Here is a 57,671-nt window from a genome sequence, read left to right on the forward strand (position 1 = left end):
TATTTGAAAGAAATAGAACGTCTATGTGACGTAAAAATCTCAATCTTCTCAGTCGGACCAGACAGAGATCAAACAAACTTATTAGCAGATCTTTGGGCGTAAGGTAACTTAATTGCACTTGAAGTATTTTCAAGTGCAATTAAGTTTTTAATAAATACTAAAAAGTGTTGCATTATTATTTATTACATGGTACTATAAATCTTGTGTTCAATAGTAAGGCCCCTTGGTCAAGCGGTTAAGACACCGCCCTTTCACGGCGGTAACACGGGTTCGAATCCCGTAGGGGTCACTTTTTTTATTTATACAATTTTTATAACAATGGTCCCGTGGTGTAGCGGTTAACATGCCTGCCTGTCACGCAGGAGATCGCGGGTTCGATTCCCGTCGGGACCGTTTCAAACTCTAGCGAAATATCGTTAGAGTTTTTTTAATCTTCTTATTCTGAGTGCCATGAAAAAGCCCATTCTAAATTCTTTATTTTGTTAATCAGATCAATAATTCTGCCGACAATTGTTTAAAACATATGTATGGTTAAAAGTACTTCATCATCTAATTAATGCAAACTCACCTTCCTTACATCTTTCTATGATTATCAAGTAATTTTATTTTAATTAAGTAATAACGATGTATTTTCTATGTAACTGTATTGACATATATTCTTTGTAAAGCATATAATTTATTTATAACCATATGAAAACGGTTTAAATTAAATATCCTTATTAAGGAGGAAAAACAATGAAAAAGTTAGGTACATTATTACTCTTACTTGTTTCGGGTATCGTACTAGCTGCTTGTAACTTCGGTGGTGGCGGAGACGCTGACAAATCCGAAGATGGTGAGGCAATGAAAGAACTGAATGTTTCTATTACATCAGATCCACCAGCGTTCCACCCAGCACTTGCTACGGATACTACTTCAGGTGCGATTTTAGCATCAGCATTTGAAGGTCTTACACGCTTAGATGCCAAAGGAGAACCTACTGAAGGTATGGCAGAGAAAGTTGAAGTAAGCGAAGACGGTAAAACATACACATATACATTACGAGACGCAAAATGGTCTAATGGAGATTCTGTCATTGCAGAAGACTTCGTATATGCATGGAAATGGGCTTTAGATCCAGAAAATGCTGCAGACTATGCATATCAACTATATTACATAGTTGGTGCTGAAGAATATAACAATGGTGAAGGTTCTGCGGATGATGTTGGTGTGAAAGCACTTGACGAAAAAACGCTTGAGGTTACTCTTGTGAACCCAACGCCATTCTTTGATGAGTTAACAGCATTCTACACTTATTTCCCAGTGAACTCTAAACTTGCTGAAGAAAATCCAGATTGGTATAAAGATCCAAGCGGAGATGACTTCGTTGGTAACGGTCCATTCAATCTAGACGAATTCGCAAGTGCGGATCATATCACTTTAAGTAAAAACGATAATTATTGGGATAAAGACAATGTCGCTTTAGACAAAGTAAATATCTCAATGATTGAAAGTGAAGCGACAGCACTTAAAGAATACCAAGCAGGTAACCTGGATTACCTTGGTGCGCCATTTAACACAATTGACTTAAATGCATTAGATGGATTTAAAGAAGACGGTACATTAAACGTTTCTGACCAAGCGGGTACTTACATGATCGTATTCAACACTAAAGATGATATTTTAGGTAACAAAAATATCCGTGAGGCATTAACAACAGCAATTGACCGCGATGGTTTAATTGAAAACGTAACTAAAGGGGAACAAAAACCAGGTTCTGGTTTAGTACCACTTACAATGACAGGATTTGAAGAACCAGCTGATTACTTTAAGTCTAACGATATCGATGCTGCTAAAGCTGCTTTAGATAAAGGACTTGAAGAACTTGGCTTAGACAAACCTTCTGATCTAAAAATTAAATTATCTTACAACACAAGTGAAGCTCACGCTGCAATTATGCAGTTCATTCAACAAGGTTGGGCAAAAAACCTTGGTATCGATGTATCTCTAGATAACTCAGAATGGCAAGTTTACCTTGAGCAATTAGATGCAGGAGAATACCAAGCTGGACGTTATGGTTGGGTTGGAGACTTTAACGACCCGATCAACTTCTTGGAGATTTTCAAACGTGATGGCGGTAATAACCAAACTGGTTGGACTAACAAGGAATACACAGATCTTCTGAATCAAGCTGCAACTGAAACTGATGAAGCAGCTCGTACTCAGAATTTAAAAGACGCTGAAGAAATCTTTATGAAGGATTTCCCAATTGCTCCGATTTACTTCTACACTAACCTATCTGTTAAACAAGATGGCGTTAAGAATATGGAGTCAGATCCAATGGGTAACGTACAGTTAAAATACGTTGACATTGAAAAGTAAGACCTAAAAGGTGAGTGTAATCACTCACCTTTAATTTATTTTAAGGAGGGTTTCACTGTGATTAGTTACATAGCGAAACGCTTAGTATACATTCTTATTGCCATGTGGTTAATTATCACAGCAACATTCTTCCTGATGCGCTTAGCTCCAGGTAACCCGTTCGCATCTGAACGTGCATTGCCACCAGCAATTCAAGAAAGTCTGAATGCACAATACGGATTAGATAACCCATGGTACGTCCAATATAAAGACTATTTAATAAACAGTGCTAAAGGTGACTTTGGTACCTCGATGAAATATAAATACCGTGAAACGAACGATATGATTGCAGAAAGTTTTCCTGTTTCTATGACACTTGGATTAGAAGCGATGCTAATTGCTGTTGCTTTTGGTGTACTAATAGGAACGATAGCTGCTCTATTCCATAATAAATGGCCAGATTATCTCTTGACTATAGTGGCCGTCTTGGGGATATCCATCCCGAGCTTCGTTATGGCCACAATCTTACAGTATTATTTAGCTCTTCAACTTGACTTGTTTCCAATTGCAGGATGGAAAGGCTTCGCTTATAGTATCCTTCCAGCAGTTGCACTAGCTTCTACACCAATGGCGTTTATTGCTAAATTGACGCGCTCAAGCATGTTAGAAGAAACAAACAGTGAATACGTTAAGATGGCAAAAGCAAAAGGTATTTCAAAGCCAGTAATTGTGTTTAAGCATGCACTTAGAAATGCACTTTTACCGGTAGTCACATATCTTGCACCACTTACAGCAGGAGTTGTTACAGGAAGTTTCGTTATCGAGAAAATCTTCTCAATTCCTGGACTGGGTAAACACTTTGTAACGAGTATTACAAACCGAGACTATACAGTAATCATGGGTACGACCGTTTTCTATGCAATTATACTGCTGTTGGCTGTTTTAATTGTCGATATTTTATACAGCTTTATTGATCCACGTATTCAGCTGAGAGGAGGCAAATCAAATGACTGATAAAGAGCACATTAAGTTAAATCCGGAAGATTTTGAAGTGGTCGGTGAACGAGAAGATCAAGCCGAGCAACTGAGTAAAAAATCCATTTCATTCTGGGAAGAAGTGCTCAGAAGGTTTATGCACAATAAACTTGCACTCATTGGACTTGTATTACTCGTAATCATAATACTTGGTGCTATTTTTGTACCAATGTTCTCAGAGTTTACGTATAGACAGCAAAATGGAGATTATAACGCAGCACCATCATCGAAGTATTTCTTTGGTACCGATGATCTTGGTCGTGACATATTTGTCCGAGTTTGGGTTGGCGCACGAATTTCTATCTTCATTGGATTTGCCGCAGCAGTCATTGACCTTGTTATCGGCGTCGCATGGGGTGCAATCGCTGGTATGCGTGGTGGCCGTGTTGATGAAATTATGATGCGTATTGCAGACGTATTAACTGCTGTACCGTACCTACTTGTAGTAATTATCTTGCTTGTTGTTATGCAACCAGGGTTATTACCAATGATTATTGCAATCTCAATTACAGGTTGGGTAAACATGGCACGTATTACACGCTCTGAAATCTTGAAATTAAAGAACCAAGAATATGTTTTAGCTGCACGTACACTGGGTGCGTCTAGTGGACATTTAATCATGAAACACTTAATTCCAAACGCACTCGGTGCAATCTTAGTCACAATGACTCTGACAATTCCAAGTGCGATCTTTACAGAGGCATTCTTAAGTTATCTTGGGCTTGGTGTCCCTGCCCCACTCGCAAGCTGGGGAACAATGGCTAACGATGGGTATCCAGCACTCGCAAACGCGCCTTGGAGACTATTTTTCCCTGCGGCCTTTATCTGTTTAACAATCTTTGCATTTAATACAGTAGGAGACGGGCTGAGAGATGCGCTCGATCCAAAGTTAAGGAAGTGATAGTATGAAGAAATCCATTTTAGAAGTGAATAATTTAAGGGTGAATTTCTCAACATACGCAGGTAAAGTCCAAGCTGTAAGGGATGTATCTTTTGAAGTATTTAGTGGAGAAACACTTGCGATAGTTGGAGAATCAGGGTCAGGTAAAAGTGTAACGTCACAAGCGATTATGCAATTACTTCCTGTGCCACCTGCAATTTATGAAGGTGGAGAAATCTTATTTGGCGGACAAGATTTATTACAATTATCGGACAGACAAATGGAAAAAATACGTGGTAATGAAATCAGTATGATTTTCCAGGACCCGATGACGAGTCTGAACCCAACAATGAAAATTGGAAAGCAAATTACAGAAGTGATGATAAAGCACCAAAAAATTTCACGAAGTGAAGCGGACAAGCGCGCATTGGAACTCATGGAAATTGTTGGAATTCCAATGCCAGAAAAACGATTAAAACAATATCCACACGAGTTTTCAGGTGGGATGAGACAACGTGTGGTTATTGCGATTGCACTTGCTGCGAATCCGAAGTTACTCATTGCGGATGAACCAACGACTGCCTTAGACGTTACGATTCAGGCTCAAATCTTAGAGGTTATGAAAGAAATTCAAAAAGAGATGGAGACAGCAATCATCTTTATTACTCATGACCTTGGGGTAGTAGCGAACGTTGCGGACAGAGTCGCTGTCATGTATGCTGGTGAGATTGTAGAGGTTGGTACAGTAGAAGATATCTTCTATAATCCTCAACATCCATATACTTGGGGACTTCTCGGCTCTATGCCAGATTTAACTGCTGACAAATCACAGAAATTAAGAACAATACCTGGTTCACCACCAGACTTAACGCACCCACCGGCTGGTGATGCATTTGCAGCACGTAATCCTCATGCTATGAAAATTGACTATGAGAAGAACCCACCGATGTTTAAAGTGAGCGATACGCACTATGCGAAAACGTGGCGATTACATCCAGATGCACCGAAAACAGAGGTTCCATCAGTAATCAAAGAGCGTTACAACCAGTATCGTAAAAAGAAAGAAGGTGACTCAATTGTCTAAGCCATTACTAGAGGTTAAGAACTTATCTAAACACTTTGGGTCACGTAAAAATAAAGTTAAAGCTGTTGATGGTGTGTCATTCAGTATCATGCCTGGTGAAACACTTGGTCTTGTTGGAGAATCTGGGTGTGGTAAATCAACAACTGGACGTACGATTATTAAATTGTATGAAAGTACATCTGGGGAAGTGATATTTGATGGTAAAGATATCAGCAAATTATCAAAGAAAGAACGAAAACATTTTTACCAAGATATGCAGATGATTTTCCAAGACCCATACGCATCACTCAACCCGAGAATGACGGTACGTGAGATTTTAGAAGAAGGATATGACATTCACGGTCTTTATAAGAATAAAAAAGAACGTAAAGAAAAAGTTTATGAGCTATTGGAGTCAGTTGGACTCAATAGAGAACACGCAACGCGTTATCCACATGAATTCTCTGGTGGTCAACGTCAGAGAATCGGTATCGCACGTGCATTATCATTTGATCCTAAACTAATTATCGCAGATGAGCCTATATCAGCACTCGACGTATCGATTCAAGCACAGGTCGTTAACATGATGAAAGACATACAGAAAGAACGTGGACTCGCGTATCTCTTTATAGCGCATGATCTTTCAATGGTTAAATATATCTCTGACAGAATCGCAGTGATGTATAAGGGACGCTTGCTTGAAATAGGTGAAGCGGATGAATTATATAACAACCCGATTCACCCTTACACGAAGTCGCTTTTATCAGCAGTGCCGCAACCAGATCCAATATCTGAGCGCGAAAGAAAACGTATCAAGTACGATCATCAAGAATATACTGAAATTGACGATCACTTACTCGAATTCAGAAGTTTTGGTAACGATCATTACGTGTACTGTACTGAAGAAGAATTTAAAGCATGGCAAGTATAATTTATAACCTATAACTGATATGCATCAGTTATAGGTTTTTTTCGTTTCAATAAATTGATATACATATTACAATAGAAGAGTATGGGATTCTTCTGAATTAGGCAAAGTGGTATGAAAATGATACATTGATATATAATCATTAAATAATAGATTTCTCATGAAATGAGGGGAAAGAATGGCAAAAAAGATTGTAGTTGTAGATGATGAAAAGCCAATTGCAGATATTTTACAATTTAACCTTGAAAAAGAAGGATATGATGTACTGACAGCAAATGATGGTGACGAAGCACTCGAGCTTATTTTAAAAGAAGTTCCAGATCTCGTTCTCTTGGATATCATGCTGCCAGGTAAAGATGGTATGGAGATTTGTCGAGAAGTACGAAAAGTTTATGATATGCCAATCATTATGTTGACGGCGAAAGATGATGAGATTGATAAGGTACTTGGCCTTGAGCTCGGAGCCGATGACTATGTGACAAAGCCATTTTCAACACGTGAACTTATTGCGCGCGTGAAAGCAAACTTACGTCGTAAAGCGCCTGTTGAAGATACGAAAGTAGAAGATGAAAACACGATTACTCTTCGTGAAATAGAAATTAACTTAGACGCCTACTCTGTCAAAAAGGATGGAGAAGAAGTTGACCTGACGCAACGTGAATTTGAGCTGTTAATATACTTAGCGAAACACCCTACTCAAGTCATGACACGTGAACACTTACTTGAGACTGTTTGGGGTTACGACTATTTTGGAGATGTCCGTACTGTAGATGTTACAGTAAGACGCTTACGTGAAAAGATTGAAACAGATTCAAGTCACCCAGAATATATCATGACACGTCGTGGAGTTGGATATTTTATTAAAGGTGATGAATAGATGAAAAATCTATTTAGAAGTATACAATCACTACAAATTAAACTTGTAGTGATTTATGTATTGCTCATTATTGTTGGAATGCAGATCATTGGTGTGTACTTCACTAACGTACTTGAGCGTGATTTAACCGGGAACTTCAAGACGAATATCGAGACACAAATTGACCTAATAGAAACTCGAATTGAAGAGCTCAATGAGGAATATGTGGATGATCGTACAGGTTTTCAAAACGAAGTGCAGAAACTGTTTTATGATTATGGAAATCGTTCCGATATTGATGAGATTCGATTTGTGAATCCAGATAGCGTGCTCATTGCAACGAGTAAATTATCGAATGAATCGTCTGTGAATTCCATAATAAAAGGACCAAAGACGAAGGAATCACTCGATACAGGATTATCTAACGATGAAATCTTTGTAAGTGTTGAAGATGACTCAAAACGCATGTGGATTGTAAACTCTCCAGTGATTGTGGAGGATCGAGTCATTGGTGCGATTTATGTTGCATCAAATATTGAAAGTGTCTATCAGCAGCTTGAAAAAATTAATAATACGTTTATTATCGCAACCATACTCTCTTTATTCATTACGAGTATCTTGGGTATATTTGTCGCGCGTACAATTACAAAACCAATTATTAACATGAGAAACCAAGCGCTTCTTATGTCGGAAGGTAACTACACATCACGTGTACAAATTTATAGTGATGACGAAATTGGTCAACTTGCTGAATCTTTCAATATACTTTCAAAGCGCGTTCAAGAAGCGCAAGCGAACACAGAGAGTGAGAAAAACCGTTTAGATTCTGTAATCACACACATGTCAGATGGTATTATCGCATCTGATAGACGTGGACGTATTCGTCTCATCAATGACATGGCGCTTGGTTTATTGAACTTAAAGGCCGAAGAACTTCAAGGTAAAGATATGCTTGAAATACTGAACCTTCAAAACGACATCACAACAGAAGATATCGTTGAAGGTAACGAGATCAGTCACCTACTTGTCATCAACAATAAAGATGACGATACAATGATTCGTGTAAACTTCAGTACAATCGTTAAAGATACCGGTTTTATCAACGGATATATCGCTGTACTGCATGACGTTACAGAACAAGAAAGAATTGATGCAGAACGTCGTGAATTTGTTGCGAACGTTTCGCATGAACTCCGCACCCCACTTACTTCTATGAAGAGCTATATTGAAGCGTTACAAGATGGTGCGTGGCAAGATGACGAGATCGCGCCAAAGTTTTTAAAAGTCACACACGAAGAAACAGAGAGAATGTCAAGATTAGTTGAAGACCTTCTGCAGCTTTCTCGTCTGGATGGTGAAGTTGAAGAGATTAACAAAGAAATCGTGAACTTTAATATGTTCTTAGATCGTATTATCGAACGATTTGAAATGACGCATAAAGAAGAAGTTCAGCTTGTTAAGAATTTTCCGGACACAGCGATATTTACTGAAATTGCAGTAGATAAGATGGGACAAGTATTAGATAATGTCATATCTAACGCCATCAAATATCAGCAACGTGAACCTAAGCGTGTGGAATTTTATCTACAACAAAACTCGTACTATAATCGTTTGACGTTACGCATCAAAGACTATGGTCTCGGTATTCCGAATTCAAAAGTGGACCGAATTTTTGAACGATTCTATAGAATCGATAAAGCACGTACAAGAAAGATGGGCGGTACAGGACTCGGCTTAGCAATTTCAAAAGAAATTGTAGAGGCACATGATGGAAAAATTTGGGCAAATAGTATTGAGGGTGAAGGTACGACAATATTTATTAACTTACCTAGTGAAGTGATAAATGAGGATGATTGGGATGTATAAAGAACATCTTAAAACAATTACGTTATTGATACTCGTGATTACGAGCTGTGTGTTGACATATAAAACGTGGAGTTACCAGCCTGAATTCCGTAAAGTGAACACGACCCTCACGACTGTCCCATCCACAGCGCAAGGTGAACCGGTAGAATTTTCTAATACCATGCGTACATTTCAAATCATTCGCGTAAAAGATGACGAGACATTTGGCACAATGGACCAAGGTACACTTGTAGGTATGCGTCAGTTCTTAGAAGGTTCTAAAATTAACCTTTCGGGAAGAGTTAAAAAAATCAATAATCTGAAGCTCACACCTTCAGACACAAATGCAGAGAATTTCATGATTGTGGATTATCTATCTGATTTACCAGCACGGTCGTTATTTAATATATTAGGGTTTGAAATAGGTCCCGAGATGACTGAATATAACTTTGACCGTGTGTTAATCGATTTAAATAGAGATTACGTTGTTTTTAACTTGTTAAATGGTGAGCGTACCAATTACGTCGCATATGAAACGAATGTAAAGACAAGTGACCTGCGTAGTGTGTTAGATAAAAACATGAAAACCTTCGAGGATTACTCTGCGATTATTACAAACGACCGCACGTCGAGTCGAATTACAGCAATTTATGGTCCTTCCGCTCCTGGGCGTAAGAAGGTGCAGCAATTTATTCCATCAACAATTAGCGTAAATGCGCTAAATGAATCATTGTTTTTAGATGAAAAAGTGACGACACGTAAAGAGGATAATTTCACCATTTATGAGAGTGAGTCGGGACTCGCGACATACTCTTCAAAAACATATGGGTATTCCTATACGAATTTAAAAGAGACGCGAGATAATGAGCGTTCCCCTCACCGTACAATTGAGAAGTCATTCACCTTTTTAAATGGACATATGGGTTTATCTTCTAGATATTTATTATTTAGTTATGATATAGATCGTGAAGAAGTGACGTATCGACAAACGCTCGATGACTATATTGTATTCAGCGATGAGATTGCGACAGAAATTAGAATCGCTGCAGGTAAAAGCACGGTTGTTGAGTACGATCGACCGATGATTCAAACGAATGCGGTACTCCCTACAGATGAGAGTATTCGACTTGCCGATATTGAACTCGTACGCTATGAAATTGCATCAAACCCACAACTCGATTTGACCAAGGTTTCAAAATTGATTGTTGCGTATGATATGCATTTTACTAAAGATCAGACAGAATTAAATACAATAGAGTACACACCTGCGTGGTATGTGCTGTATGATGGAGAATGGCGTAAGTTTGAGGGAGGAGATATGAATTGATATGGAATCTTACGAAATCTATTTATATTGGCGTATTCCTCCTTGTAAATATCATGTTTTTAATTATTCTCTTAAACCAGCAAAATGAAGAACCAGAATCGACACTCACTTCAGCGAGAAGTCTACGTTCAACGAATATCGATGTGTCTCAGATTCCTGAATTTAAAGGGGATACAATGAATATTATGAACGCTGAGATGTATCGTTTTAAAAGTGACGAGGCTGATGGTGAAATTACCAATAGCACAATAGAAGTTGTCAAGAATATTCAAGATGTCTCTTTTGAAACAGGATATTTAAAGCAATACATGCAAGACTCAGTGTATCGTGGTAATGAGTACGAGTATGATAACGTGACGAGTAAAGAAAACACGTTCAACTTCAATCAGCTTATTAACGGGAAGCCTGTGTTTAACCATCACAATGCACGTGTACGTTTCTTAAAACAAGAAGGTAATAAATTGATGGAACAAGCTTATCTCGTAAATGTAAAAGAAAGCAACTTCTCTACACCACAGAAAGTGCGTGACCCATTACAAATTGTAGAAGAACTGTATAAAGAGAAGGCCATTACAACAGACGCAAAAATATTAGATGCCAAGCTTGGATACTATATTATTGTCGTTGAAGAAGAATCACGACAAGTCGTGATGAGACCAAAGTGGCAACTTGTCATAGAAGAAGAAAACTTGACACGCACAATCTATATTGATGCAATTAGTCAGACTGAAAAAATTATTGAGAAAGAGTGAAATACCACATGGAAATGAGTGTACTTGCTAGTGGCTCGAGTGGAAACTGCATATATGTAGAATCAGATCGAGGAAGTCTCTTAATCGATGTGGGATTAACATGTAAGAGAATTGAACTTGCTTTAGACGCAATCAATAGAAGTCTTAAGGATATAGATGCGATTTTAATTACGCATGAGCATATTGACCATATCAAAGGTCTTAAGGTAATTGCGAAGCGATATAACATACCAATATTTGCGAATAAAGAGACTTGGATCGCGATTGACCAGAAAAATATACCCGTCCCATCCGAGCAACGATTTGAATTTAGTCCATTACAAACCAAAGAGATTATAGGAATGGATATACAGTCATTTAACGTATCACACGACGCCATTAATCCGCAGTTCTATACAATGTCACAGAATAACAAAAGACTCTCTGTAATCACGGATACGGGCTACGTATCCGATGAGATGAAGGGGATTATCAAAGATAGTGACGTATTTGTCTTTGAATCGAACCATGATGTGGATATGTTAAGAATGGGAAGATACCCATGGTCAACCAAGCAACGAATTTTAAGTGACGTCGGACACGTCTCTAATGAAGATGCGGCCCATGCAATGCGTGATGTCATTACAGATCGTACGAAGCGTATTTACTTGTCTCACTTGAGTCAAGACAACAATATTAAAGAACTTGCCCGCATGAGTGTAGAACAAGTTCTTCATAGGTATGATATTGATACCAAGAATCACATAACGCTATGTGATACAGATAAAGAAACACCTACGGAAATCTACACGTTATAAAGTTATCCACATATTTGTGTGGATAACGTTGATATAATGTGGATAACTATTGACCAAGTGTGAATAACTTGGTCTTTTTTGTGTATAATTTAGAAAAGAGAAGGAATTAGAATATGAAACTGACAATAATAACGGTAGGCAAACTTAAGGAGAAATACTGGCGTGAAGCGGTTAAAGAGTATGAGAAGCGACTACAAAAATATGCCAGCGTTACTTTGATAGAAGTGGCGGATGAAAAAGAACCGAATAACGCTAGCGCCCGTGATTTGGAGATAATAAAAGAAAAAGAAGCCAATAGGATCTTATCTAAGATTAAAGATAATCAATATGTAGTGACACTAGAGATAGACGGTAAGATGTATACATCAGAAGACTTATCAGAAGAATATCAAAAATGGAAAAACACAGGAAAGAGCAATATCGTGTTTGTAATTGGCGGTAGTAACGGAATTGGAGAAGACGTGAAGAAGCGCTCCAACCACGAGATAAGTTTTAGCAAGATGACTTATCCACATCAGATGATGAAGGTGATCCTGTTAGAACAACTGTTTAGAGTGAATAAGATATTGAATAATGAAGCGTATCACAAGTAGTGCGAGTTACTGAAAGTTATTGATACCTTTTCTATTAGTAGTCGATAGTTACACTCAGCAAGAAATGTTAATTTATGGCTATCAGCATAAAAATTTAATGGGAAAAACCACTCAATAAAAAAGATACAAGAGATTGAACTCATATCTTTTGTATCTTATTTCCTATTCTGTTTATTTAATAATTGTACATGCTTGTGTCATTACAATAATGACTCTTCTTTATCGCTTAATTTAATTCGAAATAAAAGAAATGGAATGAACATAAGGCTAACCCATCCTAATGTAAATAATCGCTGTGTTTCACCAGAAAGGTATTGCTTTTGCTTGCAATTCGGACACTTTTTCCCCTTTTTTGCAAAACTAATTTTCAGAATATCGTTCAGTCTCCATTTGTAATTACAGTTTGTACAACGTGGCATATAATACCCACTTCTCTCTTTATTAATATGTAGTAAAACAGCTCATTCGCTGAATATCAAGAACCATCATTTTTATAATAAATAATATTCTAATTATACATAATTAAGTGTAGACGCATCAAATCACTCCGAAATGATACTAAAGAAATTAGATTGGTCTGATAAAAATATGGCATATAATAATGGTCTTCAAGTTGAGATATAAAGAATAGCGTACTATAAGCTTTAACCACAGTACGCTATTTATGAGAACAGACAATATTAATAGACTATTTGCCATAAGTTCTGCTTGATCAACGGTATTATAAATTGCTATCTTCTGAAGTTATCTTATATAGATTAAACATATGATTCTGTTAGTTCTAAAAATTCTTCAATATCTTTATGCACGGAATCCAGTGTTTGTTGCCAGAATTCTGGTCTTCTTAGGTCAACATTTAAGTGTTTTTCAGCAAGGTCTTCTGTAGTCATACTCGCAGTATCGCGAAGAAGTGCAATATAGTCATCTTCAAGTAACGTTTCGTCTTCTAAGAAACGGTTGTATATACCTAAACTGAAAAAGTACCCAAATGTATACGGGAAGTTATAGAAAGGTACACCTGTAATATGAAAATGTAACTTTGATGCCCAGAACATTGGATGGTATGAACGCAGTGCATTTTGATAGGCTTCTTTTTGTGCTTCTTCCATCAATTCTTGCAGTCTGTTACTGTCTACAGTTCCTTTTTGGCGTTCATCATAGAAATTGCGTTCAAAGATATAGCGTGCATGGATATTCATCATAAAAGTTGCACTTCTAGCAATTTTTTCATCGAGTAAGTTGATTTTTTCTGCATTGGACGTTGCATTTTCAATCGTTGCGTTTGAAACGATCAGTTCTGCAAATGTAGAAGCTGTTTCGGCAACGTTCATTGCGTAACGTTGGTTAAATAGTGGTAAATCACGCAGGACATAACTATGGAATGCGTGTCCGAGCTCATGTGCGAGTGTGGACACATTACCTGTGCTACCGGCAAACGTCATAAAAATACGTGATTGTTTAGACTCAGGAAGGTTTGAACAGTATCCGCCTGGGCGTTTTCCTGGACGATCTTCCGCTTCAATCCACTGCTCTTTAAAAGCTCGACGTGCCATCTCTGCCATTTTTGGACTGAATGATTTAAAGTGATTGATAATAAACGTTGCTGCTTCATTGTAGGTATACCGCTTATTCGTATAATCCCCCACGTCAACACTTGCTGTAACATCGAGCCATCCTAATTGATCAACACCAATGAGTTGCGCCTTTCGTTCAAAGTACTTTTTGAAAGGTGTTTTATTTTTTGTAATAGTATCCCACATCGTATCGAGAGTTTCTTCTTCCATACGGTTATAGTCTAGTGGTACCTTCATATAATCTTTATAGTCGTGAAGTTTATAGTCATTTAAACGGAATCCTGATAAATGATTGAGCGTTGTAGAGAATAAATCAGCTTTGTTCTCCCATGCTTCTTCCCAAGTTTTTAAAAGATTTTCACGTTGTTTTGGATTTTCTTCTGACTTCATCTTGTTTTCAAATTGCCCAGCTGAATAATAAACGGTTTTATTATCTTCAGTTACTGGAATTTGAATAGAGGCGACGAGTTGATTGTACATATTATTCCAGCCTTGTAAGCCGTCTAGTGATAAATGATTGATGATTGTTTCTTCTTGAGTGGATAGTAAATCTTTTTCTTGTTGTCGTATTTCTTCTAACGGGTAACGCATCGGTTTAAAGAAATCTTCCTCTAACAACTTGTTAAATTGATCTTCAGTCAGTGCGCTGATCTTTTTATTTAAAATAATATTCTGTGACGAAAGGTCTTTACGCAAGTTCGCAACCGCATTTAAATTCTGCATTGCTTTTTGATCAGTAACATCTGCAGATACTAAACCATTCGCAAAAGTCCCCATCTCACCAAGCGCGTTTGAAATTTTTTCATAGTGTTGTAAGATCCCTTGCAGTGACGCAAAATCATTTGAATGTTCGTCCAGCTCCCAACTATCGAGTTCGTGAGAAAAATCTGCGATATTATCTCTTACTTCTGATAATCGTATTTGGAAAGCTTCAGATGCACTTCCACCAGGAAACACACTCTCCATATCCCATTTTTCTTTGTAGTTCATCAATTTCCTTCCTCTCTAAACTAAAATAGTATTTATTTTTATCATACAGGAAATGAATGAAGAGAAACATTAATCACTCTAATATACATCAATAGTCTGAGCATGCACCTATGCTGAACGATAAAACAAGAGTGATATTTTTAGAATTTAAACTAATGAGAGAATGCGGTTTTAATCAACACATCAAGAGTTAGGATTGTAGATGAGGGGATTCTTGTTGAAGTGCTTAAAAGAGGAAAACTAAAAGTTCTGCGATAGATGTCTATGAAGAGTCAAAAATGAATCGTAATTTAATTGGCATGGAGAATGCCATATTAACACGATAAATTCGAAATGTTTTAAGTTTCTAGTCAAATATAATATAGGCAAATTTACGTTATATTAATTCAGTTTATATAATTTTTTAAACAACTAGTTTGGGGGATCACGAGATGTGTATCATCGGAGAACATTATTTAAAATTCTCCTATATCAGAAAATCAGAAGAAATTATCATATTGCGTCCATTGTAAATTGTTTTACATCAACAATTCACGGGAATGTTACATATATAATTGGAGAATTATAGTGGAGGTTTCAAAATGAGTGATTTTCAATATGATGTAATCTATATCGGTAGTGGTCATGCAGCATGGCATGGTGCATTACTTTTAAATAAATTCAAAAAGAAAGTGGCAATCATTGAAAAAGACAGAATCTCAGGTACTTGTACGAACTACGGTTGTAATCCCAAAATTTTATTAGAAGGACCTTTTGAAGCGATTGAATCTATGCAACATTACGGGGATATTTTCAGTAACTTCCCTGAAGTCAGTTGGCCTAAATTAATAGAGTATAAACAAAAAACAATTAATCCGCTTCATGAAGATTTAGAATCTATCTTTAAAGAGCAAGGAATTGATATTATTAAAGGCGCAGGGCAGCTTGTTGATGAAAACACGGTTCTCGTTGATGGGAAGGAATACACTTCGAAATATATCGTATTAGCTACAGGTCAAAGAAGTAACGAATTAGACATTGAAGGTAATCAACTGATTCATTACAGTGCTGATTTTCTTGATTTGAAAGATATGCCTAAACGTATTACCTTCATTGGTGGTGGTTTTATCAGTATTGAGTTTGCTTCAATTGCAATTAAGACAGGCAGTGAAGTATCTGTTATTGTTCATTCTGATAAAGTGCTTAAACAGTATCATCAGCCTTATGTTAATAAGCTTATTGAAAAACTTAAGAATGAAGGTGTGAGTTTTTACTTTGAGAAAGATATAAAATCAGTCGAAAAAGTTGATACCGGACTAAAAATATCTGATGACAATGATTTCATGCTTGAAACGGACTATGTCGTTAATGCAACAGGACGTATTCCGAATGTTGAAAACATAGGATTAGAGAATGTCGGTATTGATTATGATAAAGATGGCATAAAAGTCAACAAATTTATGCAGACAAATTTTCCTAATATCTATGCGAGTGGTGATGTAGTCAGTAAGAAAACACCAAAACTTACGCCAACAGCTACATTCGAATCTAACTATATCGGTGTAAACATTTTGGGTTCGGATGCAGATAAGCTTAAGTTCCCTTTAAAAGCATTGAAGCTTTTACCGATTAAATATCCAGCAATACCTAACGTCGTTTATTCTTTACCTAAAATTGCGCAAGTCGGTATGACGGTTGAAAACGCTGAAAAGAAAAGTGGATATAAAGTAAAAACAATCAAATTTGGTGAACAGCTTGAATTCCAGTATAAGCATGAAACTGATGCTGAAATGAAGATTGTTCTGGACAGAGCAAATAAATTAAAAGGTGCAGTTATTTATGGTAGTGCAGCGGATGATCTTGTCAATATATTAACATTTATCATAGAGAAAAAAATGAGTGGACGTGAATTAAATAAGATGATATTTGCCTTCCCAAGTGCCTCAAGTGGTATTATTCAGCTATTAGGTATTCACATGATGGGTGTAGAAATTAATTTATAAGTTTAAAATTGATTAAAATGAAGGATATAAAAAATATCATAAATAGAAGTTAATAACTGTTGAAGATTGTAAACGATTGATGCACAAATAAAATCCCCCAGGTTAAAATAATAATTTTAACCTGGGGGATTTCTTTTTTAAGTGTCTTAAATCATAGACTACTCATTATTGTGCTGTATATCCACCGTCTACTAGAAGTGTCGTACCTGTAGTGAATTCATTCTCCGCTAGGAATACAACCGCATGTGCAATTTCTTCTGATTTGCCTAGTCTGCCGATTGGGTGTTTATCTACGAGAGTGTCGTAATAATCTCCCAATGCTTCCTTGTTAACCATACCGGATTCTACATATCCCGGAGCAATTGCATTAACTCGAATATTGTCCTTGGCATATTGTAAAGCCACAGACTTTGTCATCAAATTCACAGCGCCTTTAGACGCATTGTAAGCGAATGCCGTCGGTTCCCCTACACTTCCGAGGATTGATGATGTATTAATAATTACACCACCACCAACTTTTTGCATTTCAGGAATTGCATATTTTGATCCAAAGAATACGCTGTCCTGATTAACTTTGATTACTTTGTTATAGTCTTCGTAGGAAAGCTTGTGCGTCTCGCCTTGAACACCAATTCCTGCGTTGTTGAACATAATATCTAGTCGTCCAAATTTTTCAACAGCCAGAGCAACGACATTTTTGACGTCCTCTTCAACAGAAACATCGACTTTCTCAAAAAGGATGTCACCATATTCTTTAAGACTATTTTCAGCTTCCTTACCAGTCTCTTCGTTATAATCTGCTACAATAACTTTAGCACCTTTATCTAAGAAAGCCTTCGCTGTTGCTAAACCAATACCTGATCCGCCACCTGTTACAATCGCAACTTTATCTTTAAGTTCCAAAATCTTTTACCCCTCTCAATTGCTTTACTTTAACTCACTATATATATACCCGGGAAAATGTTTAATGAAACATAATAAATATGATAATTAAAAGTATTCAGCTTTTCCATGTCATGGGACAGATCTCTTATAATAATAATGCCTGAAGTTATTATCAATAAAAATTCTTAAACATTTATATTTTAAGTTATTCAGAGAAACAAATGGCATTTACATAAGTATAATCTGATTGTACGAATAAAAATATGAACTAATTACAAAACTAAACAGCATGTCCTATTTATACTCATTGCTATCAATAATTGTTACGTGAGAACCTTCTTTCACCATTGCAAGTGCAATTCCAAGACCAATAACGCCAGCGCCTCCAGTAACAAAAGCGACTATGTCCTCTAATTTCAGTAAAAATCCCCTTCTTTTTTATTAATAACTTTCTAAAGTTCCAGGACTATTATAAATTATATTTAATCATTTTCTGTATCTTTGAAAGTAAGAATAATACCGATAATATGATAAGTATTGTTAAAAGAGAAAAGATATAACTATGTCCTGAAAATTTCGTATTATTTTGGCTGTTAGGTATAGGAAAAGACATAAATTGAATAATAGAATCTTATGCGATTATAAATGGAATGAAGTAGTCGTGGGATCCTATGGTGATTCATTTTATATTCTTTTATGCGACTTTTAGTTTAAGGTATATGATAAGAATAATAATATTTGCATGTTTATTTTGATGACTCAATATAATTAAGAGGTGATGAAATGAGAACAGTTTTATATGGTTTTTATTCTGGATTATTTTTGCTTGCGATTACATATCTCATGGATAGTATATTTCAAAAGCAATTAGTGACTATTTTATTAAACGTAGACTTTATAACGAATAAGCAGTCTGATTCATTAATTTTTGAATGGGGGTTACATCTATTCGTTAGCATTATAATATTTATTGTATTTTCTTATCTGAAGCCATATAGGTGGCTCTATATTAGTATTTACGTAATGAGTATGTTTATGTTTACATTCTTGTATATACAATTACCTAAGCTAGCAGTTTATGAAAATGTGACACAAGATTTATTTGGATTATTATTGTGGTTAATTGCTCATGTAATGTATTTGGTTTTGGTTCATTATTTAATCGGACGATTATTTACACGTAAAAACGGGAATATGAAGAATTAGAGGGAGTGATTATAATGACACAAAATATTTATGATATAGAAGTTAAAGATAAGACGGGTAATTATGATTCATTAGAGAAATATAAAGGTCAAGTGATGGTAGTTGTGAATACAGCTACTCAGTGTGGTTTGAGTGGTCAATTCAATACGCTTGAAGAGTTATATCAAAAATATAAAGATGATGGTTTTGTGGTTCTTGGCTTCCCTAGCAATCAATTTGCAAATCAGGAACCTGGAGATGATGAAGAGATCGCGCAGACATGTCAAATGAATTTCGGCGTTACTTTCCCTATTTATTCTAAAGTAGATGTTAATGGAAAAAATGAAAGTCCATTATTTACTTATTTAAAAAAGGAAAGTAAAGGTATGCTAGGTAGTAGTATTAAGTGGAACTTTACTAAATTTTTAATTGACCAAGAAGGTAATGTTGTGCAGCGCTATGGACCAAAAGATAGTCCTTTAAAAATGGAAGAACAAATCAAATCTTTACTATCTAAAAACTTAAAATAAGCATAAAAAAAGAAACTCCCTAGGGAGTTTCTTTTTATAATGCTGATACGCCACCATCGATTACAAATTCAGAACCTGTTGAGTACTGAGACTCATCAGATGCTAAGAATATAACCATGTCTGAAACTTCTTCCGGTTGAGCGACACGACGTAATGGAATTGTTTTCTTGAATTGTTCAACGGCTTCTTTCACGCCTTCTTGTTCAAGCATTGGCGTGTGAACAACGCCAGGGTGTACAGAGTTTACGCGAATGTTATGTGGTGAAAGTTCTCTTGCACATGCTTTAGTAAACCCTCTCACTGCGAACTTAGTATCTGTATATCCAGCGGCACCACCAATTAGACCGTTCATAGAAGAAATATTAATGATTGATCCACTGTTTTGTGCTTTCATACTTGGAGTGACAGCTTTTGTTCCTAAGAACACAGACACTTGGTTTATATTGACGATTTTCATATAATCATCTAGAGTTAGATCTTCCAATGCATAGTTATATGTGATACCCGCATTATTTACAAGAGCGTCAATCTGACCGAATTTTTCTAATGTCATATCTACTACATTTTTCCAATCAGATTCACTCGATACATCGTGCTTGATGAACAGACTGTTATCCCCGAGTTCTTGTTGAACTTCGCGTCCTTTTTCTTCATTGATGTCAGTTATGACAACTTTTGCACCTTGTGCGAGCATTTTTTCTGCGTGAATTTTACCCATGCCCTGCGCAGCGCCTGTAATAATAATGACTTTGTTTTCTAATCGATTCATATAAACATCTCCTTATTTATGCTTCTATTATCGCAAATAATGCATTACAATTACACTTTTTTGCTTGAAAATAAAATTTATATTTTTGATGATGTCATAAATCATATGACACAGATCTGTTAATACTTTTGCAACATAAACTAATGTGCTACTTAGCCTTACTATAACGCATAGCGTTATATAGTCATTAGTTAATTTTAGAGTAAAAACGTTGTTGTCATTAGTAGTTTTGTTTAAATTGTTCGATTGCTAGTTTGATTTCATCTCTAACACGTTGGAATTCCGTCCATTCTTTGCCTGCGGGATCATCGAATCCCCAGTGTTCTTTCTTAACATTTAAAGGAATAGTCGGACAATTTATATCAGCATCGCTGCATAGTGTAACAACCAAATCAGAGGATTTAAGAATTTCATTATCAATGATATTTGAAGTTTGACTAGATATATCCACGTCAACCTCTTTCATTGCTTCAATTGCTTTTTGATTGACGCCGTGTGCCTCAATACCTGCTGAATAAACTTTCCACTCATCTCCGAGAATTTTTTTACCCCAACCTTCAGCCATTTGGCTACGACAAGCATTACCTGTACATATAAAATAAATTGTTTTTTTTGTCATAATGTTCATCTCTCTTAAAATATCATTAATGTTATATATAATCCAAATAGTGTTATAAACAGTACGGGAACTGTAATGATAATGCCAATTTTAAAATACGTTCCCCATGAAATCTTTACACCTTTTTGTGTTAGTACATGTAACCATAAGAGCGTTGCAAGTGATCCTATTGGTGTAATTTTTGGTCCTAAATCAGAGCCAATAACGTTGGCGTAAATCATGCCTTCTTTAATTGAACCAACGACACTTGATTGACCAATCGCAATCGCATCTATTAAAACGGTCGGCATATTATTCATTATAGAAGATAAAAAGGCGGCAATAAAACCCATACCCATGATACTACTCAATAAACCGTAGCTGGATACCGTATTAAGAATGTTCGCGAGTATCGTCGTTATACCGACATTTTTCAAACCGAATACGACTAAATACATACCGATAGAGAATATTACAATATTCCACGGTGCATTTTTAATAACTGCTGTTGTATCAACCACCTGAGATTTACGTGCTAATAATAAGAAGATTATTGCTACGATACCTGCAATGATTGACACTGGAATTGTTATAAACTCACTCGCAAGATAACCAGCGAAAAGAACGGATAAAACAATCCATGAAATTTTAAAGAGTTTAGGATCTCTAATGACATCTTTAGGCTCAATAATTTGGCTAGTATCAAAAGATTTTGGAATAGATTTTCTGAAATATAACCATAATACGGCAATGCTTGCGATTATTGAAAATATGTTAGGAATAATCATACGACTGAAATATTCAATAAAACCAATATTAAAATAATCTGCTGATACAATGTTAACAAGGTTACTCACAATCAAAGGCAGTGATGCAGTATCTGCAATAAACCCACTTGCTATAATAAACGGGAAGATCATCTGTGATTTAAAACCAAGGTTTCTTACCATAGCTAAAACAATTGGTGTTAAAATTAATGCTGCACCGTCATTTGCGAAAAATGCTGCAACGATTGCGCCAAGTAGGATGATGTAAATAAACATTTTTAAGCCATTACCTTTTGAAGCTTTGAGCATATGTATTGCAGACCATTCAAAAAATCCTATTTCATCTAGGATAAGTGATATGAGGATAATTGCTACAAAGGTTAACGTGGCATTCCATACGATATTTGTCACTTCTAAAACGTCAGGAAGGCTGACTACCCCAGTGACAATGGCGATAAGTGCTCCGATTAATGCTGTAAGTCCGATATCTAGACTTTTGGGTTGCCAAATGACAAATATGAGAGTCATTATAAATATTAGAATCGCTATCGCCGTCATAATGAACACTCCACTTTTTCTAGATTTTTACAAATACATGAAGTGTGACTCATATTTATATTATTTAAGTGCTGAATAATAGAATCGAAATGATAATGATTAATTTGGTACATTTGTTTATTTCCAACTTTACGTGCAATTACTAAATCGTTTTCGACCAAAGTTTTCATATGGTGACTTAGTGTGGGTTGCGTGAATTGGAAGTGTTCGAGTAAATCACATGCACACAGTTCTCCACAAGAAAGTAAGTCTAATATCTCTAAGCGACTTGGGTTGGATAAAATTTTTAAGTATGCTGCTAATGATTGATAAGACATACATCTACCTCCAGTTTATTTAAATAGATTATCATCTATATAGATTGTTGTCTATGTAGAAAAAAAGGCGAAGTGCTAATTTTAGCACTTCGCCTTGTTACTTACTATTTTGATCCTGTAATGCTTAAGATTGCTTTTCTATCTCTTATAGGATCGAGATTGCTTAAAATCTTGGCTTTCACTTCTCTAATCTTACCAGCTTTTAGCATACTTCCTGACCAACTATTTGGCTGATAGGCATTCCAATAATCCAAAATTTCGTATAGTTCGTGACAATTTTTCATTAAACATAAGCTCCTCTGAATATATTTAATAAAATAGCCCTTCTGATTAAGAAGAGCGTACATGTCTTCTCATCTGTCAGTAGTTAAAATACTGTTGGAATTAGCACATCGCGATATCGCTGTTGCTGGAGTTTCTAAGGGCCAATTCCCTCCACTCACTCTTAATAAGAGAACTATTTTATTAATTTTATTATAACATATTTGTTTTGTGCTTTAATCATAATACCGATATAAAATTAATTTCATAAAGGTATCAAATGATTTTCATATTCTTCAGGTTACAATTATTTATTTATCTTCTTATTACCCTTTGAATCGCGCCAATATTTATATGAAATCCATGTCGCAACGCCTACTGTAATCCATGCGACTACAAGGACAGCACCATTTAGCAGTGTTGGGTTTACTGCGAAAGCACCGATAGCGACAAGTGATACTTGTCCTGGAATTGAAGCAATAAACGTTGCAGATAGGAATGCAGACTGGCTGATACCTAAAGCACCGGCACCATAATTTACTGGCCAATATGGTAATCCAGGCATGAGTCGTGCGGTACACATTGCGAGAAATCCAGCATCTCCGAGATAATTTTTAACGGTTTTACCATGCCTTCCGAGCAGTTTAAATGTAAGTTGTTGACCAGTAAGTCGAGCAATCCAATAACCAATCCATGAACCGATCATTACACTTAGAAAAGAAACGACACTTCCTTCTACCACACCATATAACGACCCGGCAACGAGTGCAGGGATCGTAATAGGGATTGGCGTAATCGCAATAAGTGATGCAATTCCGATAAACACTAGCCAACCAGCCCAACCATACCCAAGAATAATTTCTCGTAGTTCCTCAGGTTCAGGTACATCCACGTTAAAATAAACCCATATAAATAATGCAAAAATTATAATTAAAAAAATAAATGAGATGATGGATTGTGGAGAATACGCATCATTACGATTTTTTTCAGAGTTCATACCGTTTCCCCCCTCCCGACTATATACTTACTTTACCTTTCATCACCTATAATTGGAATAAATTGCGTTTATTCTTTTAAGAAAGAAGATAATTTAAGTTAAACTACATATTCGAATCATTCATAATCAAATTTTACTAATATAATTCGACGATATCAGTGTTATTTTACAACTCAATCTATGCATTTTAAATATTGAATGTGTATAGTTGAAGTAAAGGAGTTGTTTAAAATAGATATTTTAGTTGGTACTGGTTTATTATTATTAATCCTAGTATTTTTTAGTATTTTTACTTATTACGCTCCAGATGGTAGTGCGGTAATGAGTGCGTTAGCGACTGCGGCAATCGCTACTTTCCTCGTTGAAGCACTCCAAGGGTTTGTTCTTGGCGATATTTTACATATTGAATTTTTACAAGAGACAGGGCACCTAGCAGGTACGATGAGTGGTGTCATTGTTGCGTTCTTAGTTGCCTTATCTAGAAAAATAAACGCACAAAATTCAGCGTTACTCGCCGTTTCTTTTGTTGAAATTGGCCTAATTCCTGCGCTATTTGCAGCTTATATTATTTCATTCTTAATTCGTTTCATTGAAAAGAAAATAACAAACGGACTCGACTTTATTATAATCGTTATCTTCTGTATTCCTTTGGCACGTTTAATTGGGGTATTATTCACTCCAGTTGTAGATGGATCGTTGCTCAGAATTGGTGCAATTATTGATGGTGCAATGTCTACAAGCCCTCTTTTCATGGGACTTATCCTTGGTGGAATTATTACAGTGGTTGGGACTTCTCCATTAAGTTCTATGGCATTAACAGCAATGCTTGGTTTAACAGGTGTTCCGATGGCAGTTGCAGCTTTAACAGCATTTGGTTCGAGCTTCATGAATACAACCATCTTACATCGGTTAAAAATCGGTAATTTGAGATCAGTGATTTCTATCGCAATTGAGCCACTATCGAAAGCAGATCTTGTTTCCGCTAATCCTATTCCAATCTATGTAACCAATTTTATTGGTGGCGGCTTAGCTGGTATTGTTCTCGCATATTCCGGGCTGGTGAATGACGCGCCAGGGACGGCAGCACCGACACCAGGCTTGCTCGTGATGTTTGGTTTTAATCCTGCAATGGAAGTAGTTAAATATGCAGTGATCACAGCAGCAATCTGTTTTACAGTAGGACTTGTGATGTCATATGTGTTTAAAAACTATCCTATAAAAAATAGCGAAGTTATTGGACCTTATTATGAAATTAAAAAATAAATATCGAAGCGGATTGTGTAATGCAAATTATGTTTAAATAACTATAAATCCGTTAGGGATTTCGCTTACTGTTCAGAGGGCCATAATGCACTTTGATCTGTTCTTAAAAACAGTATCCAATTTGCTCATCTATTCTATAACACTAGGCGTTATTCTCGTTGCTTAAAGATTATCTAATTCTATATCTGTCGATTTAAGATTAGTGAATAGTTTGTATTGATAGTCGTTATTTTGTAGCATATAGATATGTATCATGTATATTTTTAGGCATAGTTTTAATGTAGACTTAAATTTTATGAAAAGGGGATTTTTAATAATGAATAAAAAATTAGCAGTAATTACAGGTGCAGGTAGCGGACTAGGCTCTTCACTTGCACGTCGTTTTTCAGATTTAGGATTTCATGTAGCTCTTTTAGGTCGTAATGAAGATAAACTTAATAAAGTTGCTGAGACACTGCAATCAAATCAGTATTCTGTTCATTCAGTGGATGTTTCCGATTTTGCGGCTGTTGAAGCAACTTTTAAAGATATAAATGACAAATACGGCGACGTGGATGTATTAGTCAATAATGCTGGTACTGGTGCATTTAAATTATTAGAAGATATTAGTGCAGATGAAATCAATAGTATGATTGATGTGAATATTAAAGGGACAATCTACTGTACACAGCAAGTGTTGCCCAGCATGAAAAAGAATAATGATGGTGTCATTGCTAATATCGTATCTACAGCAGGTCTCGTGGGCAAGTTAAATGAGACCGTATACTGCGCGAGTAAGTTTGGTGCGCGTGGATTCACTGAAGCATTGCTTGTAGAACTCAAAGATACAGACATTCGCGTCTTTGGTGCGTACATGGGTGGTATGAAAACAGAATTTTGGGATGGTATCTTGAAAGAAGATCAGATGACTCACTTAATGGATCCGGAAGATATCGCAGAAATTATAATGGCCAATGTAAAAGAAAGAAAGAACCTAACAGTGGAACAAGTGGTTATTAAGAATCACTAAGCACCAAATAATCATATCAATATATTAAACACCCAGTAGGTTGCTACTGGGTGTTTAATTGTTTGGTGATTAAATAGAACTATCTCTCATCTATTTTATTATTAATTTGTTTGCTATCACTAAGTGATATAAAGAAAAAAACAATTTGAATGATAACCATTATTGCTAAGATGGAAGTTCCAAATATGACAATATCTGTAACGTTTAGCGTTATCCAATTATTTATAATTCCAGCTATTGTAAATGCAGTTATATCAACTATTAGTTGAATAATTAAAGCTAGTGCTGTGGGTATTTTAGTATAATGCAACGCCGATTAATGCTGAGGCAATCCAGACTGAAATAATTTTTTTAAGGACTCTATAATGACTTATATAAAATTTTAAAGGAATACCAGTACAGTTCATACTCCGTTCATACAATCTAGTTATAATCATGTTAAATAGAATGAGGGGGAAATGTAATGCATCAACCTGCGAAATTATTACTTGTATGTGCTGGATTATTTGGTTTAATTGGAGCATTTTTAGGATCGCATTTGGCTGGAGCTGGCGATTACGCAATGCGTCCGATTCACGCACATATCTTAGTAGTCGGATGGTTAAGTCTATTCAGTTGGGCAGTATACTATAAAGTATTTGCGACTAAGTATGGTATGTTAGAAAAGTTACACGTGTGGTCTGCAATAACTGGATCATTTGGCCTTACAATAGGTATGTATATAAACAATGTTTTAGAAAGTAATGTTTTCACTTTAATTGTTTATATAGTTGGAGGTTCTATATTACTATTAAGTTTTATTATATTTTTCATCCAAACATTACTTTATAAGCCAGTAGAAAATAAGTGAGTAAAAACATTATTACTCACACTTTACTTCTGAGTATGATATCATTTCATACACTAGGGGGTATATATAATGGAACTTGATACACAAACTATTTATGATAAAGCGGTAATTAATCGTATTAAACGTTTACAGGGTCAAATTAATGGTGCACTTCGCATGATTGAAGAAGGTAAAGATTGTAAGGATGTTGTCATGCAGCTAAGCGCGGCCAAAAGTGCGCTTAATCGAACAATGAACGTCATTGTTAGTGATAATCTCGTACATTGTGTTCTAGAGAGTGTGGCTAATAATGATGGGAAAACAGATGAATTGGTTAAACAAGCAGTCGAGCTACTTAATAAGAGCAGGTAATCGACTGCTTTTATATTTTAATCTAATATACCCCATATGGTATTTGCATTTTTAAATTCAACGTGGTAACATACCCCTATAGGTATTTTAAAAGGGAGAGAATTTAATGGAATCAATCACAAAAACATACCACATTAACGATGTGGATTTATTGAAAGAAAGTGGCCAATTTATTTTAGATGTCAGAGAGCCTTCTGAATTTGATAGTGGTCATATAGAAGGAGCAATAAACATACCGCTTGGGGAAATCGATACACGCTTAAAAGAACTTCCAAAAGATCAAGATATATTTGTATATTGTCAAAGAGGTAGACGTAGTGAAATGGCAGTAGGACAATTAGTTCAACATGGCTATAATGCAATCAATGTTGAAGGCGGGTATAGTGAATATATAGGCAAGTATAATGTTGTATCTCATTCAAGTAATAATACAGAAAGAAAAATACTTCAACTTGGCAGTTTACAATGTCCTGGCCCACTCATTACTGTTAATAATGAAATGAGTAAATTAGGTTCAGGAGAACAACTGGAAGTTCATGTTGATGACGTGGGTTTTTGCAATGATGTAGAAGCATGGGCTAAAAAGACAGGTAATAAAATTATAAAAAATGAAGTTATTAATAATTCTGTAGAAATTATTCTAGAAAAAAATGGTAATAAAATTATGGATTCTACAATGTTATCAGAAACTAACGACGGTACTACAATGGTTGTGTTTAGCGGTGATCTAGATAAAGCGCTTGCTTCATTTATAATTGCTACGGGAGCAAAGAGTATGGGGAAAGAAGTTACGATGTTTTTCACATTCTGGGGCTTAAATATTATTAAGGATCCAAATGCACCAAAAGTTAGAAAAAAAGGTATGGATAAATTATTCAGTGCAATGATGCCTAAATCAGCTTCAAAGTTACCGATATCTAAAATGAACATGTTCGGTTTAGGTTCAAAAATGATACAAAGTGTCATGAAGAATAAAAAAGTGGATGCTCTATCAGAAATGATTGAAAAGGCAGACAAACTTGGTGTCAAAATGATTGCGTGTACGATGAGTATGGATGTCATGTCTATAGAAAAGTCAGAACTTCTCCCATTTGTTGAATATGGTGGCGTAGGTACGTACCTAGGGGATACAGAAAATAGCAACTTGAATTTATTTATTTAATTATAAGGAGAGAATGAAATGTATTTTAAACAATTTTTTGATAGTAAACTTGCACAAACGTCGTATATGATCGCGTGTCAGAAAACAAATGAAGCGATTATTATAGATCCTAAGCGTGTCTTAGACGAATACAAAGAGGTCGCTGATGCAGAAGGATTCACTATAAAATATGCGACAGAAACTCATATCCATGCTGACTTTGCATCTGGACTTAGAGATGCGAATCGAAAATTCGGTGCGCAATTATTTGTCTCTGATGAAGGCGATGAAAACTGGAAATATGATAATATGCCTGAAGATACAAAATATCTTAAGGAAGGTGACGTAATTACTGTTGGCCATATAGAGCTAAAAGTTTTACACACTCCAGGACATACCCCTGAAAGTATTTCATTTATTCTAACGGACCATGGCGGTGGTAGTAAAGAACCAATGGGTATTTTTAGTGGAGATTTTCTATTTGTTGGAGATGTCGGTCGTCCAGATCTACTCGAAGAGGCAGCACAACTTAAAGGTACTACTGAAATCGGTGCTAATCAGATGTTTGAATCTATTCAAAAACTCAATGATTATCCAGATTTCTTACAAGTATGGCCAGGACATGGTGCAGGAAGTGCGTGTGGAAAGTCATTAGGTGCAGTTCCACTATCTACGCTCGGTTATGAACGTAAAAACAACTGGGCATTACAGTTTGGTGATGATAAAGCGTCATTTATTAAAGAGCTCACGAGCGATCAGCCAGAACCACCAACATATTTTGCTCAGATGAAGAAAGTGAATAAGCTCGGACTACCAGAGTTTAATACTAAAGAAGTGAGTGTTGATTCGGACACAGTATTAGAAGGACAAATACTCGATTTAAGAGATCGGGAAACGTTTAGAAAAGGATTTGTAAATGGTTCAATAAATGTGCCATATAATGATAAATTCTTACAGTTTGTGGGTTGGTATTTAGACTATAATCAACCATTAACAGTTATTGCAGATGAAGAATTAAGTGAAACATTGCAAGAAGACCTTGCCTCTATAGGATATGATCATTTAGAACGCATTGTTCCTATCCATGGTGTTTCTAAATTTGAGAATGACTCTTATCAAAGTATCGAGCCAGCAGAATTCACGAAAGTCTATATAGACAAACGTATTTTAGATGTGAGAACAATGAATGAATATAAAAATGATCATTTAGATAATGCTGTGCATATTCATTTTGGTCATTTAGATAAAAAAGAGATACCATTTAGTAAAGACGATGAAATCTATGTCCATTGTCAATCTGGTGTGCGCTCAGCAATTGCAATGGGAGTCCTGAAAGCACAAGGCTTCACTAATGTTATCAATGTTAACAAAGGATTCTTAGGTATTAAAGCGAGTATTCAGTAATGGATATTTATTATATTAGTGTCATATTTGCAATAGGATTTATTGGTTCATTTATTTCAGGGATGGTTGGTATTGGTGGATCAATAATAAAATATCCGATGCTACTTTACATTCCAACACTGCTTGGTATTACGACATTTACTGCACACGAAGTTTCAGGAATAAGTGCAGTACAAGTATTTTTTGCAACAATTGCAGGTGTTTTTGCGTACAGAGGCAGTGGCTATCTAAACATGAAATTAATCGCATACATGGGAAGTTCAATTTTAATCGGAAGCTTGCTCGGAGGGTATAGCTCTCAAATATTGAGTGAAGGACAGATTAACCTAGTATATGCTGTACTAGCAACAATTGCAGCGGTTATGATGCTGATTCCCAAAAAAGAAGTCCCTTTCATGCCAGGAGAGACATTACGTTTTAATGGGCTCCTCGCATCTGTACTTGCTTTTCTCGTCGGTGTATTTTCAGGAATAGTTGGGGCAGCAGGTGCTTTTATATTAGTCCCAATTATGTTAGTCGTGTTAAAGATTCCAACTAGAGTCACTATTGCAACCAGTCTCGCAATCACCTTTATTTCATCGATTGGATCTACAATTGGTAAAGTCGTTACGGACCAAGTGTTATACGGCCCTGCCCTTATTATGATTATCGCGAGTCTTATTGCTTCCCCTATCGGTGCAAAATTGGGACAGAAGATGAATACATCCATCTTAAAAAGTATGTTAGCTATTTTAATATTTGCAACAGCAATTAAAATATGGTTAGAAATAATCTAACACTCCGTATCGAATAAATTAGATTAAAAGTACGGAAATAAATTAATGTAGTATGATCTCCCCCACGAAGTATTGAAATTTATATTAATATGAAATAGGTGAAGAAAAATGACAAAAATTAAATCTAAACCAATGAATGATTTTACTAAAGAACAATTAGAGACACTTGCTGCTGAAGGACAAGTGATAGATGTACGTTCAAAACTAGAAACAATATTTGGCAAAGTGAAGGGTGCACATCACCTTCCGCTTACAAAAATTTCTACTTTTGATGGTCCGAAAAACAAGACCTACTACGTCTATTGTGCGAGTGGACAAAGAAGTATGAATGCTTGTAGAACACTGTCTCAAAGAGGATATACAGTAGTTAATCTTGCTGGAGGAATCGGGTCATTTAAAAATAAGTAATACCTCTTGATTTCTTATTACTCTTTTGACAAATACATGTATGGTAAGCAGTTACTGTAATTACATTGTATTTTTACAAGTGCTATTAAGTATTATGTTTCATTTTAACGATCTTATAAAAATCTATTGAAATTAATAGAAATAAAAGAAAGCCTAGACAAATAGTCTAGGCTTTCTTTGTAGAGTTTTATTTCTCAACTTTTCTTCTTCTTGTGATAAGTAACATGAGAGCTCCTGCGAGTGCTAATCCAATCGCAATACCAAAATTACTGTTGTGTGCTTCACCAGTCTCAGGTAATTTTTCTTTCTCTTCAACTTTTGGTTCAGCATTTATTTTTGGTGTCTTTTCAACTTTAGGCGTGTCTTTTTGAACTTCCTTAGTTGGTTGTGGTGCTTTTGGTTTCTCAGGTTCTGGAGTTGGTTTCACAGGGACCTCCGGCTTTTCTGGTTTTTCAGGAACTTCTGGTTCTTCTGGTTTTTCAGGAACTTCTGGTTCTTCCGGTGTCGGTTCTTCTTCCTTAATTGGATATACAACTACTGTATTTGTTACTTTTGGTTTGTCGTCAAAAGTAATCGTTGCAGTGTTATCCACTCCATTTGTAAGTGCATCATCATCAATTGTTTTGAATTTCGCCTTGATAGTCATTTTAATTGACTGACCTTCGAGTGCTTTGATTACTTCTTTGTCAGTAATCTTAAATTCAATTTTTTGACCATTCTGTACTAACTCACCATATTCGAGAATGCTTCCAGCTTTGAGATTAATATTATCAGCTTTTAGTTCACTAATTTGTACATCGATATCTTCGATTTCAGCTTTAAGTGTGCTGATTTGTTCTTTTAACTCTTCGATAGCAGCTTCTAGAGCTTCAGTATTAATAGGTTTTGAAGCTTTAGGATCTGACTTTTCTTCGGACTCCTCATTTGCAGGTTCTTGTTGTTCTTCTACAGCTGGTTCATCTTGTTCTTCAGGAGTCTCTTCTTCAACAACAGGCTCTTGTACTTCATCTACATTAGCCTCTTCTTCAACAACAGGCTCTTGTGCCTCATCGGCATTAGATTCTTCTTCATCAACTGGTACGTCTGTTTCTTCTTTTTCAAGCATTTGTGCGTAAGTTGATTCTAAAGCTTCTAGTTCATTTTCAAGAGTTTTCAGGTCGGATTCTAAATTTACTTTTTCAGACTCTAGTTTTTTAATTTCATCTGCTGATGTCTCAATGACAGTGTCTTCATCGATTGTAACATCTACAGATTCGATTTCTAGACGTTCGTCAATTTCATCGTATATTGTAAGAGTTTCAACATCTTGTCCTTTTTTCAGGAGTGCTTTAATGTCGAAGACAAATGTTTCATCATTATCTTCTACTCTATATCCGCCTTTGCCATTAACTTCTTTAGTGATTTCACCCTCTGGTTCCGGTACAACGATCGGAGGTACAGTATTGATTACTGCATCGTCAACTTCGTACACGAGTTCATTGTTAGGTGAAAGGCCAGAAGCAATTGCTTTGTTTGTTATTGTTGAATATCGTAATTGTTCTTCTGTGACTTTATGCTGTACAGAAACTTTTAGACTTTCTCCAACGTTTAAGTTTGTTGATTCAAGTTCAATGTTTCCACCAAGCATTGGGTCATTGAGAATTACTCTGTGTAAGTCTACATTTCCGTTGTTTGTGATAGTGAATGTGTAAGTGACCACATCACCTACTTTTTCAACTTCTTTAACGTCACTTACTTTTTCCAGTGTAATGCTAGGGTTATGCTTACCTGGGATTGTGACTTCATCTTCGTCCTCAGGAGTCTCACCGTCTGGTGTTTCACCTGTTACTGTTGCGATATTTTTTACTTCTCCATTGTTTAAGTCATCTTGAGTGACAGTGTATTCTTTCGATACAGTGACCGACTCACCTGGAGCAAGTGTTGTTTTCTCTAAATCAATTGTTCCACCGAGCATTGGGTCATTTAACACGATGTTTTTAACCGTGATATTACCATTATTAGTAACTTTAAAGTTATAAGTTACAACTTGTCCGGCTTTTGTAATTTCTTCAGTATCACTTGTTTTTTCGAGCATTAATTCAGAATGTTGTGTTCCAACTATTGTCACGTCATCTTCATCAGTTGAAGTGTTTCCTCTCGGATCCTCACCTTTAACAGTAGCGACGTTGACAATTTTACCGTTATCTAAATCTTCTTGAGTAACAGTGTATTCTTTCGATACAGTGACAGATTTTCCAGGATTTAACATTGTGCTTTCAAGCTCTATGTTACCGCCAAGCATTGGGTCATCTAAAGTAATGTTTTTCATTGTTACATTACTATCGTTTGAAATTACAAATTTGTAAAGTATTGTTTGACCCACTTCAGTATATTCAGTTGTTTCTGTAGATTTATCAAGAGTTAAGTTACCTTGAATATCTTGTGGAACAGATACTGAATCTGTAGCACTTATTGGCTCTTCAGAATGGATTGGGGTACCGAATACTGTCGCTTCGTTTTCTACCATTCCTTTATCTACATCATCTTGTGCGATATTGTAGCTTGCGTTCGCAATAAGTACGGCACCTGGGTTAAGTGTGATAGCTTCGAGATCTTCAATATCTTCACCATTTACAGATACATAATCGATATCGCTTAAGCCTTCAAGTACATCTGTGAGATTGACTTGAGTTAATGTTACGTTTCCTGTGTTAGTTGCAGTGAATGTGTAATTGATTTTTTCACCTGCTACAAGATTATCGCGGTCTGCCTCTTTTACGAGAGAGATACCTGGATTTTGTGTGGCAGGAATTTCATCATCATCTTCGTCTTCTAGTGTGTCTCCTTTTGGATCCTCACCTTTAACAGTAGCGATGTTGACAACTTTACCGTCATCTAAATCTTTTTGAGTGACTGTATAATCCTTTGATACAGTGACCGACTCACCTGGTGCAAGTGTTGTTTTATCTAGAGCAATTTCTCCACCCAACATTGGGTCATCTAAAGTAATGTTTTTCATTGTAACATTACTATTGTTCGTAACAACGAATGTGTATTTCACAGTTTCTCCAACTTCGGAAACTGTTTCTACATCACTTGATTTTTCTAGATTCAAGTTACCTGCTAAATCTTGTGTAACTGTTACATCGTCTTTCGCTTGAATTGGTTCATCCACATTCGGTGGTGTACCATAAACAGTTGCTTCGTTTTCTACCATTCCTTCATCTACATCAGCTTGCGTGATATTGTAGCTTGCGTTCGCAATAAGTACGTCACCTGGGTTAAGAACGATGCCATCAACGTCGTCCATTGTTACCTCTTTATCGTTGATCGATACATAATTGATATCGCTTAAGCCTTCAAGTACATCTGTGAGATTTACTTGAGTTAATGTTACGTTTCCTGTGTTAGTTACAGTGAATGTGTAATTGATTTTTTCACCTGCTACAAGATTATCGCGGTCTGCCTCTTTTACGAGAGAGATACCTGGATTTTGTGTGGCAGGAATTTCATCATCATCTTTGTCTTCTAGTGTGTCTCCTTTTGGATCCTCACCTTTAACAGTAGCGGTGTTGCTAACTTTACCGTCATCTAAATCTTTTTGAGTGACTGTATAATCCTTTGATACAGTTACCGACTCACCTGGTGCAAGTGTTGTTTTCTCTAGAGTGATTTCTCCACCAAGTTTTGGATCGTCTAGACTGATTTTGTTCAAAGTGACGTTACCAGTGTTTTTGATTTCAAATGTATAGGTTACTTCTTGGCCAACTTCTGTTATTTTATCAACATCGCTAGTCTTCTTAAGTTCAATCGACGGTTCTGCATTTAATGTATTTGTAACATCAAAATTTTCTTCACTATATGATGTCGTGTATCCATCAACTGTGATTTCTTTTATATAGTAATCATAGAGTTGACCTTTAGAAGAATAGGCAGGCCACATTCCAAAGTCATATTTCCATTCATCATTTGAATCCGGCTTTACTGTGAATGTTTTAATTAGTGTACCATTCGAGCGATCATCCACTGTTCTATATAATTCAAGTTGAATTTCTTGTGGTCGATTCATTTCACCACCAGTGTCGTCCCAAATTTTAGAACCACTTATGTCAAGAGTGATCCCTTTCACTCTTGGTACAATATACTCTCTTACTGGAGAGTCTTGTTTATTAATATCAGGCACAAGAGTAGTTTTGCCGTTTGTAGCAAAATAATCTGTACCGTTAAAACCATCTATTTCAGTATTAATATTTACTTTATAACGAATATTTATATACTGATCTTCTCCAAGCTTTAGGTTACTAAGAGTGATTGTATTATTGTCTAATGATACATTTACTCCTGATAATAGCTTAGAATCAGAAGCAGATAGATAATAGGATCCATCTGATAATGTCTCATCTGAAGCTTTTCTAAATTCACCATCAGTTAGAGCGAGGTTTACAAATTCACTCATTGGGTCTGTTACTACCCCGTCACTAATTGTGCCTGTAATACCCTTAGCAAGGCTAGTTAAAATATCAACTAGATCCGCAACTTGATTGGCATTATAGTAGTTTGCTGGTGTAGAGGCTATATTTTTCATGACATGCTCAACTTGTTCAAGACTGGCACCGGCATCTCCAGCTAACTCTATGCCGATCGAGTACATATCTATGCCATCATTTTTAATATTTTGAGCTTCAGTAATCGTGTTTGTACCATGGTTTTTAGCACCTTCGTCGTAGTAGAAATTAGTACCATTTCCTTTACGAGTAGTAACATTCTCGTAACTCACTGTTGGAGCGCCATCAGTAATCGTAACGATAATTTTATTTTTTGCATTACTACCATTTATAATGCCGTGTGCAACTTGCAAACCTTGTTGAATATTCGTACCACCGTCATCACTTCGTCCTCGTTTATCTGGAGTATCTGTTGGTATTTTACTAATCAAAGTTTGTGCATTGTTAGTGAAAGTTTTGTGTGAATAGTTATGTGTGTTTCCTGTAGTACTTCTAACGTTATTTTCTCGACCATCTAAAACGACTGTACCAAATGTTACAAGAGCAATTCTGATACTGTCATTATCTGAAGTTAGTGTATTGTTTATAAAGTCGATTACTGCATTTCGTGCAATTTTAGCCCTGTTATTGTTATTCATACTATTTGAGTTATCATATACAATAACAATGTCTGTGGGTTCTTTGATTTCTTTTTCTTTACCTTGTACTTTTAGGTCAATGAAGTATTCTCCTGGTGTGCCAGTATAGGTAGCTGTCTTAGAAATGATAGAATCTTCAAATTCTTGGGGGCTTTGAGGGTTAATTACTCCTCCGGAGTCGTTTTCTTGTACTTGTTCATTTGCATCGGCAGCTAAAGCGCGATTGTTCTCAGTTATAAGCGGAGATATTGAACTAAATACACTAGAGGCGATTATCAAAAGAGATAGGGTGAACATTAAAACTACTTTTGAAAATAATTTTTTTCGCATTTTACATCACATAAATTCCTTTCTATAAGATTTTCATAAATTAATACTATTGTATCATAAAATTAATAATTATGTATTCTTTAAATATATGTATATAATTTTCTTTTTTTAGGTAATGAATTTTTAATATGTATATTATAACGACATAAAATCATTAATTCTTTTTTATTAGTTATTAAATATATAAATTGAAATAATACACATTAATAAAATTTCATCATTATTACTCAACATGTATAGAATTTGATCAAGTTGTGTATGTGTTCATAATCTTACTTAATTTGTTTGCACATAATATCAACGGTTTATTGTCAGAGTCATTGGTGCTCAATGTGGTTACGAGATCTACTTATTATTAATTGTCTAAATATTATTCAGGAAAAGCTTTACACTCAAGTTGCTATTTCATTCTTTCTAACCTACATTACTTCGAAGGCTTTTTATTTATTATTGTTTCACGTGAAATAATTTTAATTTGGGGTATAACTATTTATATATACTTAATAACTGATCAAGGAGGTATTTGAATGAATTTACTTGAAGAGTTTCTTACGGAGTTTAATTTACTTCATGAGGCAATGAAAAAAGACGCACACAGAGACCAGAATTTTGGTAAGCTGATGTACTACCTTAAAAACAGAAATCCTATTGTTAAACAATACTACGATGACATTGATAAAGCCAGACAACTTAGAAATATACTTGTCCACGAGAAGAAGGAAAAATATAATATTGCTGAACCTACAGAAATGTTCGTAGAGCGCTTACGTCTGATTCGCTCTAAATTTGAAAATCCAGAAACAGTGGCACTTTTTAAACGTCCGATAACATCATTAAACAATTCTGATACATTTAAGAAAGCACTTAATGACATGAGACAACAGCAAGTATCTCAGTACCCCGTATTTGAAGGAAATGAGTTCTTAGGAATGTTAACAGACAATGGGATAACTAAATGGCTCACACTTGTAAGTACTGAGACTTTTATTGATCTGAGTACATATCAGGTAAGAGATTTAATTCAACTTGATGATAAAGATACTTCCTATATTATTGTAGATAAAAACTATCCTCTACATAAAGTAGAAGAAAAGATGACGGAGTTAGTGAATCGTAAAGGTTATTCTAAGCTTAGTATTCTAATCACACCTAAGGGACATATTAAATCAAGAGATGATATTATTGGAATCATAACGCCAGCAGATATGCCACGCGTACTCGAATATCTTAAATAACGCTGTGCGTTATTTCATTATAAATAAACTGACATAGGATTTTTTCCTAAATTATTAAGAAGCAACGCCATGCGTTATTGTTTACTCTTTTTAAAAAGAAAACTTACTTTTTAAAAATTCATATGATCACTATAAAAATGGTGTACACGTGTACTATCCATCCTAGTTGTAATTGTGACCGAGTCATAGCCAAACTTCTCTGCCACTCTTCTTTTACAAATGCGAGTAAGAGTTCACCCTATCCATTACCACGCTCATCTTTATCAGTGACATGATTATGTACCCATTTAAAGTATGCATCTTCTGTTTGCTGTGAACGTAGTTGTTTAATGAATTTAAACGCACGTTTGATTTCATCGTCTGATTTAATAGTTGGTACCTTTGTATCCCAAATATTTCTAAACAATTCAATCGCCAGTATTTATCTATTCACGTATAAATAATAGTATTATCATTTATAGGACGAATACTAAATCGTTTCAATGAGGATGTGTATTCCTATGTACTTCATTTTTTCTAAGTAAAACGTGTTATTTACTTAAATTAAGGCTCATCTATTGACTTAAGGTGCGTTCTGTATTATTACTTATAGTAGTAGAGAGTAAAGGAGACCGTACAATGATTTTAGGATCTGCTATGGGTTGGGCAATAATTGGATTGTTTATTGCGATTCCCGTATACATGCTATTGTTCATTGGTGCTATGGCCATTCCAAGCAAAAAGAAAAAATAAATATTATCCATGTTACGACTTAAAATAAAATAACGCTATGCATTATAACGGTGCTAAAACAACTATTGTAAAGATGTTCATTTCGTTGTGCATAGCGTTATTTTTATGCGATGTTATTCATATGATTTCATCACTTCAACCATAATATTAAAGCCGTATTCAAAGCTATCTTCATCTAAAGCAAATTTAGGGTGATGGTGTGGGTAGTCGTACTGCCCTGGTGTATCGCCGCCACTACCAATTATAGCGTAGACGCTAGGTACAGTTTCACTGAAAGCACTGAAATCTTCCCCACCCATTAATGGTTTTCGGGTCACAATATTGTTGGGATAGATTCTATTAACAACTGATTTAACATATTCAACCTTCTCTGCGTTATTTTGTACAGCTGCATATCCAACTGTGTAATCTAGTTCATAGGAAGCGTTGTACATCTCACAAACATGCTTTAGCTGTTTTTCTATTTTGCTTTTTACATATTTACGATTTTCTATTGTAGTTGTACGTACGCTCCCTCCTAGAGTAGCGCTATCGGGAATAATGTTCTCTGCGCCAGTTACCCCAGCTTGAAACACAGTGTTTGATAGTACAACTGGGTCAAAGGGAGATACTTGTCGAGAAACAATCGTTTGTAATGACAATAAAAACGCTGCTCCTACAACAATTGGGTCAATGGAATGTTCAGGTTGACTAGCATGTCCACCTTTTCCTTGAATTTTAATCGTATATTTATCTGAATTTGCAGTTACAGGCCCTGATTTTATATCGATCACACCAGTTTTCTCCGTAGACATTAAATGTTGTCCGTAAATAAAGTCAAAATCATCAAAGAATCCAGTAGCGACCATTTCACGAGCACCGCCTGGAATTTTTTCCTCAGCGTGTTGGAATATACAGTTTACTTCATTATCAAATTCCTCAATATGATCATTAATATATCGTGCTACACCGAGTAATATCGAAGTGTGTCCATCGTGTCCACAAGCATGCATTTTTCCATCAATTGTAGACTTGAATTCAATGTTATGTGCTTCTTGTATAGGTAGTGCATCAATATCAGCACGTAAGCCTAACTTTTTTCCTTTGCCCTTGTTAAATATCCCTACAGTACTTGTTTTAGTAAGTTCTACAACCTCACAATGCTTAAGAGTAGTTAAAATATCCCTAATGTACTGAGCAGTTTCAAATTCTTCAAAAGAGAGTTCTGGGTGCTCATGTAAGTACCTGCGGTCCGTTATAATCTTTTCTCTATACTTTTCATACATCGTAATCCTCCTATAAATAAATTTTGGACACCACTTTTACTCGGAACTCAACATAAGAACGAATCAATAAATATTAGTGATTGAAAGACTAAAAAGCGACTAAATTAATGTAAGGTTTTAATTAGAGTACCTAAACGGATGTTTTTAATATCATAATAGGCAGTAAAATGATAAGTGCAACTCATATTTTGAGCCGAAATCTTTGATTGTATTCATTATATAAAAGTTATAAATTAATTGCGAAAATAAAAAGATACAGTGAGTTCTCACTGTATCTTTTTATTTAACTAAGATGATCGGAATATTAACTTCTTTTAGAATTTTATCACTGACCGTTCCAAAATCACGTTTTAAAAATTTCTTTTTACCACGTGCACCAATTACAATCGCATCATAATCTCCGCTGTTTGCTTCTTTTAATATCAACTCAGAGATATTTCCTTCTTTAACTTCAAGTGTGTGTTGTATATTGTGTGCTTGATAGAATGCTTCTATTTCTGCATACTTCTCTTTAAACTGATTATATTTAATTTCGTTCAGTACACTTGGAAGAATATCTTCCTCCATACGATTTGGATCGATTACATGAATTAGTGTAACCCTTGTGTTTTCATCAACTAGATTTAAAACCTCTTGAGCTGCTCTTAAACTGTATTCAGATTCTTCGACTGCCACTAATAATTGTTTGTACATGATATCACCTAGGTCCTATTCAAAATACTTTAACTTTATTGTATATTACCTAGATAAAATAATCACGTGATATCAGTTTTCAAAGCGACTGACTTTTTGTGTAAATTCTTTATATGAAGGGAATAAACTCTTAATAAAAAACACTATATAAATAACAATATGCGATACAACGATAAAGCTAGTCAGTACATACATAATAGTGCTAAATGGTATGTCAAAAGTTTGTCCGAATATTGCATCACGTAATCCGGTAATTACGTATGCCATGGGTAGAATTGAATGCATTGTTTCATAGAATTTGTTCGAAGTTTCAATTGGGAATGTCCCAGCACTTGAAGACAATTGAACAATTAATAATAAGAGACCTATGAATTTACCTAAATTTCCAAATATCATTACGAGAGCTGTAATTGCGGCAATGGATGCTGCCGCCCATAAAAATAACGCTAAGAAAAATTTACCTTGACTTGCCACTTCAATGTTCATGGCGGATACAAGAGCAATAAAGAGTAGCGTTGAAATGATGAGTGCGTGTGAAAGAGTTAAAAGTACGCGACTCGTCCATTGTTTCAAAGGCCGAACGGTTGTTTCAAAAATTTTATTCATAGGATATACAACGTTAAAAGTGACGCTTCCAATAAATAAACTGATTCCTATAATAAGTGGTGCAAAACTTTGTGCATAATTTTGAGTATGCACCGTGCTTTCAACATTCAAATGAATTGGACTTGCTAAATACTCTGCGCCAGAATCAGTAAACGATACGTTATCTACTTTATTGATTGACTTGCCCATTTCTTTATTTAGTTCACTTATCCCTTGCTGTAGATTAGCTGAACCTTCAGTCAATTGATTAGTACCACCAGCCACTTCGTCAGCACCGCGCTCTAACTGGCCTTGGAATGCAATGACTTGCTGTGCATAGTCTCCAAGCATTGGCGATAGACTTGTTAACTGGTTAGTGAACTGTGTCTCACCCTGTGCAAGAGTTGAGGCACTTTCATTCAGTTCAATAAGTCCGTTATTCAGGTCATTCATTCCTTTTTCAAGATTTTTAAGTGCGTCTGCTCCCTCTTTACTATTTTCCTTTAATTCTTTTAAAGATGTAAACATTGTTTCAGTATACGTCTTTGTAATCGTGTTGCTAACTTGTGTTACAATTGTGCTCCCCGCTTGTTGACTCATAATTGAACCAATAAAGTTATGTCCGGGGTTTGTCTTTAAGTCTAAGTTAATTTGTTTTGGTTCTTCTGTTAAGAAAGATTCTGCATTTTTAGAAGCATCTTTAGGAATTCGAATATATCCATAGCTTTCTCCACTTTGTAGATGATTTTCGGCCGTACCTAGATCTGTGAATTCCCATTTCAAGTCATCGTGCTTCTTGATTTCATCAATAAAATCTTCTCCTAAATTAATCTCATTGCCACCTGTATCCTCATTAACGATTGAAAATGTCATTTCACTTGTCCGTTCATATGGATTCCACATTGCACCTAGGAAAGTTACAGCGTATATGACAGGTAGCGTTGCTACAAAGAGAAGTGAAACAAGTAATAATGGTTTTTTTAATATAAATTTAAAATCTTGAAACATATGCTCACCTTTCTTAATTATCATCTTGTTATTTATCATACATGTTGTATAGTAAGTTATTATAAAAATATTCATATCAAAACACAATTAATATGTGTATACGATATGTTGATTATTATACATATGGATAGGAAAGGTTGTTTAAAATGAAGCGTGATTTAAGAGTTGTGAAGACATTGAGTGCGATTGATAAGGCATTTTTAGAGTTACTACAAGAAAAGACATTCGACCAAATCACAATTAAAGAGATTTGTGACCGAGCGATCATCAATCGTGCGACATTTTACAGTCATTACACAGATAAGTTTCAACTTATAGAGTCTTATCAAGAAACACTTGTGAAGGGGATTCGTGAGATTCTCTACTCTAACGTTAAAGGAACGAGTCTAAAAGAGATCATGGACAAAGAAGTTAAATTCACAATTCAGAACGTGCTGTCTTTTATTAAAGCAAATAAAGATAAAGTACTTGGAGTACTAGAAAGCGTGGATATTGCGACATTCGCAGAATATTTTTCTAACCACATGTTTGCCTTCTATAAGGACAAAAGTGTGCAACTAGGCATTGAGTTAGAATCAGAGATTGAAAAGGATTATGTCATTACTTATATTACGCATGCACATATGGGGATTTTCTTAAAATGGATACAAGAAGGCTGTATAGTTCCCATAGAGACAATGTCAAAATATATTGAGACATTAACCATTAATGGTGTTTTTAATGCATTACACTTAGATGAAGTTTAGTCTTATGCTATTGAGTTTTGAAGTTTTTTAACTTACAATTAAAGTTATTTTAAAAAAGGAGGAAGCCAGTGTCCAATTTAAAAATGGAACGCAGTTTAAAAACGCGTCATGTATCCATGATTGCGATTGGCGGTGCAATCGGTACGGGATTATTCGTTGCAACGGGTGGCGTTATTTCACAAGCAGGCCCAGGAGGAGCGATACTTGCATATGTGATTATCGGAATCATGCTTTATTTCCTAATGAATGCTGTTGGTGAATTATCATCTGCTTATCCCTTATCAGGTGCATTTAGTGCTTTTGCTACACGCTTTATACATCCATCATTTGGTTTTGTACTCGGTTGGCTATATATCGCAATTTGTATACTTGTTGCAAGTGTAGATATTGTAGTAACTGCAAACGTCATTAGCTTTTGGGAATGGTCGAGATTTCTAACGCCACTAGAATGGAGTATAACGTTTTTTATATTGATCTTTTTACTTAATATGTTCACTGTACGTGCATATGGAGAAGCAGAGTACTGGCTTTCATTTATTAAAGTATTTATGATTATTGTTTTTGTGATTCTAGGTATTCTTATGATTTTTGGAATACTAGGCGGTCACACATATGGTATAGAAAATTTTACTTATAAAGAGGCACCCTTTGTAGGTGGCATCAGTGGATTTGTAGGGGTGTTACTCATCGCGGGATTTTCAGTTGGTGGTACTGAGCAAGTTGCTATAACTGCAGGTGAATCTGAAGATCCGGCGAAATCAATGCCAAAAGCGGTAAACCAAGTGTTTTGGAGAATATTGCTATTTTACATTGGTTCGATTATCGTTATATCGGCGATACTTCCATACACAGACCCATTACTGTTAAATGAATCTGGTTCAGTACTACAAAGCCCGTTTACTATCGTGTTTAATAGAATTGGAATTTCATTCGCGGCATCAGTTATAAATGCAGTAATTTTAACTTCATTACTCAGTGCAGCAAACTCTATGTTATATACAACAAGTCGATTATTTTATTCTTTAGCAGAAAATGGACAGGCGCCTAAAGTACTTGCAAAAATCAATAAAAAAACACGTGCGCCACTCGTGTCTGTGATTGTAACGTGTGTCGTTATTTTAGGAATTGTAGTCTTTGCAAATTATAAAGATAGTGCAGTATTATATATATTAAACTTACTTGGCGCACTTGTACTTATTATTTGGTTTTCAAATATTTGGGCTATGTTTAGAGTAAGAAAAGCCATTAAACTACAAGGTGAAAATATAGATGAAATATTGCCATACAAAGCAAAAGGATATCCATACGGACAATATGTTGTAATAGCAATACTATTGTTTTTATTCATCGGTAGTGGCGCAGTAAACATCATTGATTATAACCCGCGAGGTATAGTCAATCATATATTACCCTACGGTATATTGATTGTCGTATTTTTAATTCATAAATGGATAACTAAGTCCAAGTTAGTAGATTTAAATACAGTAGATTTATCACAAAAAGACTGATAAAAGAATGAGGCGAGGAATTATTAATTCTATCGTCTCTTTGTTTCATAAAAGCGAGGTATATATATGGAAAATAATAAAATGGAACGTGGCCTGAAATCAAGACATGTCTCAATGATTGCGATTGGTGGTGCAATCGGCACAGGATTATTCGTTGCAACGGGTGGCGTTATAGCAGAAGCAGGACCGTTTGGAGCATTACTTGCATATGGGATTATTGGTATAATGCTTTATTTTCTAATGAATACAATTGGTGAGCTTGCGACATTCTATCCTGTATCTGGAGCATTTAGTGCATTTAGTACACGTTTTGTTGATTCATCAGTTGGGTTCACGATAGGTTGGGTGTACTTTTTAATCGGAATTCTAGTATCTGCGGTAGACATTATTGTTGCATCGAACGTCATTACTTTCTGGGAGCCAATGCAGTTCTTTAGTCCATTCACGTGGAGCTTACTCTTCTTTTCACTAATTTTTGTTCTAAACATAATTAAAGTACGTGCATTCGGAGAAGCAGAGTATTGGTTATCTTTAATAAAAGTAATTACGATTATTGTTTTTATCGTGATAGGTACACTTATGATTTTTGGTATTTTAGGTGATGAATTTTACGGCTTTAAGAACTATACAGTAGGTGAAGCCCCATTTGTTGGTGGTATTTCTGGATTTTTAGGCGTACTACTCGTTGCAGGCTTCTCAGTAGGTGGTACTGAAGTTGTTGCCGTGACTGCTGGAGAGTCAGATGATCCTGAAAAATCAATGCCAAAAGCAGTTAACCAAGTATTCTGGAGAATTTTGATCTTCTATATTGGAGCAATCGCTGTAATCAGTGCGATCATTCCATATACAGATCCAACATTATTAAATGAAACGGGATCAGTTAATCAAAGTCCTTTCACAATTGTATTCGATAGAGTAGGGATTGCTTTTGCTGCATCAGTAATTAACACGGTAATCTTAACATCATTGCTCAGTGCATCGAACTCTATGTTATATTCAGCTAGTCGTACACTATTCGCATTAGCTAGAAAAGGGCATGCGCCTACATCAATATCTAAGATAAACAACAAGACATACTCTCCACTTGCAGCTATTTTAGTTACATGTGGTACAATCTTTTTAATTGTAGTGTTATCACAATTCTTAGAAAATGCGATCTTTATATTACTTGAATTTGTAGGCTCGCTCATCATCTTAGTATGGTTGTCTAATGTATGGGCACAAATGCGTTTACGTAAGGCAATTAAACTACAAGGCTTAGATATTGATGAGGTATTACCGTTTAAAGCGAAAGGATTCCCTGTAGGCCAATATGTTGTAATAGCAATCATCCTATTCCTACTTACAGGTGGATCAATTCAATACATCATTGACTTCAATGGAGCAGAATTACTTAGACATTACTTACCATTTATTATACTGATTGGTATTTTCATTGTTCATAAACTTATTAATAAAACAGTTATGGTAGACCTTAAAACAGTAGATCTTTCCCGAAAAATGATGGACTAAGTATTTCAATAACTGCTATATTAATGTCTCCAGTTCATCCTGAGTTGGAGACATTTTTGTATCCACGCTCAGTTGCAAAGACGATGTTGAGGCTTCTACAATCATCAAAATGAGTATGTAACATGTTTGATAATACGATAGAAGAATATATGTGTAATGAATTATTATTGAGTAACATGAAATAATGGAGAGATAAATATGATTATTACTACTTCAGGTAGAAGTAATGTGAGCGTTATTCATGAAGCGAAGCGAATAGCAGAGCGTTACAACGCATCATACATCCATAGGAATAAAGAGAGTATCAAGAAACTTTTAGAAAAATATCAGACGAACATACTCATGGTTGGACGCGAGAAAATTGAGCTTCATACACACAGTGGAAAAGTTAAATACCATCCAAATTTTGCGCAGGTGAGAGCCAAACGTCTCTTAAAAGGACAGAGTGATGCATTTATTGAAGCTACAGAATTAAATAAGGGTAGCTCGATTATAGATTGTACGATGGGGATGCTATCAGATAGCTTAATTGCAAGTTTTATAGTAGATGAAGCGGGTAGTGTTACATCACTAGAAGCTGTTCAAGATCTATATATTACGATGGTTGAAGGTATGGATAGATATCGCTATGAAATCCAAGAGTTAAGTAAAGCGGCAAGCAGAATTAAAACATATAATATAAATGCAATTGACTATTTAAAAAGCCAAGAAGACTCATCTGTAGATGTCGTTTACTTTGATCCGATGTTTGAAGAAACAGTAGAAAGTTCAAGTGGGATTCAAAGCATAGAAAGTCTCGCGAATCATAATGGGCTTACAGAAGAGTTTATAAATGAGGCGAAGAGAGTGGCGAATAAGCGAGTCGTTTTAAAAGCGCACTTTAGAAGTTCAATGTTTGAAACGTTTGGATTTATGAGGTGCGTTCGTTCTTCAAGTGCGTCGCATTTTGGTGTAATTATTATATGAAAAAACGGCCGAGCGGCCGTTTGAGCTTTACCTATTTTTTTACTTTCAAATGTATATAAGTCAATAAACGATGTGATAAAATCTTTCTTTTACGTCACATTGCAATATGAAATAAGCAAAAAGGTGTTCATATTGTTATATCATCCTTATTTATAGATAATGCTTTATGGAATGCATATAATCCATAAATATGTGGATGATTAGCTATGTTTCACGTGAAACATACCGCAATGAATTGTTACTGTACCAGTTGCAAATTCTCTAATGAATTCATGATTTGGTGCATTGTTTTAACTTTTAAAGTGATTAGTTATTATTTAAGCTGCATTGTCGTAATACACGTTCTAGAGTCATCGTATGTCGACAATACCTCCATTGTTTCAAGAATCCCATCAGTTATAGTAACTTTAAACTCTTGATTTCTTGGTAACCATAAGTCAATGAAGCCATTCTTCATTGTTTCCATATCCTCATCAATAATCGTTTTTCCTTTACTATCTACCACTGTAACGTGAAGCGCTTCTTCGACGAGCTCGCCTTGGCAACCAGAAAGACTGTGTATGCTACACGGATGTGTATCTTTCTTGAATGGCGCAATCGATAGGAAGAACTCATCTTCTGGTAAATCCATAGACTCAATGACGTTTCCTTTCTTATCAGTAAGGGTCATTACTTTTGAATCAATGTTTGCATTAATTCCTTCCTCAACATCGGTAATACTATAGTAGTTTACAAGATCTTTCACTTCTTCTGCTGATGCAGAATGTTTTGATGATGAATTTCCACACGCACTTAATAGTATTAAAAAAGATACCATCATTAATCCTACTAACTTTTTCATATTCTCACCTATTTTATTTAATTTACCACGAGTACAGGAATATTCGCAGCTTTAATCATTTTTTTGCTCACACTACCTATCATTAAATCTTTTAAGATGCTTTTACCAGTCCGACCAATGATTGCAACGTCATAATTACCGTTATTCATTTTTTCGATTAACACCTCATGAACCTCTCCATGAAGAAGCTTGACTTCATATCGTATGTCGTTATCTTCAAGAAAATCTATTGACTCTTGTAACGCATTTAATACTTTTTCTTTGTGGCTAATTGATTCTTCATCATGAAGAATAGAATCCCGAGTAGCACGCGCATCTTTAACATAAACTAACGTAACATGAATATCCGTACAATTTAAATGAATAACTTCTTTGACTGCGCGCAAAGCATTTTTGGAAGCATCCGTGGCAATAAATATTGATTTGTACATAAAATATCCTCCTTAATCAGTCGTTATTTTTGTCATACGATTTAATACATACTTACTATCTGTATTTAAGTTAATCACAGAAGTTTCATACCCACGTTTTTCGAAGTTTAATATAGCAGTTTGTATCGCCTCAACAGCAGTGCTGTCCCATAATGTTGCATGCTCAAAATCAATAATAATTTTAGTATTTTCTCCGTCATAATCAGTAAGCTGTTCAATAAATGATTCTACAGATGCGAAAAAAAGTTGACCTGTTACTTCAAAAATAACGGCATTATCCTTTTTATATTGATCAATATCAATTTCAGAGATTTTACGAGCGAACAGTAATGCGGCTAAAATAACACCGAGAATTGTACCAACAGCAAGGTTATTTGTTGCAAGTACACCAGCCATAGTTACGAGCATAACGATAACATCTGTTTTAGGTGCGCGTCTTACATATTGGAAACTGCGCCAATCGAAGGTGTTAATCGCAATGAACGTCATGATTCCTGCTAAGATCGGCATTGGAATACGAACAACGATATCTCCAAGTACAACAATTAAGAACATTAAAAATGCGCCCGCTGTGAAAGTAGAAAGTCTCGTGCGTGCGCCAGAAGTAATATTGATGATTGTCTGACCTGCCATCGCACAACCTCCCATACCGCCAAAGAATCCTGCAAAGATATTCGCAATTCCTTGTCCTAAGCTCTCCCTGTTTTTGTTACTTGGCGTTTCTGTGTAGTTATCTACAATACGTGCGACAATCAAACTTTCAATCAGTCCGACAAGCGCCATAGAAACAGAATAAGGCAATATAATTTTAAAAGTTTCAAATGTAAATGGAACGTCTGGAAGCATGATTTTTGGGAAACTCTTTTCGATGGAACCTAAATCACCAACAGTACGAACATCTCCACCGATAAATAAGTAGACGATGGTTAATCCAACAAGCACAATTAATGGCGCTGGTATCTTTGTGTAGAATCTAGGGATAATGAATACTAAAGCGAGCGTAATAAATGCATAAATATAAGTATGGATTGTTATCCCTAAGATATGCTGCATTTGTGTTATAAATAACATGATCGCGAGCGAGTTGATGAACCCAATCATGACTGAGTTTGGGATGAAACGTAATAAGCGACCAACTTTAAAGATACCGAGGAGTACTTGAATGATTCCCATCAGTATTGTAGCGAGTAAGAGGTACTCGACACCGTGATCTTGAACAAGATTTACGACTACTAGAGCAACAGCAGCCGTAGCAGCTGATACCATTGCACTACGTCCACCTGTAATGGATATCGTTATCGCAATAATAACAGACGCATATAGACCGACCATAGGATCTACGCCTGCAATGATTGAGAACGAAATTGCTTCAGGTATTAGAGCGAGTCCAACGAGGATCCCTGCAATAATATTAACAAAAGGGTTTTTTAACCACTCTTGCTTAAATTTTTCCAAAAGATCTCCTCCAAATTTTTATTTATACTATTATATCATATTTTTGCAGCTATAAAATCGTTAAAAGCCTTTAAAACAATCATTTAAACGCATGTTTCTTTAGAATCTATAGCATTCATACAAGTTAATAAAAATGCATTTAAATTTTAATAATATAAATATATATGCAACTATGTTATAATATTATCATTATTGTATGGAGGAATTGGAAAATGAGTACATTACTACCAGCATGTCCTGAGTGTGGACAAGAATACACTTATGAAGATGGACAATCATACGTATGTCCTATGTGTGGCCATGAATGGACGAAAGAGTCGCAACAAGAAAAGGAAGAAGCAATGCTCGTTAAAGATGCGCATGGCACAATTTTAAATGATGGAGATTCCATTACTGTAATAAAAGATTTAAAAGTTAAAGGTTCATCATCTTCAATCAAACAAGGTACTAACATTAAAAACATAAAGTTAGTTGAACCAGTGGATGGTCATGATATTGACTGTAAGATTCCAGGGTTCGGGCAAATGAAGCTCAAATCTGAATTTGTTAAAAAAATATAAGAGAAGCGTTTCTCGCTTCTCTTATATTTCATTTAATAGTGTTTTATCTTTTAATTCCATTTCTTCGAATCAACCTTCTCTTAGTCTAAATATAAACAGTCATATAACACATATTTCAAAATCAGAATCGATGGTGGTATTTGTTTTTCTGTGACTCTCATCAGGCGAAATCTTCACTTTTCTAATATCCTAAGTAAAAGCGATCAGTTTAGCTTGCTCTAACTGATGACCAACCTTAATTTCTTCAAGTACTAAATGTATGCATCGTGGATATTCTTCAAATATATTTTCAAGATTTATACTCTTAAAAAAACCGTTTCGCTATTAAAATAGTATGAAAATCTCTATAATTAATGTTAAGAATAGTCACTCAATAAGGGTGAATTATTAAGGTATAGTAAGGTGGAATGATGACTTTAGAAGAAAAGTTAAACACATTTTACAATAAGATTACATATGAAGAAGATAAACAAACATTTAAGCACGTAGTTAATTGGATAAAAGAAGAGTATCCTGAACTTGAGCTTGTTTACAAGTGGAATCAACCGATGTTTTTAGAAGACGGTAAGTTTATCATCGGTTTAAATATTGCTAAACCACACTTTTCTGTAGCGTCGGAATATACTCCGATGCGTAAGTTTGAAAATAAGGCACATGAACTCGGGTTCAAGACGACTATGATGTTTGTTAAAATTCTATGGACAGATGTAATCCCGTATGATTTTTTAAAAAAATCATTGATTATAAGAGAGAAATAAGAAAAGATGACACATCGTTTTGGATGCCTAAAGAAAATGAGTAACGTTTATACTATACAGACATGTGCTTTTGTATTATAATCACAAGTGGTCTGACCATTAACATTGGAGGAGAATTATGAAGACAGCATATATTATAGACAGCACTGCTGACTTAAAAGAAGAATACAGAGATCATCCCGATATTTTTTTAGTGAATCTGAGCGTGATATTTGAAAATGGTGATGTGTTCGAAGATACAAAAGACGAGAATAAAGTAAAACAGTACTACGCTCGTTTGAAGGAAGAAAAAGTACCTCCATCATCGTCACAACCGACACCCAATCAATTTTATGAAGTTTTTGAGGAAATCATTGAAAAAGGGTATACAGATGTTATAGGTATACTACTTAGTAAAAAACTTAGTGGTACTTTTCAAACATGTCGCATGATCATGGATGAATTCGAAGATAAGATTAATACGTATCTCGTAAATTCATCAAGTACATCTTATGTAATAGGAAGCATGGTTGAACAATCAATGAACATGCTTGAAGCGGGCTTGTCACATAAAGAAGTTGTAGAAAACTTAGAATGGGTTGCTAAAAACCAAGATACTTATTTGACAGTGAAGGATCTAAAAAACCTAGTTAAAGGCGGACGACTTAGTGCTACATCTGCAGCGATTGGGACTTTATTACGTATTCGACCAATCATGATGTTTGATGATGAACTCGGCGTTAAATTGTTCGACAAAGTGCGTACAGACAAACGTGTTGTGCAAAAGTTACAAGATGTACTAGTAGAAATGGCTACGAAATTTAAAGAGAAGCTTGATGTTGTTGTAATTCACGGTGATAATGAAGCTTTAGCAACAAACATAATAGAAAAATTTAAAGAAAAATATCCGAGTTTAAACTATCAAACGTTCTACCTAGGACCAGTTCTAGGAGTTCATGGTGGTTATGGATGTATTGGACTTGCATTTATACCAAGAAAAGACAGCTGATCAATCAGCTGTCTTTTCGTCTTCATAAGCAATACCTATGCCAGTATAGCCATATATGATTGCAAAGATAAACCCAGAGTAACAAACTATAGCCCATGGGAGATATTCAATTGTGGAGACGCCAAGTGTTGTAGCCATAAACACTCCAGCACTTGACCATGGAATGATTGGAACAACTACTGTTCCAGCGTCTTCTGTAGTTCTAGACAGGTTTTTCATTTTTAAGTTAAATTTTTGGTATGACTTACGATACATTTCTGCTGGAATGATTATCGATAGATATGAACTTCCTGTAACGATAGCCATTATAATTCCAGATAATACTGTCGCAAGAATCAAATCTCCAACCCTTTTTACGATGAGAAGGAGTGTTTCAATAATAACGTCTAACGCTCCTATCGCAGTCATTATGCCAGCGAATGAGAACGCACAGAATGCAATGAGTAATACACCAGTCATCGAAGCAAGACCACCTTGAGTAAGTAATCTAACAATATCTGCAGGTGCTGTATCGACATTATCGATATAGCTGATCTCAAATCCAGACACAGCAATGGTGAATAGATCTTGTACGGCTGCACCTTGGAAAATAATTGCGAGAATTGCTGCAGTTATTGAACTCATTATGATTATTGGTAGCGTTGGTAATTTTTTCAACGCTCCAAATAAGATAAGTAACGGTGGAATAAGGAGTAATATATTGAATGAAAAATGTTCACTCAAATATGTAAGCATAACATCAATTTTTTCATTCGATACGTAAACGTTACTTTTTGCATTCATTCCAACAATTAAATAAACGATTAGCGACAGAATTGCCGCTGGGATGGTCGTCCAAAACATGTGCTTAATATGCTCATAAAGATTTGAACCTGCAGCAATTGGTGCTAAGTTCGTTGTATCTGAAAGTGGAGAAAGTTTATCACCGAAATATGCACCTGCGATAATCGAACCCGCCGTTGCTGCAAGGTTAGCATCAAGTGTGCTTGCAATCGCCATAAGCGCAACTCCAACGGTTCCAACCGATCCCCAGGACGTACCAGTAACAGTGGAAATTAAAGCGGCAATAATAAATGAGATTGCGATAATAAATTTAGGGCTAATCAACTGAATCCCATAATAGATAAACATTGGAATGATACCAGCTGCCATCCAAAGTGCAATTAGTAATCCGATAGATACAAGAATGAGAATAGCGGGTAGCGCCATTCTGAACTTATCTTGTATAGCAGATTCCATATCGCTCCATGTATATCCATTCTTAATTCCAATTAATCCAGTAAAAAGTGCCGCTAAAATAAGTAATGGTTCGGGGTTTAGAGAAAAAATGCCATAACCGATACCAAGTAATAACATCATAAATATAATTGGGAGAAATGCTTCAAAACGGCTTAATTCTTTGTTCATATAACTACCTCAGATTCTGTATTTTAAAATGTATCTTTAACAATTATTTTCTTGTCTTTAATCATCCAATTTCCACGTGCTAGAAGACCTTCGAGTTCAAAGGTATCTCTATTTAAAATCATGATGTCTGCATCACGATTCTCTTCTAGACGGCCTTTTTGGTTCAATTTAAGTACGCGTGCAACGTTACTTGTCACGAGAGAGATGATTTCCTGGATATCGCCACCATCACGTAGTAATTTTTGAATTTGTTCAAGAGTTGTCGTTGGTTTCGCAACGCCATATCCAATAAGATTTCCGTTACTATCAAACTCGGGAAGGCTACCATAACCATCAGTTGAAATGGTTAGACGCGACATATCTCCTCCCATTGCCTTATATAAATTAACGCTATCCTTTGTCGTATCGCTTGCCGTTATATCGATGTAAGCACCAGTCTTTGCCAGCTCCATCGCATCTTCAAGTAAAGTCGTTGTACGATCAATATGAGTAACATATATATCTTGTGGTTTAACATCATATTTTTCAATAACGTCATGCAGTATTTTCAGACCATGCTTACCACCGCCGACATGAAAGTGTGTCACACCTGCTTTTTGTGCGAGCATACCAGCTACTGTAGTATCCGCAATAATTCTAGCGAGTTCTTCTTCAGTAGGAATTGACGATCTGAAATCATTGATTGCAATTTCAGCAGTACCGATGATTTTATCTATAAAAGTTATATCCTCTTTGATAGATCCAGTAAGTGTCGCAACTGGAAGATGATAGTTACCTGTATACATATATGCAGTGATTCCTTCAGTTTCAAGTGCGCGTGTTTTCGCAAGTAACGCGGATAACGGACGTGTAATACCATCAGTACCAATCAGGCCCACAACTGTTGTAATTCCACCAGACACAATTTCTGTAATTTTGGACTCAGGAGTCCGTGTGTGAAAGCCACTTTCGCCACCGCCACCTAGAAGATGAATGTGTGGCTCAACAATTCCAGGTGTAACGATATTTTGTTTAGCGTCATATATTTCAATAGGAAGGTCTATAGATCTCAATTTTTCAATATCAATTTCACCTATTTTAATGATTTTATCATTGAGTAAAAGTACGGAATGTCTTCCCTTGTACGATGGAGAGAATACTTCTGCATTTTCTAAAACTTTAAACATGTTATCATCCTTTATAAATTTTAGTTATGTTAATGATAAACGAAATTTCGTGAATTATCTATAAAAAATAAAAAAACACGCATATTATGCGTGTATACGTATTAATTAATTCTTACGAAATGTACTTAAAAAGCTCGCAATGGAAAGAGCTGCAAGTGTCATTGCGGCTTTTGCCCCTTTATATCCGTCACCTGCTAAAAAGTGTTTCAGTGTCGCAACACTAGTTACTGAACCGACCATGAATGAACCAAGACGTCCGAACGTTTTACTTAAGAAAGATAGACCAAGTAGAACAGAACCAATCGCTTCAAAATATCCTGCAACTTTCATTTGGTTGGCATTAACATTAAAATGTTTTTCGAAATCTTCTCCCATTTCACCATTAGCTTCTACTTTACTCATCCCATTTTCGAAGACGTTTTTTGCAACATATAGATTTGTTAAATATCGAAACATAATATCTCCCTTTCGAAATAAAGTTATGACTCATTATATAACAATTATCTTTTTTATTAAAAGGTAAACGCTCATAGTAAGATGATTAGTATATAACAATTGTTACTAATAGTGTTATAACAGAAATTAGTAACGACGTTACAAACACTGCAATCATTGGTTTAGTTGCTTTAGACAACAATGCTTGTAACGATACATTTAAACCAAGTCCAACCATTGCCATGATCATTAAGAAACGTGCGATCTGGTCGATATAAATAAGAATATTATCGGGTATTGTAATAAATGTATTGAAAATCGCAAGTAATAAAAATCCAAATAAGAAATATGGAATATCTACGTTTGTTTTGCTAGAAGATGTCTTAGAATTTTTTTGAACAAAGTAGTAAATGATAAACGATACTGGGATGAGTAAGAACACACGTCCAAGTTTAGCTAGAAGTGCGAACGCCATCGCATTATCACCACCAGTACCTGCTGCAAGAACCACTTGTGCAATTTCATGAATACTGATTCCAGCCCAAATGCCGAAAACGGTATTACTGACTTTCAATGTAGGGTAAAGAAATGAATAAGTGAGTGCAAATGCTGTGCCAATAAGTGCAATAATTCCGACACTGATGGCTGTATCTTCTTCATCTGAATCGAGTATTGAGCTAACTGCTGCAATTGCTGAAGCGCCACAAATACCAGTTCCCACACCAAGTAGAAAAGCGATGCTCTTGTTGCCTTTTAAGTATTTGTTTAGAAGCATCATCAGACCAATGCTGAACATTATTACGAATACGCCAAAGATAAGTAGAGTCAGACCCTCATTAAAAATGATATATAGGTTAAGTTTTAACCCATAGAGAATAATTGCAGCACGCAGTAATTTTTTTGCTGAGAATTGAATACCACTTTGAAGTAGTATTGGATAACCGATCGTGTTTCTATAGATGATAGAAATAATGATCGCAACTGCCAGAGCGCCAACGCTACTAATTACTGGAAGCGATGCTAATAGATAGCTGACCAATGCAATAACAAATGTAAATAAAACACCTAGGAAAAATCTTGTGTTGACACTTTTTTCTGCCATCAGAAATGCACCTCCATTAATAAAAAGACTCCCTATATTAGGGAGTAGTTTTACTTATAAATGTATTCTAACACGCGTACAGCTTGTTCAACAGATTCACATACAACATTTGCTTTGTTTGATAACTCTTTTAGTGGATGAATCAGTGTTTCTGGTCGAATTATAATGAGTGGCTTACCATGTGCAACAGCGCTTGAGGCATCCATAGCTGTATTCCACTGCTTATATTCTTCACCAAATAACGCGATTACAATGTCAGATTTTTTTAGCATGATTTCTGTGCGTAAATTATTGATGCTTGAAGCAGCATTATCATGGTAATACTTATTTGGTTGTTCACCCAAGATTTGAGCGCCTATTTCATCAGAAAAATTATGATTTGTCTGTGGAGAGACAAATGAAATTGGCAATCCTTTTTTAGAAACGAGTGTTTTTATCTCATCACGCCAAGGTGTGTGAATTTCACCTGCAAGATATACTGTTAGTTCCATAATATTCCTCCTAAATGTGTACTGCTTAATACTATATACCTTTTTTAATTTATGATAAAATGATAGACGATAGATTGATAAGGGGAAAAGATATATGAGGATAGCTTTATTTGATTTCGACGGAACGATTTACCCTCATGAAACATTTGAGACACTCAGATTACACATGAGAGACAATCCTAAATATAAAAAATATTATAAGCATTTTGTAGTGAGATTTGCACCAAGTTATTTTGGATACAAGTTGAGACTCGTCCCTAAACTAAAAATGCAGTTTAAAGCATTGGAATCATACGTGCACGCATTTAAAGGAATGTCCAAAGAAGATTTAGAAGATTTCTTTAAGATAGTAGCAGAGGACATGAGAAAAGAGTTGCGTGAAGAAATTCTAGAACGTATTGATGAGCTAAGAAATAATGATTACTACACAATTTTAATTTCTGGCGCATTTACACCACTGTTAGAAGCACTTTTCCCAAACAAGTTCGATCACATCATTGGTTCTACTGTGAATTATGAAAATAATAAAGTAGATACAAAACAACCATTCAAACGTGTCTTTGGAACGAAGAAGATTGAACTTATTAGAACTCATTTTAAAGGTAAAAATGTTGACTGGCATAATAGTCAAGCATATAGCGATAGCCTCTCAGATTTGAGCATGTTGAACCTAGTAGGTGAACCAGTTGCGGTTTATCCGGATAACTCACTTACTAAGATTGCGGAGGCAAACAACTGGGAAATCATATCAAAGAATAAATAGTTAGAGGAGATATTATGAGTTTAAATAAAATCAGTTCTAGTGAGCTGTATCCAACAGAGTCATTCGGACCTTCTGTACTTGGAACACTCATTTATAAAGTTGGAGATCAGACTGAGTTTAAAGGCGCATATATTACGACTAACGAACGCATTATCATGAACGTAGATATGATGGGCGAGGAATACAGACGTGTATTTTCATATGCGGATATTATAGACGTATATATAAATGATAAAGGACTCTTTATTGAGTTCCCTGATGGAATGGGAAAAATCGTAATGGTTAATATTGAAGATGGAGATACGAACGCATTCGTAACTTATGTTAAAGATAAATTAAACTAATCATACAAGTAAGACAATTAAATGCTGTTAACGCTTTTATAGTTTACATATGAAGCGTATAATTGAAGATATTAAAATATACTAAGGAGTTTCGATTTTAATGAGTACAAATGACAGAAAAGAAATCGTCTTAATCGGTGGCGGTATTATGAGTGCAACTCTTGGTACACTGATCAGTGAATTAGAGCCTAACTGGA

General features: G+C 35.5%; 57 protein-coding genes, 2 tRNA genes and 1 riboswitch (2 of these 60 cut by a window edge). Of the genes, 36 read left to right on the forward strand and 23 right to left on the reverse strand.

Translation table 11 applies throughout. The features are described 5' to 3' along the window. The 14 genes from H9D55_RS02280 to rlmH all read left to right on the forward strand — a co-directional run. Window positions 1-102 carry the end of an adenylosuccinate synthase gene (locus H9D55_RS02280; protein WP_186076487.1) on the forward strand. 1,185 nt of this gene lie to the left of the window's left edge, so 102 of the gene's 1,287 nt are visible here — the last part of the coding sequence; its start codon lies beyond the left edge, outside the window; it ends in the stop codon at window positions 100-102. 115 nt (window positions 103-217) lie between these two features. Then, a tRNA-Glu gene (locus H9D55_RS02285) sits at window positions 218-289 on the forward strand. A gap of 31 nt (window positions 290-320) precedes the next feature. Continuing rightward, window positions 321-393, forward strand: a tRNA-Asp gene (locus H9D55_RS02290). Window positions 394-735: 342 nt separating this feature from the next. Beyond that, entirely contained in the window at window positions 736-2,361 is a 1,626-nt protein-coding gene (locus tag H9D55_RS02295) for a peptide ABC transporter substrate-binding protein (protein ID WP_186076489.1), read from the forward strand. A gap of 57 nt (window positions 2,362-2,418) precedes the next feature. After that, complete coding sequence (locus H9D55_RS02300) at window positions 2,419-3,354, forward strand: ABC transporter permease (protein ID WP_186076491.1); 936 nt, start codon at window positions 2,419-2,421, stop codon at window positions 3,352-3,354. Beyond that, entirely contained in the window at window positions 3,347-4,276 is a 930-nt protein-coding gene (locus tag H9D55_RS02305; protein WP_186076492.1) for an ABC transporter permease, read from the forward strand. Before H9D55_RS02300 ends, H9D55_RS02305 begins: the two co-directional genes overlap by 8 nt. Before the next feature lie 4 nt (window positions 4,277-4,280). Then, entirely contained in the window at window positions 4,281-5,339 is a 1,059-nt protein-coding gene (locus H9D55_RS02310) for an ABC transporter ATP-binding protein (RefSeq protein ID WP_186076494.1), read from the forward strand. Then, the gene (locus H9D55_RS02315; RefSeq protein ID WP_186076496.1) at window positions 5,332-6,249 is read left to right on the forward strand and encodes an ABC transporter ATP-binding protein; all 918 of its coding nucleotides are present in this window, start codon (window positions 5,332-5,334) and stop codon (window positions 6,247-6,249) included. The genes H9D55_RS02310 and H9D55_RS02315 overlap by 8 nt, the downstream gene beginning before the upstream one ends. Before the next feature lie 175 nt (window positions 6,250-6,424). After that, a complete protein-coding gene (gene yycF / locus H9D55_RS02320) occupies window positions 6,425-7,123 on the forward strand; it encodes a response regulator YycF (protein ID WP_186076497.1) in 699 nt (232 codons plus the stop codon). Continuing rightward, window positions 7,124-8,968: a cell wall metabolism sensor histidine kinase WalK gene (walK, locus tag H9D55_RS02325; protein ID WP_186076499.1), complete on the forward strand. Its 1,845-nt coding sequence runs from the start codon at window positions 7,124-7,126 to the stop codon at window positions 8,966-8,968. After that, the gene (locus tag H9D55_RS02330) at window positions 8,961-10,274 is read left to right on the forward strand and encodes a YycH family regulatory protein (protein ID WP_186076501.1); all 1,314 of its coding nucleotides are present in this window, start codon (window positions 8,961-8,963) and stop codon (window positions 10,272-10,274) included. Before walK ends, H9D55_RS02330 begins: the two co-directional genes overlap by 8 nt. Next, window positions 10,271-11,026, forward strand: coding sequence for a two-component system regulatory protein YycI (yycI, locus tag H9D55_RS02335; RefSeq protein ID WP_186076502.1), 756 nt, complete (start codon window positions 10,271-10,273; stop codon window positions 11,024-11,026). Before H9D55_RS02330 ends, yycI begins: the two co-directional genes overlap by 4 nt. Before the next feature lie 8 nt (window positions 11,027-11,034). Further along, window positions 11,035-11,823 (forward strand): MBL fold metallo-hydrolase, encoded by a 789-nt coding sequence (locus tag H9D55_RS02340; RefSeq protein WP_377275032.1) that lies wholly within the window; start codon window positions 11,035-11,037, stop codon window positions 11,821-11,823. A gap of 113 nt (window positions 11,824-11,936) precedes the next feature. Next, on the forward strand, window positions 11,937-12,416 hold the full coding sequence (gene rlmH / locus H9D55_RS02345) for a 23S rRNA (pseudouridine(1915)-N(3))-methyltransferase RlmH (protein ID WP_186076504.1): 480 nt from the start codon (window positions 11,937-11,939) through the stop codon (window positions 12,414-12,416). Between the two features lie 200 nt (window positions 12,417-12,616). Here rlmH and H9D55_RS02350 read toward each other — a convergent pair whose 3' ends face one another. Both H9D55_RS02350 and H9D55_RS02355 read right to left on the reverse strand, forming a co-directional pair. Beyond that, window positions 12,617-12,835, reverse strand: coding sequence for a TIGR04104 family putative zinc finger protein (locus tag H9D55_RS02350; RefSeq protein ID WP_186076505.1), 219 nt, complete (start codon window positions 12,833-12,835; stop codon window positions 12,617-12,619). A gap of 339 nt (window positions 12,836-13,174) precedes the next feature. After that, entirely contained in the window at window positions 13,175-14,980 is a 1,806-nt protein-coding gene (locus H9D55_RS02355; protein WP_186076506.1) for a M3 family oligoendopeptidase, read from the reverse strand. 581 nt (window positions 14,981-15,561) lie between these two features. Here H9D55_RS02355 and H9D55_RS02360 point away from each other — a divergent pair. Beyond that, the gene (locus H9D55_RS02360) at window positions 15,562-16,962 is read left to right on the forward strand and encodes a dihydrolipoyl dehydrogenase family protein (RefSeq protein ID WP_186076507.1); all 1,401 of its coding nucleotides are present in this window, start codon (window positions 15,562-15,564) and stop codon (window positions 16,960-16,962) included. Window positions 16,963-17,127: 165 nt separating this feature from the next. Here the strand turns inward: H9D55_RS02360 and H9D55_RS02365 are convergent, their stop codons facing one another. Then, complete coding sequence (locus tag H9D55_RS02365) at window positions 17,128-17,865, reverse strand: SDR family NAD(P)-dependent oxidoreductase (protein ID WP_186076509.1); 738 nt, start codon at window positions 17,863-17,865, stop codon at window positions 17,128-17,130. A 1,202-nt stretch (window positions 17,866-19,067) separates the two neighbouring features. Here H9D55_RS02365 and H9D55_RS02370 point away from each other — a divergent pair. After that, a complete protein-coding gene (locus H9D55_RS02370; protein ID WP_186076511.1) occupies window positions 19,068-19,562 on the forward strand; it encodes a glutathione peroxidase in 495 nt (164 codons plus the stop codon). Window positions 19,563-19,596: 34 nt separating this feature from the next. Here the strand turns inward: H9D55_RS02370 and H9D55_RS02375 are convergent, their stop codons facing one another. The 6 genes from H9D55_RS02375 to H9D55_RS02400 all read right to left on the reverse strand — a co-directional run bounded on the left by H9D55_RS02375 (window position 19,597) and on the right by H9D55_RS02400 (window position 23,829). After that, a complete protein-coding gene (locus H9D55_RS02375) occupies window positions 19,597-20,331 on the reverse strand; it encodes a glucose 1-dehydrogenase (protein WP_186076513.1) in 735 nt (244 codons plus the stop codon). 220 nt (window positions 20,332-20,551) lie between these two features. Beyond that, window positions 20,552-20,950, reverse strand: a complete 399-nt coding sequence (arsC, locus tag H9D55_RS02380; protein ID WP_186076515.1) for an arsenate reductase (thioredoxin) — start codon at window positions 20,948-20,950, stop codon at window positions 20,552-20,554. 14 nt (window positions 20,951-20,964) lie between these two features. Further along, entirely contained in the window at window positions 20,965-22,254 is a 1,290-nt protein-coding gene (gene arsB / locus H9D55_RS02385) for an arsenite efflux transporter membrane subunit ArsB (RefSeq protein WP_186076516.1), read from the reverse strand. Further along, window positions 22,251-22,571 carry an ArsR/SmtB family transcription factor gene (locus H9D55_RS02390; RefSeq protein ID WP_186076517.1) on the reverse strand — a complete coding sequence of 107 codons (321 nt, stop codon included), beginning with the start codon at window positions 22,569-22,571 and terminating at the stop codon, window positions 22,251-22,253. The genes arsB and H9D55_RS02390 overlap by 4 nt, the downstream gene beginning before the upstream one ends. Before the next feature lie 104 nt (window positions 22,572-22,675). Continuing rightward, window positions 22,676-22,855, reverse strand: a complete 180-nt coding sequence (locus H9D55_RS02395) for a hypothetical protein (protein ID WP_186076518.1) — start codon at window positions 22,853-22,855, stop codon at window positions 22,676-22,678. Window positions 22,856-22,921: 66 nt separating this feature from the next. Next, a riboswitch (SAM riboswitch) is annotated at window positions 22,922-23,026 on the reverse strand. A gap of 113 nt (window positions 23,027-23,139) precedes the next feature. Beyond that, complete coding sequence (locus H9D55_RS02400) at window positions 23,140-23,829, reverse strand: TVP38/TMEM64 family protein (protein WP_186076519.1); 690 nt, start codon at window positions 23,827-23,829, stop codon at window positions 23,140-23,142. A 231-nt stretch (window positions 23,830-24,060) separates the two neighbouring features. Here H9D55_RS02400 and H9D55_RS02405 point away from each other — a divergent pair, with 231 nt between their 5' ends. Next, a complete protein-coding gene (locus H9D55_RS02405) occupies window positions 24,061-25,092 on the forward strand; it encodes a PTS sugar transporter subunit IIC (protein WP_186076714.1) in 1,032 nt (343 codons plus the stop codon). Window positions 25,093-25,408: 316 nt separating this feature from the next. Then, entirely contained in the window at window positions 25,409-26,101 is a 693-nt protein-coding gene (locus H9D55_RS02410) for an SDR family oxidoreductase (RefSeq protein ID WP_186076520.1), read from the forward strand. 79 nt (window positions 26,102-26,180) lie between these two features. Here the strand turns inward: H9D55_RS02410 and H9D55_RS08245 are convergent, their stop codons facing one another. Further along, window positions 26,181-26,411 carry a DUF3021 family protein gene (locus H9D55_RS08245; RefSeq protein ID WP_186076521.1) on the reverse strand — a complete coding sequence of 77 codons (231 nt, stop codon included), beginning with the start codon at window positions 26,409-26,411 and terminating at the stop codon, window positions 26,181-26,183. Window positions 26,412-26,564: 153 nt separating this feature from the next. On the opposite strand from H9D55_RS08245, the gene H9D55_RS02420 reads away from it, so the two are divergent. From H9D55_RS02420 to H9D55_RS02445, 6 genes are all read left to right on the forward strand, one after another. Then, a complete protein-coding gene (locus H9D55_RS02420) occupies window positions 26,565-26,951 on the forward strand; it encodes a hypothetical protein (protein ID WP_186076522.1) in 387 nt (128 codons plus the stop codon). Window positions 26,952-27,020: 69 nt separating this feature from the next. After that, a complete protein-coding gene (locus H9D55_RS02425) occupies window positions 27,021-27,302 on the forward strand; it encodes a metal-sensitive transcriptional regulator (protein ID WP_186076523.1) in 282 nt (93 codons plus the stop codon). 106 nt (window positions 27,303-27,408) lie between these two features. Beyond that, entirely contained in the window at window positions 27,409-28,464 is a 1,056-nt protein-coding gene (locus H9D55_RS02430; RefSeq protein ID WP_186076525.1) for a DsrE/DsrF/DrsH-like family protein, read from the forward strand. A gap of 18 nt (window positions 28,465-28,482) precedes the next feature. Next, a complete protein-coding gene (locus tag H9D55_RS02435) occupies window positions 28,483-29,847 on the forward strand; it encodes an MBL fold metallo-hydrolase (protein ID WP_186076526.1) in 1,365 nt (454 codons plus the stop codon). After that, complete coding sequence (locus tag H9D55_RS02440; RefSeq protein WP_186076527.1) at window positions 29,847-30,623, forward strand: sulfite exporter TauE/SafE family protein; 777 nt, start codon at window positions 29,847-29,849, stop codon at window positions 30,621-30,623. The genes H9D55_RS02435 and H9D55_RS02440 overlap by 1 nt, the downstream gene beginning before the upstream one ends. A 108-nt stretch (window positions 30,624-30,731) precedes the next feature. Continuing rightward, window positions 30,732-31,031, forward strand: a complete 300-nt coding sequence (locus H9D55_RS02445; protein WP_186076528.1) for a rhodanese-like domain-containing protein — start codon at window positions 30,732-30,734, stop codon at window positions 31,029-31,031. 187 nt (window positions 31,032-31,218) lie between these two features. Here H9D55_RS02445 and H9D55_RS02450 read toward each other — a convergent pair whose 3' ends face one another. Further along, entirely contained in the window at window positions 31,219-36,432 is a 5,214-nt protein-coding gene (locus tag H9D55_RS02450; RefSeq protein WP_186076529.1) for a DUF7507 domain-containing protein, read from the reverse strand. A gap of 578 nt (window positions 36,433-37,010) precedes the next feature. Between H9D55_RS02450 and H9D55_RS02455 the strand changes: the two genes are divergently transcribed. After that, the gene (locus tag H9D55_RS02455) at window positions 37,011-37,718 is read left to right on the forward strand and encodes a CBS domain-containing protein (protein ID WP_186076530.1); all 708 of its coding nucleotides are present in this window, start codon (window positions 37,011-37,013) and stop codon (window positions 37,716-37,718) included. Between the two features lie 238 nt (window positions 37,719-37,956). Here H9D55_RS02455 and H9D55_RS02460 read toward each other — a convergent pair whose 3' ends face one another. Further along, complete coding sequence (locus H9D55_RS02460; RefSeq protein WP_186076531.1) at window positions 37,957-38,124, reverse strand: hypothetical protein; 168 nt, start codon at window positions 38,122-38,124, stop codon at window positions 37,957-37,959. Window positions 38,125-38,285: 161 nt separating this feature from the next. On the opposite strand from H9D55_RS02460, the gene H9D55_RS02465 reads away from it, so the two are divergent. Beyond that, window positions 38,286-38,450 carry a hypothetical protein gene (locus H9D55_RS02465; RefSeq protein WP_186076533.1) on the forward strand — a complete coding sequence of 55 codons (165 nt, stop codon included), beginning with the start codon at window positions 38,286-38,288 and terminating at the stop codon, window positions 38,448-38,450. Window positions 38,451-38,563: 113 nt separating this feature from the next. Here the strand turns inward: H9D55_RS02465 and H9D55_RS02470 are convergent, their stop codons facing one another. From H9D55_RS02470 to H9D55_RS02480, 3 genes are all read right to left on the reverse strand, one after another. Then, entirely contained in the window at window positions 38,564-39,715 is a 1,152-nt protein-coding gene (locus H9D55_RS02470) for a M20 metallopeptidase family protein (RefSeq protein ID WP_186076535.1), read from the reverse strand. Between the two features lie 279 nt (window positions 39,716-39,994). Beyond that, window positions 39,995-40,408 (reverse strand): universal stress protein, encoded by a 414-nt coding sequence (locus tag H9D55_RS02475; RefSeq protein WP_186076537.1) that lies wholly within the window; start codon window positions 40,406-40,408, stop codon window positions 39,995-39,997. Window positions 40,409-40,480: 72 nt separating this feature from the next. After that, window positions 40,481-42,025 carry a YhgE/Pip domain-containing protein gene (locus H9D55_RS02480; protein ID WP_186076539.1) on the reverse strand — a complete coding sequence of 515 codons (1,545 nt, stop codon included), beginning with the start codon at window positions 42,023-42,025 and terminating at the stop codon, window positions 40,481-40,483. A 122-nt stretch (window positions 42,026-42,147) separates the two neighbouring features. On the opposite strand from H9D55_RS02480, the gene H9D55_RS02485 reads away from it, so the two are divergent. The 4 genes from H9D55_RS02485 (at window position 42,148) to H9D55_RS02500 (ending at window position 46,733) form a co-directional block, all read left to right on the forward strand. Next, a complete protein-coding gene (locus H9D55_RS02485) occupies window positions 42,148-42,747 on the forward strand; it encodes a TetR/AcrR family transcriptional regulator (protein ID WP_186076541.1) in 600 nt (199 codons plus the stop codon). 68 nt (window positions 42,748-42,815) lie between these two features. Beyond that, a complete protein-coding gene (locus H9D55_RS02490) occupies window positions 42,816-44,255 on the forward strand; it encodes an amino acid permease (RefSeq protein WP_186076543.1) in 1,440 nt (479 codons plus the stop codon). Between the two features lie 66 nt (window positions 44,256-44,321). Beyond that, window positions 44,322-45,767, forward strand: a complete 1,446-nt coding sequence (locus tag H9D55_RS02495; protein WP_186076545.1) for an amino acid permease — start codon at window positions 44,322-44,324, stop codon at window positions 45,765-45,767. A gap of 198 nt (window positions 45,768-45,965) precedes the next feature. Further along, window positions 45,966-46,733, forward strand: coding sequence for a class I SAM-dependent methyltransferase (locus tag H9D55_RS02500; protein WP_186076547.1), 768 nt, complete (start codon window positions 45,966-45,968; stop codon window positions 46,731-46,733). A gap of 313 nt (window positions 46,734-47,046) precedes the next feature. On the opposite strand, the gene H9D55_RS02505 is transcribed toward H9D55_RS02500, so the two are convergent. Genes H9D55_RS02505 through H9D55_RS02515 form a run of 3 tightly spaced genes read right to left on the reverse strand, consistent with a single transcriptional unit; the run spans window position 47,047 to window position 49,460 of the window. Beyond that, window positions 47,047-47,574, reverse strand: a complete 528-nt coding sequence (locus H9D55_RS02505) for a CueP family metal-binding protein (protein ID WP_186076549.1) — start codon at window positions 47,572-47,574, stop codon at window positions 47,047-47,049. Between the two features lie 17 nt (window positions 47,575-47,591). Continuing rightward, window positions 47,592-48,005, reverse strand: a complete 414-nt coding sequence (locus H9D55_RS02510) for a universal stress protein (RefSeq protein ID WP_186076551.1) — start codon at window positions 48,003-48,005, stop codon at window positions 47,592-47,594. 12 nt (window positions 48,006-48,017) lie between these two features. Continuing rightward, window positions 48,018-49,460, reverse strand: a complete 1,443-nt coding sequence (locus H9D55_RS02515; protein ID WP_186076553.1) for a SulP family inorganic anion transporter — start codon at window positions 49,458-49,460, stop codon at window positions 48,018-48,020. 212 nt (window positions 49,461-49,672) lie between these two features. On the opposite strand from H9D55_RS02515, the gene H9D55_RS02520 reads away from it, so the two are divergent. The 3 genes from H9D55_RS02520 (at window position 49,673) to H9D55_RS02530 (ending at window position 51,766) form a co-directional block, all read left to right on the forward strand. Beyond that, window positions 49,673-50,020 (forward strand): zinc ribbon domain-containing protein YjdM, encoded by a 348-nt coding sequence (locus tag H9D55_RS02520; RefSeq protein WP_186076555.1) that lies wholly within the window; start codon window positions 49,673-49,675, stop codon window positions 50,018-50,020. Window positions 50,021-50,430: 410 nt separating this feature from the next. Continuing rightward, on the forward strand, window positions 50,431-50,778 hold the full coding sequence (locus tag H9D55_RS02525) for an iron chaperone (protein WP_208454720.1): 348 nt from the start codon (window positions 50,431-50,433) through the stop codon (window positions 50,776-50,778). Between the two features lie 118 nt (window positions 50,779-50,896). Beyond that, window positions 50,897-51,766, forward strand: a complete 870-nt coding sequence (locus H9D55_RS02530; protein ID WP_186076559.1) for a DegV family protein — start codon at window positions 50,897-50,899, stop codon at window positions 51,764-51,766. On the opposite strand, the gene nhaC is transcribed toward H9D55_RS02530, so the two are convergent. The 5 genes from nhaC to H9D55_RS02555 all read right to left on the reverse strand — a co-directional run bounded on the left by nhaC (window position 51,767) and on the right by H9D55_RS02555 (window position 56,367). Next, the gene (gene nhaC / locus H9D55_RS02535) at window positions 51,767-53,173 is read right to left on the reverse strand and encodes a Na+/H+ antiporter NhaC (protein ID WP_186076561.1); all 1,407 of its coding nucleotides are present in this window, start codon (window positions 53,171-53,173) and stop codon (window positions 51,767-51,769) included. Between the two features lie 23 nt (window positions 53,174-53,196). Next, window positions 53,197-54,339, reverse strand: coding sequence for a beta-aspartyl-peptidase (gene iadA, locus H9D55_RS02540; protein WP_186076563.1), 1,143 nt, complete (start codon window positions 54,337-54,339; stop codon window positions 53,197-53,199). Window positions 54,340-54,444: 105 nt separating this feature from the next. After that, window positions 54,445-54,795: a hypothetical protein gene (locus H9D55_RS02545; protein WP_186076565.1), complete on the reverse strand. Its 351-nt coding sequence runs from the start codon at window positions 54,793-54,795 to the stop codon at window positions 54,445-54,447. Window positions 54,796-54,880: 85 nt separating this feature from the next. Then, complete coding sequence (locus H9D55_RS02550; protein ID WP_186076567.1) at window positions 54,881-55,876, reverse strand: YeiH family protein; 996 nt, start codon at window positions 55,874-55,876, stop codon at window positions 54,881-54,883. Window positions 55,877-55,926: 50 nt separating this feature from the next. After that, window positions 55,927-56,367, reverse strand: a complete 441-nt coding sequence (locus H9D55_RS02555; RefSeq protein ID WP_186076569.1) for a YtoQ family protein — start codon at window positions 56,365-56,367, stop codon at window positions 55,927-55,929. Between the two features lie 94 nt (window positions 56,368-56,461). On the opposite strand from H9D55_RS02555, the gene H9D55_RS02560 reads away from it, so the two are divergent. From H9D55_RS02560 to mqo, 3 genes are all read left to right on the forward strand, one after another. After that, window positions 56,462-57,130, forward strand: a complete 669-nt coding sequence (locus H9D55_RS02560; protein WP_186076571.1) for an HAD family hydrolase — start codon at window positions 56,462-56,464, stop codon at window positions 57,128-57,130. Between the two features lie 14 nt (window positions 57,131-57,144). After that, window positions 57,145-57,474, forward strand: coding sequence for a hypothetical protein (locus tag H9D55_RS02565; protein WP_186076573.1), 330 nt, complete (start codon window positions 57,145-57,147; stop codon window positions 57,472-57,474). A gap of 100 nt (window positions 57,475-57,574) precedes the next feature. Then, on the forward strand, window positions 57,575-57,671 hold the 5' end (the start) of the coding sequence (gene mqo, locus H9D55_RS02570; protein WP_186076575.1) for a malate dehydrogenase (quinone). The gene runs 1,379 nt beyond the window's last position; the window shows 97 of its 1,476 coding nt (coding positions 1-97); it begins with the start codon at window positions 57,575-57,577; the stop codon falls past the right edge of the window.

It is taken from the genome of Phocicoccus pinnipedialis (assembly GCF_903994035.1).
Taxonomy (GTDB): Bacteria; Bacillota; Bacilli; order Staphylococcales; family Salinicoccaceae; genus Phocicoccus; species Phocicoccus pinnipedialis.

Excerpts from the sequence above, each read along its gene's own strand:
- H9D55_RS02485 (WP_186076541.1), top strand. The coding sequence starts at position 42,148 with ATGAAGCGTGATTTAAGAGTTGTGAAGACATTGAGTGCGATTGATAAG.
- H9D55_RS02375 (WP_186076513.1), bottom strand. The coding sequence starts at position 20,331 with ATGAATCGATTAGAAAACAAAGTCATTATTATTACAGGCGCTGCGCAG.
- rlmH (WP_186076504.1), top strand. The coding sequence starts at position 11,937 with ATGAAACTGACAATAATAACGGTAGGCAAACTTAAGGAGAAATACTGG.
- H9D55_RS02390 (WP_186076517.1), bottom strand. The coding sequence starts at position 22,571 with ATGTCTTATCAATCATTAGCAGCATACTTAAAAATTTTATCCAACCCA.
- H9D55_RS02435 (WP_186076526.1), top strand. The coding sequence starts at position 28,483 with ATGTATTTTAAACAATTTTTTGATAGTAAACTTGCACAAACGTCGTAT.
- H9D55_RS02370 (WP_186076511.1), top strand. The coding sequence starts at position 19,068 with ATGACACAAAATATTTATGATATAGAAGTTAAAGATAAGACGGGTAAT.
- H9D55_RS02330 (WP_186076501.1), top strand. The coding sequence starts at position 8,961 with ATGTATAAAGAACATCTTAAAACAATTACGTTATTGATACTCGTGATT.
- H9D55_RS02550 (WP_186076567.1), bottom strand. The coding sequence starts at position 55,876 with ATGGCAGAAAAAAGTGTCAACACAAGATTTTTCCTAGGTGTTTTATTT.
- nhaC (WP_186076561.1), bottom strand. The coding sequence starts at position 53,173 with ATGAACAAAGAATTAAGCCGTTTTGAAGCATTTCTCCCAATTATATTT.
- H9D55_RS02350 (WP_186076505.1), bottom strand. The coding sequence starts at position 12,835 with ATGCCACGTTGTACAAACTGTAATTACAAATGGAGACTGAACGATATT.
- H9D55_RS02510 (WP_186076551.1), bottom strand. The coding sequence starts at position 48,005 with ATGTACAAATCAATATTTATTGCCACGGATGCTTCCAAAAATGCTTTG.
- H9D55_RS02505 (WP_186076549.1), bottom strand. The coding sequence starts at position 47,574 with ATGAAAAAGTTAGTAGGATTAATGATGGTATCTTTTTTAATACTATTA.
- H9D55_RS02555 (WP_186076569.1), bottom strand. The coding sequence starts at position 56,367 with ATGGAACTAACAGTATATCTTGCAGGTGAAATTCACACACCTTGGCGT.
- H9D55_RS02565 (WP_186076573.1), top strand. The coding sequence starts at position 57,145 with ATGAGTTTAAATAAAATCAGTTCTAGTGAGCTGTATCCAACAGAGTCA.
- H9D55_RS02525 (WP_208454720.1), top strand. The coding sequence starts at position 50,431 with ATGACTTTAGAAGAAAAGTTAAACACATTTTACAATAAGATTACATAT.
- H9D55_RS02295 (WP_186076489.1), top strand. The coding sequence starts at position 736 with ATGAAAAAGTTAGGTACATTATTACTCTTACTTGTTTCGGGTATCGTA.
- H9D55_RS02500 (WP_186076547.1), top strand. The coding sequence starts at position 45,966 with ATGATTATTACTACTTCAGGTAGAAGTAATGTGAGCGTTATTCATGAA.
- H9D55_RS02470 (WP_186076535.1), bottom strand. The coding sequence starts at position 39,715 with ATGTATGAAAAGTATAGAGAAAAGATTATAACGGACCGCAGGTACTTA.
- H9D55_RS02400 (WP_186076519.1), bottom strand. The coding sequence starts at position 23,829 with ATGAACTCTGAAAAAAATCGTAATGATGCGTATTCTCCACAATCCATC.
- H9D55_RS02455 (WP_186076530.1), top strand. The coding sequence starts at position 37,011 with ATGAATTTACTTGAAGAGTTTCTTACGGAGTTTAATTTACTTCATGAG.
- H9D55_RS02430 (WP_186076525.1), top strand. The coding sequence starts at position 27,409 with ATGGAATCAATCACAAAAACATACCACATTAACGATGTGGATTTATTG.
- H9D55_RS02445 (WP_186076528.1), top strand. The coding sequence starts at position 30,732 with ATGACAAAAATTAAATCTAAACCAATGAATGATTTTACTAAAGAACAA.
- H9D55_RS02560 (WP_186076571.1), top strand. The coding sequence starts at position 56,462 with ATGAGGATAGCTTTATTTGATTTCGACGGAACGATTTACCCTCATGAA.
- arsB (WP_186076516.1), bottom strand. The coding sequence starts at position 22,254 with ATGACGGCGATAGCGATTCTAATATTTATAATGACTCTCATATTTGTC.
- H9D55_RS02310 (WP_186076494.1), top strand. The coding sequence starts at position 4,281 with ATGAAGAAATCCATTTTAGAAGTGAATAATTTAAGGGTGAATTTCTCA.
- H9D55_RS02495 (WP_186076545.1), top strand. The coding sequence starts at position 44,322 with ATGGAAAATAATAAAATGGAACGTGGCCTGAAATCAAGACATGTCTCA.
- walK (WP_186076499.1), top strand. The coding sequence starts at position 7,124 with ATGAAAAATCTATTTAGAAGTATACAATCACTACAAATTAAACTTGTA.
- H9D55_RS02530 (WP_186076559.1), top strand. The coding sequence starts at position 50,897 with ATGAAGACAGCATATATTATAGACAGCACTGCTGACTTAAAAGAAGAA.
- H9D55_RS02440 (WP_186076527.1), top strand. The coding sequence starts at position 29,847 with ATGGATATTTATTATATTAGTGTCATATTTGCAATAGGATTTATTGGT.
- H9D55_RS02305 (WP_186076492.1), top strand. The coding sequence starts at position 3,347 with ATGACTGATAAAGAGCACATTAAGTTAAATCCGGAAGATTTTGAAGTG.
- H9D55_RS02340 (WP_377275032.1), top strand. The coding sequence starts at position 11,035 with ATGGAAATGAGTGTACTTGCTAGTGGCTCGAGTGGAAACTGCATATAT.
- H9D55_RS02395 (WP_186076518.1), bottom strand. The coding sequence starts at position 22,855 with ATGAAAAATTGTCACGAACTATACGAAATTTTGGATTATTGGAATGCC.
- H9D55_RS02355 (WP_186076506.1), bottom strand. The coding sequence starts at position 14,980 with ATGAACTACAAAGAAAAATGGGATATGGAGAGTGTGTTTCCTGGTGGA.
- H9D55_RS02475 (WP_186076537.1), bottom strand. The coding sequence starts at position 40,408 with ATGTACAAACAATTATTAGTGGCAGTCGAAGAATCTGAATACAGTTTA.
- H9D55_RS02420 (WP_186076522.1), top strand. The coding sequence starts at position 26,565 with ATGCATCAACCTGCGAAATTATTACTTGTATGTGCTGGATTATTTGGT.
- H9D55_RS02425 (WP_186076523.1), top strand. The coding sequence starts at position 27,021 with ATGGAACTTGATACACAAACTATTTATGATAAAGCGGTAATTAATCGT.
- H9D55_RS02480 (WP_186076539.1), bottom strand. The coding sequence starts at position 42,025 with ATGATAATTAAGAAAGGTGAGCATATGTTTCAAGATTTTAAATTTATA.
- H9D55_RS02410 (WP_186076520.1), top strand. The coding sequence starts at position 25,409 with ATGAATAAAAAATTAGCAGTAATTACAGGTGCAGGTAGCGGACTAGGC.
- yycF (WP_186076497.1), top strand. The coding sequence starts at position 6,425 with ATGGCAAAAAAGATTGTAGTTGTAGATGATGAAAAGCCAATTGCAGAT.
- H9D55_RS02545 (WP_186076565.1), bottom strand. The coding sequence starts at position 54,795 with ATGTTTCGATATTTAACAAATCTATATGTTGCAAAAAACGTCTTCGAA.
- H9D55_RS02520 (WP_186076555.1), top strand. The coding sequence starts at position 49,673 with ATGAGTACATTACTACCAGCATGTCCTGAGTGTGGACAAGAATACACT.
- arsC (WP_186076515.1), bottom strand. The coding sequence starts at position 20,950 with ATGACAAAAAAAACAATTTATTTTATATGTACAGGTAATGCTTGTCGT.
- iadA (WP_186076563.1), bottom strand. The coding sequence starts at position 54,339 with ATGTTTAAAGTTTTAGAAAATGCAGAAGTATTCTCTCCATCGTACAAG.
- H9D55_RS02360 (WP_186076507.1), top strand. The coding sequence starts at position 15,562 with ATGAGTGATTTTCAATATGATGTAATCTATATCGGTAGTGGTCATGCA.